51 protein-coding genes and 2 pseudogenes (1 of these 53 only partly in view) are annotated in these 57,671 nt (G+C 59.5%); 25 read left to right on the forward strand and 28 right to left on the reverse strand.

The features are described from left to right. The 7 genes from VZP09_RS07330 to VZP09_RS07360 form a co-directional block, all read left to right on the forward strand. The coding region (locus VZP09_RS07330; protein ID WP_328795000.1) for a 3-hydroxyacyl-CoA dehydrogenase family protein at positions 1-1,273 on the forward strand (1,273 nt) is incomplete at its 5' end. Next, complete coding sequence (paaI, locus tag VZP09_RS07335) at positions 1,263-1,685, forward strand: hydroxyphenylacetyl-CoA thioesterase PaaI (protein WP_002902876.1); 423 nt, start codon at positions 1,263-1,265, stop codon at positions 1,683-1,685. The genes VZP09_RS07330 and paaI, both read left to right, overlap by 11 nt. Continuing rightward, positions 1,685-2,890 carry a 3-oxoadipyl-CoA thiolase gene (pcaF, locus tag VZP09_RS07340; RefSeq protein ID WP_004151578.1) on the forward strand — a complete coding sequence of 402 codons (1,206 nt, stop codon included), beginning with the start codon at positions 1,685-1,687 and terminating at the stop codon, positions 2,888-2,890. The genes paaI and pcaF overlap by 1 nt, the downstream gene beginning before the upstream one ends. Positions 2,891-2,916: 26 nt before the next feature. Continuing rightward, positions 2,917-4,233 (forward strand): phenylacetate--CoA ligase PaaK, encoded by a 1,317-nt coding sequence (paaK, locus tag VZP09_RS07345; RefSeq protein ID WP_004148224.1) that lies wholly within the window; start codon positions 2,917-2,919, stop codon positions 4,231-4,233. A 119-nt stretch (positions 4,234-4,352) separates the two neighbouring features. After that, the gene (paaX, locus tag VZP09_RS07350; RefSeq protein WP_328795001.1) at positions 4,353-5,279 is read left to right on the forward strand and encodes a phenylacetic acid degradation operon negative regulatory protein PaaX; all 927 of its coding nucleotides are present in this window, start codon (positions 4,353-4,355) and stop codon (positions 5,277-5,279) included. A gap of 9 nt (positions 5,280-5,288) precedes the next feature. After that, the gene (gene paaY, locus VZP09_RS07355) at positions 5,289-5,885 is read left to right on the forward strand and encodes a phenylacetic acid degradation protein PaaY (RefSeq protein WP_002902883.1); all 597 of its coding nucleotides are present in this window, start codon (positions 5,289-5,291) and stop codon (positions 5,883-5,885) included. A gap of 8 nt (positions 5,886-5,893) precedes the next feature. Beyond that, positions 5,894-6,304 carry a GFA family protein gene (locus VZP09_RS07360; protein WP_024940864.1) on the forward strand — a complete coding sequence of 137 codons (411 nt, stop codon included), beginning with the start codon at positions 5,894-5,896 and terminating at the stop codon, positions 6,302-6,304. 36 nt (positions 6,305-6,340) lie between these two features. Here VZP09_RS07360 and azoR read toward each other — a convergent pair whose 3' ends face one another. After that, positions 6,341-6,946, reverse strand: coding sequence for an FMN-dependent NADH-azoreductase (gene azoR / locus VZP09_RS07365; RefSeq protein WP_002902889.1), 606 nt, complete (start codon positions 6,944-6,946; stop codon positions 6,341-6,343). Positions 6,947-7,150: 204 nt separating this feature from the next. Here azoR and hrpA point away from each other — a divergent pair, with 204 nt between their 5' ends. Further along, positions 7,151-11,053, forward strand: a complete 3,903-nt coding sequence (gene hrpA / locus VZP09_RS07370) for an ATP-dependent RNA helicase HrpA (protein ID WP_328795002.1) — start codon at positions 7,151-7,153, stop codon at positions 11,051-11,053. Positions 11,054-11,113: 60 nt separating this feature from the next. Here hrpA and VZP09_RS07375 read toward each other — a convergent pair whose 3' ends face one another. The 6 genes and pseudogenes from VZP09_RS07375 to VZP09_RS07400 form a co-directional block, all read right to left on the reverse strand. After that, complete coding sequence (locus tag VZP09_RS07375; protein WP_004151576.1) at positions 11,114-11,788, reverse strand: O-methyltransferase; 675 nt, start codon at positions 11,786-11,788, stop codon at positions 11,114-11,116. Beyond that, entirely contained in the window at positions 11,789-13,168 is a 1,380-nt protein-coding gene (locus VZP09_RS07380) for an efflux transporter outer membrane subunit (RefSeq protein ID WP_032414860.1), read from the reverse strand. It lies immediately after the preceding gene. Then, positions 13,165-14,250, reverse strand: coding sequence for an HlyD family secretion protein (locus VZP09_RS07385; RefSeq protein WP_002902965.1), 1,086 nt, complete (start codon positions 14,248-14,250; stop codon positions 13,165-13,167). Before VZP09_RS07385 ends, VZP09_RS07380 begins: the two co-directional genes overlap by 4 nt. 28 nt (positions 14,251-14,278) lie before the next feature. Then, a pseudogene (locus VZP09_RS07390) lies at positions 14,279-15,931 on the reverse strand (MFS transporter). Further along, the gene (locus VZP09_RS07395; protein WP_002902969.1) at positions 15,931-16,362 is read right to left on the reverse strand and encodes a MarR family winged helix-turn-helix transcriptional regulator; all 432 of its coding nucleotides are present in this window, start codon (positions 16,360-16,362) and stop codon (positions 15,931-15,933) included. The pseudogene VZP09_RS07390 and the gene VZP09_RS07395 overlap by 1 nt, the downstream one beginning before the upstream one ends. Before the next feature lie 107 nt (positions 16,363-16,469). Continuing rightward, a complete protein-coding gene (locus VZP09_RS07400; protein WP_040189455.1) occupies positions 16,470-17,417 on the reverse strand; it encodes a LysR family transcriptional regulator in 948 nt (315 codons plus the stop codon). Between the two features lie 100 nt (positions 17,418-17,517). Between VZP09_RS07400 and VZP09_RS07405 the strand changes: the two genes are divergently transcribed. Next, positions 17,518-18,516: an aldo/keto reductase gene (locus tag VZP09_RS07405; protein ID WP_328795004.1), complete on the forward strand. Its 999-nt coding sequence runs from the start codon at positions 17,518-17,520 to the stop codon at positions 18,514-18,516. 155 nt (positions 18,517-18,671) lie between these two features. On the opposite strand, the gene VZP09_RS07410 is transcribed toward VZP09_RS07405, so the two are convergent. Continuing rightward, positions 18,672-19,946 carry a Glu/Leu/Phe/Val family dehydrogenase gene (locus VZP09_RS07410; RefSeq protein WP_328795005.1) on the reverse strand — a complete coding sequence of 425 codons (1,275 nt, stop codon included), beginning with the start codon at positions 19,944-19,946 and terminating at the stop codon, positions 18,672-18,674. 212 nt (positions 19,947-20,158) lie between these two features. Beyond that, positions 20,159-20,305: a hypothetical protein gene (locus VZP09_RS07415; protein ID WP_032414864.1), complete on the reverse strand. Its 147-nt coding sequence runs from the start codon at positions 20,303-20,305 to the stop codon at positions 20,159-20,161. 169 nt (positions 20,306-20,474) lie between these two features. Here VZP09_RS07415 and VZP09_RS07420 point away from each other — a divergent pair, with 169 nt between their 5' ends. The 6 genes and pseudogenes from VZP09_RS07420 (at position 20,475) to VZP09_RS07445 (ending at position 27,985) form a co-directional block, all read left to right on the forward strand. Beyond that, on the forward strand, positions 20,475-21,680 hold the full coding sequence (locus VZP09_RS07420) for an aspartate aminotransferase family protein (RefSeq protein ID WP_021466165.1): 1,206 nt from the start codon (positions 20,475-20,477) through the stop codon (positions 21,678-21,680). Between the two features lie 18 nt (positions 21,681-21,698). After that, positions 21,699-22,721, forward strand: a complete 1,023-nt coding sequence (gene astA, locus VZP09_RS07425) for an arginine N-succinyltransferase (RefSeq protein ID WP_004140076.1) — start codon at positions 21,699-21,701, stop codon at positions 22,719-22,721. Then, positions 22,712-24,177: pseudogene (astD, locus tag VZP09_RS07430) on the forward strand (succinylglutamate-semialdehyde dehydrogenase). The gene astA and the pseudogene astD overlap by 10 nt, the downstream one beginning before the upstream one ends. 21 nt (positions 24,178-24,198) lie before the next feature. Beyond that, positions 24,199-25,539 carry an N-succinylarginine dihydrolase gene (gene astB / locus VZP09_RS07435; RefSeq protein ID WP_032414867.1) on the forward strand — a complete coding sequence of 447 codons (1,341 nt, stop codon included), beginning with the start codon at positions 24,199-24,201 and terminating at the stop codon, positions 25,537-25,539. A gap of 10 nt (positions 25,540-25,549) precedes the next feature. After that, a complete protein-coding gene (astE, locus tag VZP09_RS07440; RefSeq protein WP_328795006.1) occupies positions 25,550-26,545 on the forward strand; it encodes a succinylglutamate desuccinylase in 996 nt (331 codons plus the stop codon). Positions 26,546-26,554: 9 nt separating this feature from the next. Next, positions 26,555-27,985 (forward strand): amino acid permease, encoded by a 1,431-nt coding sequence (locus VZP09_RS07445; protein ID WP_032414869.1) that lies wholly within the window; start codon positions 26,555-26,557, stop codon positions 27,983-27,985. A 206-nt stretch (positions 27,986-28,191) separates the two neighbouring features. Here the strand turns inward: VZP09_RS07445 and VZP09_RS07450 are convergent, their stop codons facing one another. Next, entirely contained in the window at positions 28,192-29,517 is a 1,326-nt protein-coding gene (locus VZP09_RS07450) for an MFS transporter (RefSeq protein ID WP_004183871.1), read from the reverse strand. A 380-nt stretch (positions 29,518-29,897) separates the two neighbouring features. On the opposite strand from VZP09_RS07450, the gene VZP09_RS07455 reads away from it, so the two are divergent. After that, positions 29,898-30,698 carry a YdcF family protein gene (locus VZP09_RS07455; protein WP_328795007.1) on the forward strand — a complete coding sequence of 267 codons (801 nt, stop codon included), beginning with the start codon at positions 29,898-29,900 and terminating at the stop codon, positions 30,696-30,698. 61 nt (positions 30,699-30,759) lie between these two features. On the opposite strand, the gene VZP09_RS07460 is transcribed toward VZP09_RS07455, so the two are convergent. Then, the gene (locus VZP09_RS07460) at positions 30,760-30,897 is read right to left on the reverse strand and encodes a hypothetical protein (protein ID WP_004140057.1); all 138 of its coding nucleotides are present in this window, start codon (positions 30,895-30,897) and stop codon (positions 30,760-30,762) included. On the opposite strand from VZP09_RS07460, the gene aldA reads away from it, so the two are divergent. Further along, complete coding sequence (aldA, locus tag VZP09_RS07465) at positions 30,896-32,335, forward strand: aldehyde dehydrogenase (protein WP_328795008.1); 1,440 nt, start codon at positions 30,896-30,898, stop codon at positions 32,333-32,335. The two genes, VZP09_RS07460 and aldA, sit on opposite strands and share 2 nt — an antisense overlap. 48 nt (positions 32,336-32,383) lie before the next feature. Here aldA and gap read toward each other — a convergent pair whose 3' ends face one another. Then, positions 32,384-33,382, reverse strand: a complete 999-nt coding sequence (gene gap, locus VZP09_RS07470; RefSeq protein ID WP_328795009.1) for a type I glyceraldehyde-3-phosphate dehydrogenase — start codon at positions 33,380-33,382, stop codon at positions 32,384-32,386. Between the two features lie 282 nt (positions 33,383-33,664). Between gap and VZP09_RS07475 the strand changes: the two genes are divergently transcribed. Beyond that, positions 33,665-33,823: a YqaE/Pmp3 family membrane protein gene (locus tag VZP09_RS07475; protein WP_002903230.1), complete on the forward strand. Its 159-nt coding sequence runs from the start codon at positions 33,665-33,667 to the stop codon at positions 33,821-33,823. A gap of 34 nt (positions 33,824-33,857) precedes the next feature. Here the strand turns inward: VZP09_RS07475 and VZP09_RS07480 are convergent, their stop codons facing one another. The 4 genes from VZP09_RS07480 to VZP09_RS07495 all read right to left on the reverse strand — a co-directional run bounded on the left by VZP09_RS07480 (position 33,858) and on the right by VZP09_RS07495 (position 36,396). Next, positions 33,858-34,250, reverse strand: coding sequence for a DUF1398 domain-containing protein (locus VZP09_RS07480; RefSeq protein WP_004224558.1), 393 nt, complete (start codon positions 34,248-34,250; stop codon positions 33,858-33,860). 250 nt (positions 34,251-34,500) lie between these two features. Then, positions 34,501-34,734 carry a sulfurtransferase-like selenium metabolism protein YedF gene (gene yedF / locus VZP09_RS07485; protein WP_002903233.1) on the reverse strand — a complete coding sequence of 78 codons (234 nt, stop codon included), beginning with the start codon at positions 34,732-34,734 and terminating at the stop codon, positions 34,501-34,503. Beyond that, on the reverse strand, positions 34,731-35,939 hold the full coding sequence (gene yedE / locus VZP09_RS07490) for a selenium metabolism membrane protein YedE/FdhT (RefSeq protein WP_002903234.1): 1,209 nt from the start codon (positions 35,937-35,939) through the stop codon (positions 34,731-34,733). Before yedE ends, yedF begins: the two co-directional genes overlap by 4 nt. A gap of 103 nt (positions 35,940-36,042) precedes the next feature. Continuing rightward, the gene (locus tag VZP09_RS07495) at positions 36,043-36,396 is read right to left on the reverse strand and encodes a DUF1304 domain-containing protein (protein ID WP_002903236.1); all 354 of its coding nucleotides are present in this window, start codon (positions 36,394-36,396) and stop codon (positions 36,043-36,045) included. Positions 36,397-36,632: 236 nt separating this feature from the next. On the opposite strand from VZP09_RS07495, the gene VZP09_RS07500 reads away from it, so the two are divergent. Continuing rightward, complete coding sequence (locus VZP09_RS07500) at positions 36,633-37,112, forward strand: hypothetical protein (RefSeq protein WP_004179667.1); 480 nt, start codon at positions 36,633-36,635, stop codon at positions 37,110-37,112. A 69-nt stretch (positions 37,113-37,181) separates the two neighbouring features. On the opposite strand, the gene ydfZ is transcribed toward VZP09_RS07500, so the two are convergent. Beyond that, positions 37,182-37,385, reverse strand: a complete 204-nt coding sequence (gene ydfZ / locus VZP09_RS07505; RefSeq protein WP_004151566.1) for a putative selenium delivery protein YdfZ — start codon at positions 37,383-37,385, stop codon at positions 37,182-37,184. A 311-nt stretch (positions 37,386-37,696) separates the two neighbouring features. Between ydfZ and VZP09_RS07510 the strand changes: the two genes are divergently transcribed. Beyond that, on the forward strand, positions 37,697-38,725 hold the full coding sequence (locus VZP09_RS07510) for a CorA family divalent cation transporter (protein WP_004179669.1): 1,029 nt from the start codon (positions 37,697-37,699) through the stop codon (positions 38,723-38,725). Positions 38,726-38,738: 13 nt separating this feature from the next. On the opposite strand, the gene VZP09_RS07515 is transcribed toward VZP09_RS07510, so the two are convergent. Both VZP09_RS07515 and malX read right to left on the reverse strand, forming a co-directional pair. After that, positions 38,739-39,911: a MalY/PatB family protein gene (locus VZP09_RS07515; protein ID WP_032438488.1), complete on the reverse strand. Its 1,173-nt coding sequence runs from the start codon at positions 39,909-39,911 to the stop codon at positions 38,739-38,741. A gap of 51 nt (positions 39,912-39,962) precedes the next feature. Continuing rightward, positions 39,963-41,555, reverse strand: a complete 1,593-nt coding sequence (gene malX, locus VZP09_RS07520) for a maltose/glucose-specific PTS transporter subunit IIBC (RefSeq protein WP_032438486.1) — start codon at positions 41,553-41,555, stop codon at positions 39,963-39,965. Positions 41,556-41,649: 94 nt separating this feature from the next. Here malX and VZP09_RS07525 point away from each other — a divergent pair, with 94 nt between their 5' ends. Next, a complete protein-coding gene (locus VZP09_RS07525; RefSeq protein ID WP_004148253.1) occupies positions 41,650-42,678 on the forward strand; it encodes a Mal regulon transcriptional regulator MalI in 1,029 nt (342 codons plus the stop codon). Positions 42,679-42,717: 39 nt separating this feature from the next. Here the strand turns inward: VZP09_RS07525 and VZP09_RS07530 are convergent, their stop codons facing one another. Further along, the gene (locus VZP09_RS07530) at positions 42,718-44,295 is read right to left on the reverse strand and encodes a YdgA family protein (RefSeq protein WP_032414877.1); all 1,578 of its coding nucleotides are present in this window, start codon (positions 44,293-44,295) and stop codon (positions 42,718-42,720) included. Positions 44,296-44,384: 89 nt separating this feature from the next. Next, positions 44,385-45,560, reverse strand: coding sequence for a mannose-6-phosphate isomerase (gene manA, locus VZP09_RS07535; protein WP_328795011.1), 1,176 nt, complete (start codon positions 45,558-45,560; stop codon positions 44,385-44,387). Positions 45,561-45,761: 201 nt separating this feature from the next. On the opposite strand from manA, the gene fumA reads away from it, so the two are divergent. Both fumA and fumC read left to right on the forward strand, forming a co-directional pair. Further along, positions 45,762-47,408: a class I fumarate hydratase FumA gene (gene fumA / locus VZP09_RS07540; protein ID WP_002903313.1), complete on the forward strand. Its 1,647-nt coding sequence runs from the start codon at positions 45,762-45,764 to the stop codon at positions 47,406-47,408. 339 nt (positions 47,409-47,747) lie between these two features. Continuing rightward, positions 47,748-49,148 (forward strand): class II fumarate hydratase, encoded by a 1,401-nt coding sequence (gene fumC / locus VZP09_RS07545; RefSeq protein ID WP_002903315.1) that lies wholly within the window; start codon positions 47,748-47,750, stop codon positions 49,146-49,148. On the opposite strand, the gene tus is transcribed toward fumC, so the two are convergent. From tus to rstA, 4 genes are all read right to left on the reverse strand, one after another. Then, positions 49,138-50,070, reverse strand: a complete 933-nt coding sequence (gene tus, locus VZP09_RS07550) for a DNA replication terminus site-binding protein (protein ID WP_004148259.1) — start codon at positions 50,068-50,070, stop codon at positions 49,138-49,140. The genes fumC and tus overlap by 11 nt on opposite strands. A 75-nt stretch (positions 50,071-50,145) precedes the next feature. Continuing rightward, on the reverse strand, positions 50,146-51,447 hold the full coding sequence (rstB, locus tag VZP09_RS07555; RefSeq protein WP_328795012.1) for a two-component system sensor histidine kinase RstB: 1,302 nt from the start codon (positions 51,445-51,447) through the stop codon (positions 50,146-50,148). 255 nt (positions 51,448-51,702) lie between these two features. Further along, entirely contained in the window at positions 51,703-52,065 is a 363-nt protein-coding gene (locus VZP09_RS07560) for a hypothetical protein (RefSeq protein ID WP_002903374.1), read from the reverse strand. Positions 52,066-52,307: 242 nt separating this feature from the next. Beyond that, on the reverse strand, positions 52,308-53,027 hold the full coding sequence (gene rstA / locus VZP09_RS07565; protein ID WP_002903377.1) for a two-component system response regulator RstA: 720 nt from the start codon (positions 53,025-53,027) through the stop codon (positions 52,308-52,310). Between the two features lie 128 nt (positions 53,028-53,155). On the opposite strand from rstA, the gene VZP09_RS07570 reads away from it, so the two are divergent. After that, the gene (locus VZP09_RS07570) at positions 53,156-53,491 is read left to right on the forward strand and encodes a GlpM family protein (protein WP_002903379.1); all 336 of its coding nucleotides are present in this window, start codon (positions 53,156-53,158) and stop codon (positions 53,489-53,491) included. Here the strand turns inward: VZP09_RS07570 and folM are convergent. The 3 genes from folM to ydgH all read right to left on the reverse strand — a co-directional run bounded on the left by folM (position 53,488) and on the right by ydgH (position 56,757). Beyond that, a complete protein-coding gene (folM, locus tag VZP09_RS07575; protein ID WP_114503156.1) occupies positions 53,488-54,210 on the reverse strand; it encodes a dihydromonapterin reductase in 723 nt (240 codons plus the stop codon). The genes VZP09_RS07570 and folM overlap by 4 nt on opposite strands. 36 nt (positions 54,211-54,246) lie before the next feature. Next, positions 54,247-55,629, reverse strand: a complete 1,383-nt coding sequence (locus VZP09_RS07580) for an amino acid permease (protein WP_328795013.1) — start codon at positions 55,627-55,629, stop codon at positions 54,247-54,249. Positions 55,630-55,806: 177 nt separating this feature from the next. Beyond that, entirely contained in the window at positions 55,807-56,757 is a 951-nt protein-coding gene (gene ydgH, locus VZP09_RS07585) for a DUF1471 family protein YdgH (RefSeq protein WP_002903384.1), read from the reverse strand. A 521-nt stretch (positions 56,758-57,278) separates the two neighbouring features. Between ydgH and pntA the strand changes: the two genes are divergently transcribed. After that, positions 57,279-57,671: the 5' end (the start) of a Re/Si-specific NAD(P)(+) transhydrogenase subunit alpha gene (pntA, locus tag VZP09_RS07590; RefSeq protein WP_328795015.1), read on the forward strand. Its footprint extends 1,137 nt past the window's final position; the window shows 393 of its 1,530 coding nt (coding positions 1-393); the start codon lies at positions 57,279-57,281; its stop codon lies beyond the right edge, outside the window.

Below are 57,671 nucleotides of genomic sequence, written 5' to 3' on the forward strand. Positions count from 1 at the left end.
GCGTCTGGCGTCACGCGTTGCGCGGGACAAACTGGCGTCAGAGCAGGCCGATGCGCTGCTGGCGCGCCTGCATCCGGCCCACGATTTAGCCGCGCTTGCCGATGCGGATTTAGTGATCGAAGCGGCCTCTGAACGGTTGGAGGTCAAAACGGCGCTGTTCACGCAGCTGGCGGAGATCTGCGCGCCGTCAACGCTGTTGACCAGTAATACCTCGTCTATTTCGATTACCGCTATCGCCGCCGGGGTCAAAAACCCGGAGCGGGTGGCCGGACTGCACTTTTTTAATCCGGCGCCGGTGATGAAGCTGGTCGAGGTGGTGAGTGGTCTTGCGACCTCCACAGAAGTGGTGGAGCAGCTGTGCCAGTGCGTAAGCGGCTGGGGGAAACAGCCGGTGCGCTGCCGCTCAACGCCCGGTTTTATCGTTAACCGCGTAGCGCGTCCGTTCTACGCTGAGGCCTGGCGCGCGCTGGAAGAGCAGGTCGCCGCCCCGGAGGTTATCGATGCCGCTTTGCGTGACGGCGGCGGTTTTCCTATGGGACCGCTGGCGCTGACGGACCTGATTGGCCAGGACGTCAACTTCGCCGTGACCTGTTCGGTGTTTAACGCCTTCTGGCAGGACCGCCGCTACCTGCCATCGCTCCTCCAGCAAGAGCTGGCGCTGGCCGGGCGGCTAGGTAAAAAGAGCGGCCACGGCGTCTATCGCTGGCCCGCTGAGATACTGCCGGACGCGGCGCTGCCGCCGGTAATGATGGGTGCTGAATCCGTTACCGTCAGAAGTGACAACGTCACTGAATTAGACGATGTCTTGCTGCTGGAGACTGAAGGCGAGACCGCCCTGGCGCTGAGTATTAAGCATCACCGCCCGGTGGTGGTGTATGACCTGTGCGCCAGCGATACGGTGGTGCTGGCCGCAGCGGCGACCAACGCGCCTGCGGCCACTGATAAGGCCGTGCATTACTTCCAGCAGCAGGGCAAGAAAGTGCTGCGTATTGCCGATTATCCCGGCCTGCTGGTGTGGCGCACGGTGGCGATGCTGATTAACGAAGCGCTGGATGCGGTACAAAAAGGCGTCGCCAGCCCGCAGGATGTCGATACCGCGATGCGCCTTGGCGTGAACTATCCGCATGGCCCGCTGGCATGGGGAGAACGCCTTGGCTGGCGGCGGGTGCTGCAACTGCTGGAGAACCTGCAACACCATTATGGCGAGGAGCGCTATCGCCCCAGTTCCCTGCTGCGCCAGAAGGCGCTGATGGAGAAGCACCATGAGCAATGATCCGTGGCGCAACGCGCGCGTGATGTACGAAAAAGATACCTGCGCCAGAAAGATGGGGATCGAACTTATCGAAATGGACGACGGTTTTGCGCAGATGAGTATGACCGTCTCGGCGGACATGCTTAACGGCCATCAAACCTGTCACGGCGGTCAGCTATTTACGCTCGCCGATACCGCTTTCGCCTACGCCTGTAACAGCCAGGGGCTGGCGGCGGTGGCCTCGGCGGCAAGCATTGATTTTCTTCGTCCGGCGTTTGCCGGCGACCGGCTGGTCGCCACCGCCAGAGTCAAACAGCAGGGCAAGCTGACCGGCGTCTACGACATCGAAATTGTTAATCAACAGCAAAAGATTGTGGCCCTGTTCCGCGGCAAATCGCACCGCATCGGCGGCACAATCACGGGAGACGTGTAATGCGCGACGCCTTTATTTGTGACGGGATCCGTACGCCGATTGGCCGCTACGGCGGCGCGCTGGCCAGTGTGCGCGCCGACGACCTGGCGGCGATCCCGCTGCGTGAGCTCCTGAGTCGTAATCCTGGGCTCGACCCGGCAGCAATTGATGATGTGATTTTCGGCTGTGCGAATCAGGCCGGGGAAGATAACCGCAACGTGGCGCACATGGCGACGTTGTTGGCCGGTTACCCGCATACCGTGCCGGGCACCACGATTAACCGCCTGTGCGGATCGGGTCTGGATGCCATCGGCTTTGCCGCCAGGGCGATCAAAGCCGGCGATGCCGATCTGCTGATTGCCGGCGGCGTGGAATCGATGTCGCGTGCGCCTTTCGTGATGGGAAAAGCCAGCGCGCCGTACCAGCGTCAGGCGGAACTCTTTGATACCACGATTGGCTGGCGTTTTGTGAACCCGCTCATGGCGCAACACTTCGGAACTGACAGCATGCCGGAAACGGCCGAGAATGTAGCTGAATTGTTAAATATCAGCCGGGCCGATCAGGACGCTTTCGCCTGGCGCAGCCAGCAGCGCACGGCGCAGGCCCAGCGCGACGGCATTCTGGCGCAGGAGATTGTGCCGGTGCAGATTGTCGGCCGGAAAGGGGCGGTTAGCGACGTGCGCGAGGACGAGCATCCGCGCCCGGAAACCACGCTTGAGCAGCTGGCGAAACTGAAAGCGCCGTTCCGCCAGGGCGGCGTCATTACTGCGGGCAATGCTTCCGGCGTCAACGATGGCGCCGCGGCGCTGATCATCGCCAGCGAACAGCAGGCCGCTATCCAGGGGCTCACGCCGCGGGCGCGTATCGTGGCGATGGCGACGGCGGGTGTCGAACCGCGCCTGATGGGACTGGGGCCGGTACCGGCGGTGCGTAAAGTGCTGGAGCGGGCGGGACTCAATATTAACGATATGGATCTGATTGAGCTGAATGAGGCCTTCGCCGCCCAGGCCCTGGGGGTGCTCAGACAGCTCGGCGTGCCGGACGATGCGGCGCACGTGAATCCCAACGGCGGCGCCATCGCGTTAGGCCATCCGCTGGGCATGAGCGGCGCGCGGTTAGCGCTGAGCGCCAGCCTTGAGCTGCAACGCCGGGGCGGGCGCTATGCGCTGTGTACGATGTGTATTGGCGTGGGTCAGGGCATTGCCATGATCCTCGAGCGAGTGTGAGCTAATTTACCTGCGAGTACCCTACAATGATAACTACTACAAAATTAGATCCGATTGAAACCGCATCGCGTGACGAACTGCAGGCCCTGCAAACCCAGCGCCTGAAATGGACGCTGAAGCATGCGTACGAAAATGTGCCGATGTATCGCCGCAAGTTCGACGCCGCCGGCGTGCACCCTGACGACTTTCGGGAATTAAACGATCTGCAAAAATTCCCCTGTACCACCAAACAGGATCTGCGCGACAACTATCCCTTCGATACCTTCGCGGTGCCGATGGAGCAGGTGGTGCGCATTCACGCCTCTTCCGGCACCACCGGCAAACCGACGGTGGTGGGATATACGCAAAACGATATTGATAACTGGGCCAATATTGTCGCCCGTTCGCTGCGCGCGGCCGGTGGTTCAGCAAAAGATAAAATTCACGTCGCCTACGGCTACGGCCTGTTTACCGGCGGCCTTGGCGCGCACTACGGCGCGGAACGTTTGGGCGCGACGGTGATCCCGATGTCCGGCGGACAGACCGAAAAACAGGCGCAGCTGATCCGCGATTTCCAGCCGGATATGATCATGGTGACGCCGTCCTACTGTCTGAATCTGATTGAAGAGCTGGAGCGCCAGATGGGCGGCGATGCCCGCGGCTGTTCATTGCGGGTCGGCGTCTTTGGCGCTGAGCCGTGGACGCTGGCGATGCGCGCGGAAATCGAGCGCCGGCTGGGGATCACCGCCCTGGATATTTACGGTTTGTCGGAAGTCATGGGACCGGGCGTAGCGATGGAGTGTCTGGAAACCGTTGACGGCCCGACTATCTGGGAAGACCACTTCTTCCCGGAAATCGTCAACCCGGACGACGGTACGCCGCTGGAAGATGGCGAGCATGGTGAGCTGCTGTTTACCACCCTGACCAAAGAAGCGCTGCCGGTGATCCGCTATCGTACCCGCGATCTGACGCGCCTGCTGCCGGGAACCGCGCGGACCATGCGCCGCATGGATCGCATCAGCGGACGCAGCGACGATATGCTGATTATCCGCGGGGTTAACGTCTTCCCCTCGCAGCTGGAAGAGGAGATCCTCAAGTTTGAACACCTGGCGCCGCACTATCAGTTAGAGGTCAATCGCCGCGGTCATCTGGATTCGCTGGCGGTGCGCGTTGAGCTGAAAGAGAGCGGGCTGGCGCTGAGTCATGAACAACGCTGCCAGATTTGCCATCAGTTGCGTCACCGCATTAAGTCGATGGTCGGGATCTCCACCGATATTACTATCGTCAACTGCGGCAGCATTCCGCGCTCGGAAGGGAAAGCCTGTCGGGTATTCGACCTGCGAAAAGCGGTGGTTAGCGGTTAATCCTCTCTCCGGCTGCGTGGCTGCGCGGCAGGCACCCGGCTGAAGCGTTTGCGCCGTCAGCCGGGGAGTTTCCTGTGCTATGATTCATAAAGGAAAAATATAACAACAGAATGAATCAGATGAGTAAACTCGACGCCTTTATTCAACAAGCGGTGACGGCGATGCCGATCAGCGGCACGTCATTAATTGCCTCGCTGTATGGCGACGCTTTATTACAACGCGGTGGGGAAGTGTGGCTGGGCAGCGTCGCGGCGCTGCTGGAAGGATTAGGCTTCGGCGAGCGCTTCGTACGCACCGCGCTGTTTCGCCTCAATAAAGAAGAGTGGCTTGATGTTGTCCGCATCGGCCGGCGCAGCTTCTATCGCCTGAGTGATAAAGGGCTGCGCCTGACCCGGCGCGCGGAGCATAAAATTTATCGCGCCAGTGCCCCGGAATGGGACGGTACCTGGCTGCTGCTGCTTTCGGAAGGGCTGGAGAAAAATGTGCTCGCCGACGTTAAAAAGCAGCTGCTGTGGCAGGGGTTTGGCGCGCTGGCGCCGAGCCTGCTGGCCTCGCCGTCGCAAAAGCTGGCCGATGTCCAGTCTCTGCTCCACGAAGCGGGCGTCGCCGAAAACGTCATCTGTTTTGAAGCCCATTCGCCGCTGGCGCTCTCCAGAGCGGCCCTGCGCAGCCGGGTGGAGGAGTGCTGGCATCNCACCGAACAAAATGAGATGTACGAGGCGTTTATCGCCTTGTTCCGACCTCTACTGCCGCTGCTGCGCGATTGCGACCCGTCAGAGTTGACGCCGGATCGCTGTTNCCAGATCCAACTGCTCCTTATCCATTTCTATCGCCGGGTGGTGCTCAAAGACCCGCTGCTACCGGAAGAGCTCCTGCCGGCGCATTGGGCAGGGCAAACCGCCCGCCAGCTGTGTATCAATATTTATCAACGCGTGAGTCCCGGCGCGCTGGCGTTCGTCAGCGAGAAAGGTGAGAGCTCGGTGGGCGAGCTCCCGGCGCCGGGTCCGCTCTATTATCAGCGCTTTGGCGGTTTGCCGGGCGCATAAGGAGGTTGCATGCCGATATATCAGATTGATGGACTGACGCCGGTGGTGCCGGAGGAGAGTTACGTTCACCCGACCGCGGTGTTGATTGGCGACGTGATCCTCGGCAAAGGGGTCTATGTTGGGCCCAACGCCAGCCTGCGCGGCGACTTCGGGCGCATCGTGGTCAAAGACGGCGCCAATATTCAGGATAACTGCGTGATGCATGGCTTCCCCGGCCAGGATACGGTGGTGGAAGAGGAGGGCCATATCGGCCACGGCGCTATTCTGCACGGCTGCGTGATTGGCCGCAACGCGCTGGTGGGCATGAGTGCGGTGATTATCGACGGGGCGGTCATTGGCGAAAACAGCATTGTCGGCGCTTCGGCCTTTGTCAAAGCCAACGCCGAGATGCCCGCCAACCATCTGATTATCGGCAGCCCGGCAAAAGCGATTCGCACCCTGAGCGAACAGGAGCTGGCGTGGAAAAAACAAGGTACCCGTGAATACCAGGCGTTGGTGGAACGCTGTAAGCAGACGCTGCACCAGGTGGAGCCATTACGGGAAGTCGAAGCAGGGCGTAAGCGGCTGGCGTTTGATGAAAACCTGCGGCCAAAAGCCGCCACCTGAGGGGTAAAATTATGGCAGAGAAATTATCCGCTCATTGTCACTGCGGTGCGGTGGCGTTTACCGTGGAACTCAGCGACGGCTTCAACACCGTTCGGCGCTGTAACTGCTCATATTGTCGCATGCGTGGGGCGGTCGCGGTCTCTTCGCCGCGTTCAGGAATAGAGGTGGTACGCGGAGGGGATAAGCTCACAGAGTATCGCTTTAATACAGGGGAAGCCGTGCACTTTTTCTGCTCGGTATGCGGGATCTACACCTTTCATCAACGGCGATCAAACCCACAGCAGTATGGGGTGAATGTGGCCTGCATTGACGGCGTTTCGCCTTTCGATTTCCCTTGCGTGGAGGTCAACGACGGCGTGAATCATCCAAAAGATGGCGGCGGAGGCGTGGTGGGGTATTTACGCTACGAGAAAAAGTAAAACTCTCCTCCCGCAGGAAGCGAGAGGAGTGAAATATTAGGCTGCAACCACGCTGTCGATGGCCGCTTTCGCGTCAGACTGCGCTTTGGCCGCGACTTCCGGGCCGTAAGCGATACCTTCGGCGAACACAAAGTTCACGTCGGTGATGCCGATGAAGCCGAGGAAGGTGGACAGGTACGGGGTGACCAGGTCGGTCGGAGTATCTTTATGGATACCGCCGCGGCTGGTAACGACGACCGCGCGTTTACCGGTTACCAGACCTTCCGGCCCTTTCTCGGTGTAGCGGAAGGTGACGCCGGCGCGAGCCACCAGGTCGAAATAGTTTTTCAACTGCGTCGGGATGTTGAAGTTGTACATCGGCGCAGCGATAACAATCACATCGTTGCCTTTCAGTTCGGCGATCAGCTCGTCGGAAAGGGCCAGCGCTTCCTGCTGACGCGGAGTCAGCGGCGCGTCGCTCGGACGCAGGGCGCCAACCAGTTCGCCATCCAGAACCGGGATCGGATTGGCGGCCAGGTCACGCACGGTGATCTCATCGCCAGGGTGTTTTTCCTGCCATTGTTCAACAAAATAGTCGGAAAGCTGACCAGATTGTGAGTACCCTGCCAGAATACTGGATTTCAGAACTAATACTTTGCTCATGGGTGTTTCCTTTTTTTAATGTGATTGACGGGTCAATGCCCTGGTGCTTGTTGACACTGTATTCACAATCGCGCCACAGAGATAGCGCAATATATCGAATCCTATGTTCAGATTTTTTGAACAAGGCACGAATGACACAGATGTGGTACTCTAAGGCAATACTTCAAAAGAGATTTTCCCGGCAGAGCTCTGCCCGATAACGCTATGACAGAACAACAAAAAATCACCTTCCCCCAGCTTTATCAACAGCTCGACGGCCTGATGCTGCGCGACAAAACGCGCTTTGCCCGCCGTCTACACGGCGTGAAGAAGGTTAAAAATCCTGAATCGCAACAGGCCATTCTGCAGGAGATGGCGCTGGAGATAAGCCAGGCAGCCGGTAAAGTCCTGCTGCGCGAAGCGGCGCGTCCGGCCATCACCTATCCGGAAAACCTGCCGGTTAGCCAGAAAAAACAAGAGATTCTCGAGGCGGTGCGCGACCACCAGGTGGTGATCGTCGCCGGGGAGACCGGTTCGGGTAAAACCACCCAGTTGCCCAAAATCTGCATGGAGCTGGGGCGCGGGCTGAAAGGACTCATCGGCCATACCCAGCCGCGTCGCCTGGCGGCGCGGACCGTCGCCAATCGTATTGCCGAAGAGCTGCAGAGCGAGCCGGGCGGCTGCATCGGCTATAAAGTCCGCTTCAGCGACCACGTCAGCGAAAACACCATGGTTAAGCTAATGACCGACGGTATCCTGCTGGCGGAGATCCAGCAGGATCGTCTGTTGATGCAGTACGACACCATCATTATCGATGAGGCGCACGAGCGCAGTCTGAATATTGACTTTCTGCTCGGCTATCTGAAAGAGCTCCTGCCGCGCCGCCCGGACCTGAAAATCATCATTACCTCGGCGACCATCGACCCGGAACGTTTCTCAAAGCATTTCAATAATGCGCCGATTATCGAAGTCTCCGGGCGGACTTACCCGGTGGAAGTGCGCTATCGGCCGATAGTGGAAGAGGCGGACGATACCGAGCGCGATCAGTTACAGGCGATCTTTGATGCGGTTGACGAACTGGGGCGCGAAGGGCCCGGCGATATTCTGATCTTTATGAGCGGTGAGCGGGAAATTCGCGATACCGCCGATGCGCTGAATAAGCTGGATCTGCGCCATACCGAAGTGCTGCCGCTGTACGCCCGCCTGTCCAACAGCGAGCAGAACCGCGTCTTCCAGCCGCACAGCGGGCGGCGCATCGTGCTGGCGACCAACGTGGCGGAAACCTCGCTGACCGTGCCGGGCATTAAGTACGTTATCGATCCCGGTACTGCGCGTATTAGTCGCTACAGCTATCGCACCAAGGTGCAGCGCCTGCCGATCGAGCCGGTTTCCCAGGCGTCCGCCAACCAGCGTAAGGGCCGCTGCGGCCGCGTTTCGGAAGGGATCTGTATTCGTCTTTATTCAGAAGACGATTTCCTGTCGCGCCCGGAATTTACCGACCCGGAGATTCTGCGCACCAACCTGGCGTCGGTCATCCTGCAGATGACCGCCCTGGGCTTAGGCGATATCGCCGCCTTCCCGTTTGTCGAAGCGCCGGATAAGCGCAATATCCAGGACGGCGTACGCCTGCTGGAAGAGCTGGGCGCCATCACCACCGATGCGCAGGCAACGGCTTATAAGCTAACCCCGCTGGGCCGCCAGCTCAGCCAGCTACCGGTGGATCCGCGTCTGGCGCGCATGGTGCTGGAGGCGCAGAAGCACGGCTGCGTGCGGGAAGCGATGATCATCACCTCCGCGCTGTCGATCCAGGACCCGCGCGAGCGGCCGATGGACAAACAGCAGGCCTCTGACGAAAAACATCGCCGCTTCCACGATAAAGAGTCCGATTTCCTCGCCTTCGTCAATCTGTGGAACTACCTCGGCGAGCAGCAGAAGGCGCTGTCGTCGAATCAGTTCCGCCGCCAGTGCCGGGTCGATTTTCTTAACTATCTGCGCGTGCGCGAATGGCAGGACATCTACACCCAGCTGCGCCAGGTGGTGAAAGAGCTTGGCCTGCCGATCAACAGTGAGCCGGCGGAATATCGCGAGATCCATACTGCGTTGCTGACCGGTCTGCTGTCGCACATCGGCATGAAAGATGCCGATAAGCAGGAGTTTACCGGCGCCCGTAATGCGCGGTTCTCTATCTTCCCCGGCTCCGGTCTATTCAAGAAGCCGCCGAAGTGGACGATGGTTGCGGAGCTGGTCGAGACCAGCCGGCTGTGGGGGCGTATTGCCGCGCGCATTGAGCCGGAGTGGGTGGAGCCGGTAGCGCAGCACCTGATCAAGCGCTCATACAGTGAGCCGCACTGGGAGCGGTCGCAGGGCGCGGTGATGGCGACGGAAAAGGTTACCGTTTACGGCCTGCCGATCGTCGCCGCGCGTAAGGTCAACTACAGCCAGATTGATCCGGCGCTGTGTCGTGAGCTATTTATCCGCCACGCGCTGGTAGAGGGCGACTGGCAGACGCGGCACGCCTTCTTCCGCGAAAACCTGAAGCTGCGGGCGGAAATCGAAGAGCTGGAGCATAAGTCGCGCCGTCGCGACATCCTGGTGGATGACGAGACGATGTTCGAGTTTTACGACCAGCGCATTAGCCACGACGTCATCTCCGCTCGCCACTTTGATAAGTGGTGGAAGCAGGCCAGCCGCGAAACGCCAGACTTGCTCAATTTTGAAAAGAGCATGCTGATTAAAGAGGGGGCGNAGCAGGTCAGTAAACTGGACTACCCGAACTTCTGGCATCAGGGCAACCTCAAGCTGCGGCTTAGCTACCAGTTTGAACCTGGCGCCGACGCCGATGGCGTGACGGTGCATATTCCGCTGCCGCTGCTGAACCAGGTAGAGGAAGCCGGGTTTGAATGGCAGATCCCTGGTCTGCGTCGCGAGCTGATTATCGCGCTGATAAAATCGCTGCCGAAGCCGGTACGGCGCAATTTCGTCCCGGCTCCCAACTATGCGGAAGCGTTTCTTGGCCGGGCGACGCCGCTTGAGCTGCCGCTGCTCGATTCGCTGGAGCGCGAGCTGCGTAAGATGACCGGCGTGACCATCGACCGCGAAGCCTGGCAGTGGGATCAGGTGCCCGATCACCTGAAAATCACTTTCCGGGTGGTGGATGATAAAAACAAGAAGCTGCAGGAAGGGCGCTCGCTGCAGGCGTTGAAAGACGCCCTGAAGGGCAAAGTGCAGGAGACGCTGTCGGCGGTCGCTGATGACGGTATTGAGCAGAGCGGGCTGCATATCTGGAGCTTTGGCACCCTGGCGGAAAGTTACGAACAGAAGCGCGGTAACTATAAGGTGAAAGCCTGGCCGGCGCTGGTGGACGAGCGCGACAGCGTGGCCATCAAGCTGTTTGATAATCCACAGGAACAGCAGCAGGCCATGTGGCGCGGTCTGCGTCGCCTGCTGCTGCTCAACATCCCGTCGCCGATTAAGTATCTGCACGAGAAACTACCGAATAAAGCCAAGCTTGGGCTCTACTTTAACCCGTACGGCAAAGTGCTGGATCTGATTGACGATTGCATCTCCTGCGGCGTTGATAAGCTTATTGACGAAGCGGGCGGTCCGGTGTGGACGGAAGAGGGCTTTAGTCAGCTGCACGATAAAGTGCGAGCCGAGCTCAACGACACGGTGGTGGAGATCGCTAAACAGGTCGAGCAGATCCTCACCGCGGTGTTCAATATCAACAAACGGCTGAAAGGCCGGGTGGATATGACCATGGCGCTGGGGCTGTCGGATATCAAAGCGCAGATGGCGGGTCTGGTGTATCGCGGCTTTGTCACCGGCAACGGTTTCCGCCGTCTTGGCGATACGCTGCGCTATCTGCAGGCGATTGAAAAGCGTCTGGAGAAGATGGCTATCGATCCGCACCGCGATCGGGCGCAGATGCTTAAGGTGGAGAGCGTGCAGCAGGCGTGGCAGCAGTGGCTGAATAAGCTACCGCCGAACCGCCGTGAGGACGACGATGTCCGGGAGATCCGCTGGATGATCGAGGAGCTGCGGGTCAGCTTCTTCGCCCAGCAGCTGGGCACCCCGTATCCTATCTCGGACAAGCGAGTGTTGCAGGCGATGGAGCAAATTACCCCATAGCCTGGCTGGTTGTCCCCGGTGGCGCTGCGCTTACCGGGGCTACTGGTCAGGCGTCCACGCTTAAGCGTTTACCCACGCCAGAGTAAAGCCGTCCCAGCCTTTAGTGCCCACGGTTTGCAGCGCCGTTGCCGTCAACCTTGGCTCGGCGCCCATCATCTCAATGAACTGACGCACGCCCTGAACGCGCTCGTCGGCGCTCTGTGGGTTGACCACTTCGCCGTCGCGTACCACGTTATCGCCAATAATTAAGGTTCCTGGGCGGGAATAACGTAGCGCCCAGCGCAGATAATGGGGGTTATTCGGCTTATCGGCATCGATGAAGATCAGATCGAAAGCGGGACATTCGCCAAGCGACTCCAGGGACTGTAGCGCGGGTCCCTCCCGTAGCGTGACCCGCTGGTCAACGCCCGCCAGCTGCAGATTCTCCCGCGCCACCTGGGCATGATGCGCGTCGGCCTCCAGGGTGAGGAGTTGGCCGTCGGCAGGAAGCTCGCGCGCCATCCAGATGGTGCTATAGCCGCCGAGGGTGCCGATCTCCAGTATCCGCTTAGCCTGGGTTAGCCGTACCAGCAGGGCGAGAAACTGACCCTGATTGGCGGCGACATCGTGTGCCGGGAGCCCGGCACGATGGTTGTTTTCCAGTACCCGATCGAGCACAGGATCGCCGGGAATTAAGGCCTTAATCAAATAATTGTCTACTGCCGACCACTGTTGTTGCATATGACGCTTCCCCATTTAGCTCCCTGATGAGTCAGACCAGCCGCCTCCCAGCGCCCGGTACAGATCGATCTGCGCCAGCAGCAGGTTGTTCTTCACCTGCACCACGCTAAGCTGGGTGGAGAACAGCGTTCGCTGGGCATCAAGCACATCCAGATAAGAAGAGTAGCCGTTACGGTAGCGGTTTTGTGCAATACGTAAGGTTTCCTGGGCAACGGTCTCTTGTTCCTGAAGCTCGGTTAACTGTTCGCCATAGCGACTGATGGCGTCCAGGCTGTCATTGACCTCTTTGAACGCGCTGCGCACCGTTTTCTCATAGCTATAGAGCGCCTGGTTGCGCTGGGCCATGGAGACGTCCACCTGGGCATTTAACGCCTGGCGGTTTAGCAGCGGCGCCAGAATACTGCCGCCAAGACTCCACAGCCGCAGCGGGTTGTCCAGCAGATCCGGCAGCGTCCGGTCCTGCAGGCTGCCGGTAGTGGTCAGGTTAATAGAGGGCAGCAGCTGCGCCTGCGACGAGGCCAGCGTGGCGTCGGCAGCCACCAGCTGGCGCTCGGCCTGAGCGATGTCCGGACGGCGGTTGAGCAAGGTGGACGGCAGCTGCGACGGCAGACGCAGCGGGGTAAGCTGGGCGAATTCGCCGCGTTTTACCGCGCCAGGGTTATCGCCGAGCAGCACGCTGAGCGCATTTTCCTGCTGCGCAATCTGGTGCTGTAGCGGCGGGATCTGCGCCCGCGTTGACCGCAGCTCCGAATCCGCCTGCATCAGCTCAAGGCGTGAAGTATACCCGGTTTCAAACTGACGTTTGGCCAGGCGCCACGCGTCTTCCCTTGATGTTAGCGTCTGCTGGGTCACCCGCAGCTGCTCATCCAGCGACAGCAGCGTGACGTAGCCAACGGCCACCGAGCTGGCGACGCTCAAATTGGCGGCGGCGGCGGCGGCTTTCTGCGCCTCAAGGCTGGCCCCGGCGGCGTTGGCCGCGCTGCGGTTCGCTCCCCAGATATCGACATCATAGCTGGCGGTCAGGCCGCCCTTATACAGTGTGCTGTGGATCGGCAGGCCGGTGGCGGCGGACTGCGTCCGGGCGCGGGTGCCGGTGAGGCTGGCGTCCAGTGACGGAAACAGGCTGCTGTCGGCGGCGTAAGCGCGCGCCTGATACTCATTCACCCGCTCGCGGGCGATCAGCACATCGCTGTTATAGCGCAGCGCCTGGTCGACATACTGATTGAGGGTACTGTCATGAAAATTGCGCCACCATACGCCCTCCACCGGGCTGGCCGGGCCAACGTCGGCCCGCCAGGCGGCAGGAATGGTCAGGGTCGGCTGCGCGCGTTGCACATCGGCGGATTGACAGCCGACCAGCGCCAGAACGATAGCAAGGGCGACCGGGCGGATCATGGTTGTTTCTCCGCACGGGTATCAATAGTCACCTGCACCGACATCCCCGGCCGCAGGCGTTCGCTGTTGTTTTGCCCGTCGTTGACCGTAATACGCACCGGGATGCGCTGGGCGATCTTGACGAAATTGCCGGTGGCGTTGTCCGGAGAGATGGCGCTGAACTCCACCCCGGTCGCCGGGGAGATACTCTGCACCTTGCCGTGGAAGGTCTCGCCGTTGAGCGCGTCTACGGTGAAGGTGACCGGCTGGCCAACGCGTACTTCGGCCAACTGGGTCTCTTTGAGGTTGGCAATCACCCAGTGCTGCGGCGGAACCAGCGAGGTCAGATGGGTTCCGGCGCTGACATAGGCGCCAAGACGCACCGAGATCTGCCCCAGCTGGCCGCCGGTGGGGGCGATAATCTGGGTATTCTGCAGGTCGATCTGCGCCAGCTCAAGCGCCGCTTTGGCGCTGGCCACGTCGGCCTCCAGCGAATCGCGATTGACGATGGTCGATTCACGGTCCTGGCGCGACATCTCCAGCGCCGCTTTCGCCTGCTCAATATCCGCCGCCCCTTGCGCCGCGCTGGCCCGCGCCGAATCACGTTCGCGGATCGACAGCGAACCGTCGGCGGTTAACTGCTGGATGCGTTTTAAATCGGCCTGGATTTTCAGATTCTGCGCGCGGGCGTTTTGCAGCGCGGCTTCATTCTTGGCGATCGTCGCCTCGGCGCTTTTGCGCTGTTGCAGGTTATTGCGCAGCGCGGCCTCTTTCATCGCCAGGGTAGCCTGGGCCTGATGCACCCGCTGTTTATAGATGCGATCGTCTATCTGGAACAGCACCTCGCCCGGCTGGACAATCGCGAAATCTTTGACGTTGACGGCGGTGATATAGCCGTTGACCTGCGGGCTAATAAAGGTGGTCTGCCCGCGCACATAGGCGTTGTCGGTAAACTGGCTATGGCGAGTGAACGGCGGCAGTTGCCAGGCGTAGAGGATCACCAGCACGCCGACGAGGCCTATCGCCGCGGCGGTAAAAATGGAAACCACGCGAATATTATTCCGGGTGTTGGCCTGTTGTTTGGCCGCATCCTGCTGACTCATAACGACTCCAGAGATGAAATGATGATAATTATTTGCTGCCGGTAGCGCGTTGCAACGCGATACGGGCAGTCAGTCGTAAGCGAATTAAGCGCCAGAAAACCCACACTAGTGTCCCGGCGGAGATCGCCGCCGTCAGCAGATAGGTATCATTCCAGGCGAGAATATTGGCCTGCAGCGCCGCGGCGTTTTGCAGCAGGGTGGTGGCCTGAACGTTGAGTAGCGTACTGTCGCCAATCTGGCTCTGATACATCTGGCTGTACTGCTGCAGCCGCTCGACGATCAGCGGGTTCAGGGTGGTTATCTGGTCCGCCAGCTGGCTGGAGTGGAATTTCTCACGCCAGGTCTGGAAGGTGCCGAGGATCGCCGAGCCGAGCAGCCCGCCAATGTTCTGGCTCATGCCGAACAGCACCGAGAAGCTGACCAGGTTGCGCGGGTCGGCAAACACGCCGCCAATCCCGGCGAGCATCGCCGGGGCCAGAAAGAAGGCGCTGCCGAAGCCGAGTAAAAACTGGCTGAACATTAATTGTTCCGGACGGGTGAGGGCGTTGGACTGGCTGTCGAGCAGCGAGGCTATCATGATCAGCGCCAGCGCGGTGGCGGTCGGCCAGTAGAGCTTCTGCGGGTTGAGCGTCAGACAGCTGGCAATGATCCCGCACAGAATACCGGCGAAAATCGACCACGCGAGGTTAGTCATCTGTTCGTTTTGCAGGCCAACGTACTGCAGCCAGCCGATGACCCCGGTGTTCTGCTCCGCCAACACGATGCGGATCAACAGCATAATCAGGCCCAGACGCACGATGCTGCCGCTGGAGAGCCATTTGGTATTGAGCAGGGGGTTGCTGCGGTTATGCTCGAAGGTAATCGCAGCGACGATCAGTATTACCGCCGCCGCCAGCGCCCAGCCGATCCACGGCGCTTCAAACCACCACTCGAGCCGCCCCAGCGACAGCACGGCGCACACCAGCGCCATGCCTGGCGCCAGCAGAAAGAAGGTAATGAAATCCTTTTTTTCGAACACTTTTTTACGATCGCTTGGCGGCAGTTTTAGCGCGATGACGCAGGCCAGCGACACCAGCGCCAGGCCCAGCTCAAAGAAGTAGAGACCGCGCCATTCATCGGTCTGCAGCAGTTCGGTGGAAAAGAGGCGCGCCAGGGGAATGGCCAGCGACGAGCCGGTGATGCCGATAGTCAGCCCTTTCAGGCGATGGCGCGCAGGCCAGGCCTGTACCTGGTAGTAGATCCCCAGCGAGCTGAGCGCCGCGGCCACCATGCCGTGGGCGGCGCGAACCATCATCGCTGAGCTGAGATCGTTGACGAAGAGGTGGAAAAAGGTGACCAGCACATAGAGCACCAAAAAGCCTTCGGTGAAAGCGCGCAGGCCAAACTGCTGGCGGAATTTCACCAGCAGCAGGTTGATGGAGACGTTGGTCATCACGTATACCGCCGGCAGCCAGGCGATTTCTGNCGACCAGGCGGCGAAGGTACCCTGCAGCAGCTGCAGGTTCGCGGTGACCACTGCGTTGCCCAGCGCGCCGGTGAGACATACCAGCAGACCGACCACGCCGTAGGCAAGGCGTTTCGCCGGACTGTGCAGCGGCGTCGACGGCGAACCGAGCAGAGCCGGTTTTTCATGCGGCGCCCAGTCATGCGGGGCGTAGGGGTTATCCTGGCGACGGGGCATTATTTCTTCTCCACTTCGCGCAACAGCTTTTCCAGCACCCGCTGGGTTTGCTCCTGCTCCTGTGGGGTAATCGCCGTCAGGATCTCTTCGCGCAGATCGTCAGCCACCGTTTTGACCTGTTCATAGAGGGCCTTCCCTTTGTCGGTGACCACCAGCAGTCGCTTACGTTTGTCGCTGGCGGTGGTGATGCGCTCAACCAGTCCGAGGGCGACCAGACGATGGATCAACGGCACAATGGTCGGGCTCTCCACCCCCAGCTCCTGCGCCAGTTCGCTTTGCGACAGCGGCTGCTGGTGGCGGGCGATGGACGCTACCGCCACCCAGCTGGCCTGGCTGAGACCGAGATTTTTCAGCCGACGATTGACCGCCAGCCGCCAGTGGTGCGCGGTGAGGTATAAAAGATGAGAGAAGGTAAGCTGTCGATTGTCCATAGGTCGTCTGTCAATATCGTTAGAGCTCTAACGATTTTATGCCGGATAACCGCCGGAGTTCAAGATGAAAGATAGAAATTGGTTAACGGTATGTACGTTAATTGTAGTTAATCTTCCGGCCGCGATCTGTGTCGTGCGGTCTGCTGACCGAGGATATTTTTATTCTGCGCCATCACCCAGGCGATAAAGGCCCGCAGGGGGGCGGGAATATGTTTCCGGCTTGGGTAGTAGACGCAGAAATGGTCGGCAGGATAGCGGTAGCCGGGTAACAAATGGACCAGGCTGCCCGCGCTCAGCTGCTGCGTCACCAGCGACTGATAGACAAAGGCGATGCCTAATCCGCTCTCCGCGGCCTGGATCATTGCGCTATCGGCATCGACGACCAGATCGCCTTTAACCGCGACCTCGCTAAGCTCGCCGCTGGGGCCAATAAACTCCCAGCGGTACTTCTCACCACCAGGAAAACAGCGGTTAATGCAGCGGAAATTAACTAATGACTGCGGGGTATCGGGCTCTCCGGCTTCGCGTATATAATCCGGGCTGGCCACCGGGATCAGCGATAGTTTCTCGCCAAAGGGGATGGCAATCATCTCTTTGGGCACATCCTGCGAATAGCGAATGCCGGCGTCAAAACCGGACTCGATAATATTGACTTTCCGATCGGTGGCATACAGTTCGAGCGTCACATTGGGACAGGCGTTTTTAAAGGCGATAAAATAGTCTTGAAAAAACAGGTCAATAACAATGCGCGGTAAATTAACTTTCACCACGCCTTCCGGAGTCAGACGGTGATAATTCAGACTGTCCACCACCCGGCGATAATCATTGACCACCGGCGTTATATTATTAAGAAATTCCTCACCCACTGCGGTTAATGACAAACTGCGCGTTGAGCGATTTAGCAGGCGCACGCCTAACTTTTCTTCCAGATGATTAATAGCGACGGTAAGGGCCGGTGGGGAAAGGTTTAACGCTTTAGCGGCCTGACGAAAACTGCCATGTTTCACTATGAGTATTAATATTTCTATTTGTTGCAGATCGGGCAAGGTTTTCATTGTTAATTTCCAGCTAACACCGCGTTCGGAATAGATTAATTGTTATCAATATGAAAGGGAAGTATATATTTAATGCCATTCAGCAATTAAGGAAAATAAGATGAAAACACGTTATCTTGGAAAAGAGAAGTTTCAGGTTTCCGCATTAGGTCTCGGATGTATGGGGATGAGTTTTGCCTATGGCGGCGCTGAAACGTCGCAGGCGATAAATACGATCCATGCCGCCATGGACATGGGCGTGACCTTCCTGGATACCGCCGAAGTATATGGTCCTTTCGATAATGAAGTTCTGGTCGGAAAAGCGATTAAAGGTTTTCGCGATAAGGTGCAGATTGCCACCAAATTTGGATTTCGTATTTTGCCGACCGGCCAGGGTCTGGAGCGGATGGCCGGCGTTGACAGCCGTCCGGCACATATTCGCGAATCAGTGGAAGGGTCGCTGAAGCGACTGAATGTCGAGACCATCGATCTGCTCTATCAGCACCGCGTCGATCCCGCGGTACCGGTGGAAGAGGTGGTGGGCACTATGGCCGATCTGGTTAAAGAGGGTAAAATTCGCCATATCGGTCTGTCGGAAGTATCTGCTCAGACGCTGCGCCGGGCCTGCAAGGTACATCCGATCGCTGCCGTGCAGACGGAATATTCGCTATGGAGCCGCGAGCCGGAGGCCGGTATTCTCCACACCTGCCGCGAGCTGGGGGTCGGCTTTGTGCCATACAGCCCGCTTGGCCGCGGCTTCCTGACGGGGACAATTACCGATCCCGGCGTTTTGGCAGCGGATGATTTCCGCCGCCATCTGCCGCGCTTCCAGGCCGAAACCATGCGCAAAAACCAGCTGCTGCTTGAGCGCCTTCAGCAGGTGGCCACCCGCTATGACGCGACCCTTGCGCAGATTGCCCTTGCCTGGGTGATGAGCAAAGGCGAGGATATCGTGCCTATCCCGGGGGCAAGGAAAATTGCTCACCTGCGCGACAATGCCGGCGCCGCGAATATTACCCTCGCGCCGGAGGACATCCTCACCATCGAACATATTTTCACTGCCGACAACGTCACTGGCTTACGCTATACCCATGGCGATTTTGATTTAATCGAAAAATAATCCCCTACGGGCAGCGGATGGTTATTACTTGCGTGACGTTGTCACCTTTGCCGAACAACTCCTCGTCAGATAGCGCACATCCTCGGCGGTTAACGGCGCGGCAAAGAAAAAAAGGGGCGGCGCAAGGCCACCCCTGATGCGGTTGCTGATGGGGATCAGCCCGGGTAGATGCCGCGGTCTTTACGCGCCATCAGGATGCGCTCGCAGGCCACGATATAGGCGGCGGTGCGCAGCGTACACTCTTTCTCGGCGGCTTTATCCCAGACGTGCACGATAGCGTCGGTCATAATGCGGTCCATCTTGGCGTTGATCTCCTCTTCGCTCCAGAANANGCTGGNNANNTCCTGNACCCACTCNAANTAGCTGACNGTNACCCCGCCGGCGTTGCAGATAACGTCCGGCACCACGATCACGCCGCGCTCGGCCAGCACGTCGTCCGCTTCCGGATAGGTTGGGCCGTTGGCCCCTTCCAGCACCAGTTTGCAGGTCAGCTTCTCAGCGCGCTCGCGGGTGATTTGCCCTTCCAGCGCCGCCGGGATCAGGATGTCCATCGGAGTGGTCCAGAAGGCGTCTTTATCGATCTCCTGGGCGCCCGGGAAACCGGCAATCTGCTTTTTCTCCGCCTGCCAGGCGGTGAGGGCGGCCATATCGATTCCGCCTTCGTTATACAGGGTCGCGGTATGATCCTGAATAACCACGATACGAGCGCCGACGCCGGCGAACAGGCGGGCCGCTTCGCTACCGACGTTACCAAAGCCCTGCAGCGCCACTTTGGCGCCTTCAATTTCGATACCGGCGCGACGGGCAACTTCCCGGCCGGTGACAAACACGCCGCGTCCGGTGGCTTTTTCACGACCGAGGGAGCCGCCGAGGTGGATCGGTTTGCCGGTGACCACGCCGGTGATGGTGGTGCCATGGTTCATGGAGTAGGTGTCCATCATCCATGCCATCACTTTGCCATTGGTGCCGACGTCCGGCGCCGGAATATCTTTCTGCGGCCCGATAATAATGCCGATTTCGCTGGTGTAGCGGCGGGTCAGACGCTCCAGTTCACCTTCCGACAAGGAGAAGGGGTCGACGCGGATGCCGCCTTTGGCCCCGCCGTAAGGAATATTGACCGCGGCGCACTTAATGGTCATCCAGGCAGAAAGTGCCATGACTTCGTTAAGATCGACATCCGGATGGTAGCGAACACCACCTTTACCCGGTCCGCGCGACAGATTGTGCTGAACGCGATAGCCCTCGAAGTGGCGGATGGTGCCGTCGTCCATTTGCACAGGAATGTCGACGATCAGCGCGCGCTTCGGATGGCGCAGGGTTTCCACCCAGTAGGCAAGATCGCCGAGATAAGGCGCGACGCGGTCGATCTGGCGCAGGTAGGTGGTCCATGGAGATGTACTACTTTCAGATGCGTAAGATAACTTTTCCATAAGAGTCCTGTTTCTCAGTGTTATTTATGTCGTGTAAAACCGTGGAATAGCTACAGCAGTAAACTCTGTGCAATGAATGGTATCACCAATTTTATAAAGCGGTATTTGACGGCAATTCCGATTTTTAAATTTTTGTTAGATTTTTTATTTTTTAAGTGAATAACTACGCACGTCAACCACCCGCAAGCTGTGCATTTTAATTCACTTTTTATTCACTTATGCGCATAAGAAAATATTTTTTCTATGTTTTTCATTATCTTGATGATCTTCAAAAAGTGAATAAATTGCTTTTGTCCGTATTGACAATCATGTTGTTCACAGGCCAGCATTAGCCCACACAACAACATGGCATTAACCATGAATTAACAATTACCCGTAAAAAGAATAGGGCTTTATTTTTCTGTGATGAATATTTTTACCATCGCAGCGGGCGCGCTCGTGCCCAAAATAAGCCGAGGGGCAGGGTTGATGTCGATTGTCCAACGCGACGGGAGCGTTTTCCGTCGTCTTACGTTCCGGAGATAAATTATGTCAGGCAGTATGACTCGCGAAGATTTTGACGCTTACCTGGTTCCCTGTTTTGCCCCCGCGCCGTTTATTCCGGTCAGAGCGGCGGGCTCCCGCGTCTGGGACCAGCAGGGGAAAGAGTATATCGATATGGCGGGCGGCATCGCAGTGAACGCCCTGGGCCATGCTCACCCGGCGCTGGCTCAGGCCCTGCAGGATCAACTGGCGAAACTGTGGCATATCGGCAATGGCTATACCAACGAGCCGGTGCTGCAGCTGGCAAAAACCCTCGTGCAGTCGACCTTTGCCGACAAGGTGTTTTTCTGCAACTCCGGCGCCGAAGCCAACGAGGCGGCCCTTAAGCTGGCGCGGAAATATGCCCACGATAAGTTTGGCGGTGAAAAAAGCGAAATCATCGCCTTCAACCACGCCTTCCATGGCCGCACGCTGTTCACCGTCTCCGTTGGCGGCCAGCCGAAATATTCCAGCGATTATGCTCCGCTGCCGCAGGGCATTACCCATCTGCCCTATAACGATATCGAGGCGGTCACCGCGGCGATCACCTCGCGCACCTGCGCGGTGATCGTCGAGCCGATTATCGGCGAAGGCGGGGTGATCCCGGCGGACCCGGCGTTCCTGCAGGCGCTGCGTACCCTCTGCGATCGCCATCATGCCACTCTGATATTCGATGAGGTGCAGACCGGCGCCGGGCGTACCGGCCATCTCTACGCCTACCAGCATTACAACGTCGTCCCGGACATTCTCACCAGCGCCAAAGGGCTGGGGGGCGGCTTCCCGATCGGCGCGATGCTGGCGAAAGAGGCCTGGGCGCAGGTCTTCCAGCCAGGCACCCATGGCACCACCTTCGGCGGCAACCCGCTGGCGGCAACCGTCGCTAACGCCGTGCTGGCCCATCTCGATGCGCCGCTGCTGGCGGGCGTTGGCGAGCGCCATGCGCTGATCGTTGACCAGTTGAATGCGATCTCTGCCCGATACGATGCGTTCAGCGCCGTGCGCGGCACCGGTCTGCTGATCGGCGCTGAGCTGGCGGGGCCGCTGCGCGGCAAGGCGAAAACGTTGACTAACCTGGCGGCGGAAGAGGGGCTGATCGCCCTGATTGCCGGCCCGGACGTGCTGCGCTTCGCGCCGGCGCTCAATATCCCGCTGGCGGATATTGCGGAAGCCTTCGTGCGCCTTGATCGCGCCGTTGCCCGCTTAACCCGCTAACCGGGAGGACGGCCTGTGATGCTATTTCGTCCCGTACGGGAAAACGATCTCGACGACATCGTCCGCCTCGCCGCGCGGGCGGGGGTCGGCATGACCTCTTTACCGCATGACGTCGGGCGCCTGGCGGCCCGGATCCGGCGCAGTATCGAGACCTTCGCCGGCGAACTGCCACGCAGCCAGCAGGGTTTCCTGTTTGTGCTGGAGGACACCGCGCTGGCGCGGGTGGTGGGGGTGAGCGCCATTGAGGTCGCAGTGGGCCTGGACGAGCCGTTTTACAATTTTCGCATTCAGAAAACGGTACGCGCCTCGAAAGCGCTGGGAGTCTATAAGCCCCAGGAGCTGCTTAATCTCAGCTATGACCACACCGGGCACAGCGAACTGTGTACGCTGTTTCTCGACCCGGCGTATCAGCGCAACCGCAATGGTCTGCTGCTCTCCAAGGCGCGCTTTTTATTTATCGCCGCCTTTCGCGAGTGGTTCTCCCCGCACCTGTTTGCCGAACTGCGCGGCTGCAGCGATGAGCAGGGACAGTCGCCGTTCTGGGATGCGCTGGGCCATCATTTCTTCGACATCCCGTTCGCCGATGCCGACCGGCTGACCGGCACCGGCATGAAAACCTTTATTGCCGAACTGATGCCGGCGTACCCGATCTATATCTCACTGCTGCCGGAAGCGGCCCGCGGGGTCATCGGTCAGGTGCATCCCAATACCGCCCCGGCGCGGGCGATCCTCGAGAAAGAGGGTTTCAGCTGGCGCGGCTCGGTGGATATTTTCGATGCCGGTCCGGTGCTGGAGGCGGACACCGATCAGATCCGCGCCGTGCGCGACAGCCAGCGTCTGCCTGTCCGGCAGCTGATGGGCGACCTGCCGGCGCCGACCCTCGTCGCCAACGGTCAATTCGACAACTTTCGGGCGCTGCTGGTGGCCCACGAAGAGCAGGTCTCGCTTGACAGCGCCGCGCTGGACGCGCTGCAGGTCAGTGAAACCGACCGCGTTTATACGGTAACCCTGAATCCAGAGGACAACAGATCATGGCGGTAAAAGCACAGTTTATAGCCGGGCAGTGGCTGCCAGGCAGCGGCGCAACGATGAGCAAACTGGCCCCGGAGGATCAGTCGCTGCTGTGGCAGGCGGCCAGCGCGGGGGCTGACGACGTCCAGGCGGCCTGCGCCGCGGCGCGCGCGGCGTTTTATCCCTGGTCGCACCGGCCGCTGGCCGAGCGTATTGACGTCGTACAGCGTTTTGCCGCGCTGCTGGAGACGCATAAAGAGGCGCTGGCGACCCTGATTTCCCGCGAGACCAGCAAGCCGCTGTGGGAGACCCGCACCGAAGTGCAGGCGATGATCGGCAAGGCCGCGATCTCCATCGAAGCCTATCACCAGCGGACGGGCTTTCATGAGTCGACGCTGCCGGACGGTAAAGCGCTGCTGCGCCACAAACCGCACGGCGTGATGGCGGTCTTTGGCCCCTACAACTTCCCGGGCCACCTGCCCAACGGACATATCATTCCGGCGCTGATCGCCGGGAACACCATTGTGTTTAAACCCAGCGAGCTGACGCCGGCTACCGCTGAAATGACGGTCCAGCTGTGGCAGCAGGCGGGCATCCCCGACGGGGCGATCAACCTGCTGCAGGGCGGAAAAGCCACCGGCCAGGCGCTGCTGGAAAATCGTGATATCGACGGCGTGCTGTTCACCGGCAGCGCGGCGGCCGGTTTCCATTTCCATCGCTCCTTCGGCNCCAGCCGGAGAAGATGCTGGCCCTCGAGATGGGCGGCAACAACGCACTGATCGTCGCCGACGTGGCCGATATCGATGCGGCGCTGCATGTGATTATCCAGTCGGCGTTTATCTCTGCCGGGCAGCGCTGCACCTGCGCGCGCCGGCTGATCGTGCCGCGCGGCGAGCAGGGGGATGCGCTGCTGCAGCGGCTGGTAGAGGCCAGCGCGCAGATCCGCGCCGGCAAGTGGGATGATCAGCCGGCGCCGTTTATGGGCGGGGTGATCTCTCTCGACGCTGCGCAGAACATGCTGGCGGCGCAGCAAAAACTGGAGGGGCTCGGCGGCAAGGTGCTGCTGCGCATGCGCCAGCCTGACCCGCGCTCCACGGTGCTGACCCCGGGGATCGTCGACGTCACCGGTATTGAGGTGCCGGATGAAGAGTACTTTGGCCCGCTGCTGACGATTATCCGTTACGACGGCTTCCCGAAGGCGATTCGCCTCGCCAATCAGACCCGCTATGGCCTGGCCGTCGGGCTGATCTCCAGCGATGCGGCGCAGTTTGATCAGCTGGCGGACGAGGCGCGAGCCGGGATCGTCAACTGGAACAAGCCGCTGACCGGCGCATCGAGTAAAGCGCCGTTTGGCGGGGTGGGCGCCTCCGGCAACCATCGCGCGGCAGCGTGGTACGCCGCCGATTACTGTGCCTGGCCGATGGCCTCTCTGGTCAGCGATACGCTGACGCTTCCGGCGACGGTATCGCCGGGCCTGCCATTCTGATAACGGATCCTGTGAGGACATATGTCTGGTTTTGAAGCAAACTTTGATGGCCTGGTCGGCCCGACGCACCACTACGCCGGACTCTCCGTCGGCAATGAAGCCTCGCAAAATAACCGCGATGGTCTCTCTAACCCTAAAAAGGCGGCGCTGCAGGGGCTGTATAAAATGAAAGCCCTGGCCGATCGCGGCTTCGTGCAGGGCATTCTGCCGCCGCAGCCGCGNCCGAATCTGCGTCTGCTGCGTGAAGTGGGTTTCCAGGGCAGCGATGAGCAGGTTATCCGGCAGGCGGCCCACGCGGCGCCGCAGCTGCTCTCCGCCTTCAGCTCCGCCTCGTCGATGTGGACCGCCAACGCGGCGACCGTCTCACCGTCGGCGGACAGCGCCGATGGCAAAGTCCATTTCACCGTCGCCAACCTGAACAATAAGCTGCACCGTATGCAGGAGGCACCCACCACCTCGGCGATCCTGGGCGCCACGTTCGCCGATCCGCGCTACTTTGCCCACCATGCGGCGCTGCCGCAGCATGGCGACCTCGGCGATGAAGGGGCGGCCAACCATAACCGCTTCTGCCGGGAATATGACCGGCAGGGGGTGCAGTTTTTCGTCTATGGTCGACGCGCCAGCGGCGGTATCGCCCCGGTGAAGTATCCGGCGCGGCAGACCCTCGAGGCCAGTGAGGCGGTGGCCCGCCTGCATCAGCTGGATCCGCGCTACACGGTGTTTGCCCAGCAGGCGCCACAGGCTATCGATCGCGGCGTGTTTCATAACGACGTCATCGCGGTCAGCAATCGCCATGTGCTGTTCCACCATCAGCTGGCGTTTGTCGATCAGGCGACAGTGCTGGCCACGCTGCGGGCTAAAAGCGACAGTCTGGATATCCCGTTCACCAGCGTGGAAGTGCCGGACGAGCGGGTTTCGCTCGATGACGCCGTGGCCTCATACCTGTTCAACAGCCAGCTGCTGAGCAAACCAGACGGCAAGATGCTGATCGTGGTGCCGGAGGAGTGCCGCCAGCGGGAAAACGTCTGGCGCTATCTCAGCGATCTCGCCGCCGATAGCGCATCGCCGATCGATGAAGTGGCGGTCTTTGACCTGCGGGAAAGCATGCGCAACGGCGGCGGCCCGGCCTGTCTGCGGCTGCGAGTGGTGCTCAACGAGGCGGAGCGCCAGGCGGTCAACGCCCATAGCCTGATGAACGACGAACGTTATCAGCAGCTGACGGCATGGGTGGAAAAACACTATCGCGACCGGCTGCATGCCCGCGATCTGGCGGACCCGCAGCTGCTGCGCGAGGTTTATCAGGCGCTGGATGAGCTGACGCAGATCCTGCGCCTCGGCGCGGTCTATGATTTTCAGCGTTAAGGAGCGGCAGATGGAGCACCTGGTTAACGATTTACTGCACTGCCGCCTGCAGGCGTGGACCTTTCCGGCGGGCATCGAGGCCCGCTGGCTGGGCGAGGGCATTTTACAGTTGCTGCCGACGGCGCCGTGGCGCCGGGCGACGATCCTCTCCGCCGGCGTGCATGGCAATGAGACCGCGCCGATTGAACTGCTGCTGCAGCTAACCCACGATCTGAGCCAGGGGCGGCAGCCGCTCACGCAGGCGCTGCTGATCGTCTTTGGTAATCTGCCGGCGATCCGCGCCGCGCGCCGCTATCTGCATAACGACCTGAATCGCCTGTTCGGCGGCCGCCATCTGGCGGTCACCCCGGGAAATGAGTCGCGGCGGGCTTTTGCGCTGGAGCAGGCGGTGCAGGCTTTTTATCGCGCCGCCGATGCGGCGGGGCCGGTCAACCGTGGTCATCTCGATATGCACACCGCCATTCGCGGATCGCTGTATCGCCAGTTTGCGCTGCTCCCGGCCCACGCCGGGGATTTTTCGCCCGATTTCTATCAGCTGCTGCAGGCCAGCGGGATGGACGCCGTCGTGCGCCATACCGAAGCGGGCGGCACCTTCACCCATTTCACCTGCGAAAAGTTCGCCGCGCAAAGCGCCACCCTGGAGCTGGGGAAAGTGATGCCGTTCGGCGCCAACGATCTCAGCCTGTTCGCCGCCGCCGACGCGGCGATCCGGGCCTGGATCGCTGATGNGCCGCTGCCGCCGCGCGACAAAGCGCCGGTGGACTACTTCCTGGTCGAGGAGAGCATTATCAAGCGCGAGGGGGAATTTACGCTTAATCTCGCGGCAGACGTTGAAAACTTCACCGCGCTCCCGGCAGGGTATGAGATCGCCCGCCAGGCAGAGAAACGTTGGGTGGTGCAGGCCCGGGCCCCCTATATCCTCTTTCCCAACGCCGGGGTCGCCACCGGCCAGCGCGCCGGGCTGTTGCTCCGCGCCGCTGCCCTTCGTCTCCCGCAACCAGCCTGAGGAAACACCATGACTGAACATCAACATCGGGCGTCACCTGCCGCCGGAGGTGAAGGCGCGTCACAGCTTAAGCGCGGGCTCAGCGCCCGCCATATCCAGATGATTGCCCTCGGGGGCGCCATCGGCACCGGGCTGTTTATGGGGGCGGGGCGCAACATCGCCGTCGCCGGCACCTCGATCCTGGTTATCTATGTGCTGGTCGGGTTCTTTACCTATATGGTGATGCGGGCGATGGGCGAGCTGCTGCTCACCCGCCATGACTACCGCTCGTTTGCCGACTTTGTCGGCGAGTATCTCGGGCCGCAGGCCAGTTTTTACCTCGGCTGGACCTACTGGCTAAGCTGGGTGGTGACCTGTATCGCCGACGTAGTGGTCTGCGGGAGCTATATGCAGTACTGGTTCCCGGAACTGTCGGCGTGGATGCCGGCCCTCAGCATGCTGGCGATCCTGTTCCTGCTTAACCTGCTGTCGGTGAAAATGTTTGGCGAGGCGGAGTTCTGGTTCGCCCTGATCAAGGTGATCACCATTATCGCCCTGATCGGCACCGGCGGCTGGATGATTGCCACCGGCTGGACCTCCCCGGACGGCGTGACGGCCTCCCTCAGCCATCTCACCGACCCGACGGCCTTTATGCCCCACGGCATCACCGGCTTTTTCGCCGGCTTCCAGATAGCGATCTTCTCCTTTACCGGCATTGAGCTGCTGGGCACCATGACGGCGGAGACCCGCGATCCGCAGCGCATTTTGCCCAAGGCGATCAATGCTCTGCCGCTGCGGATTATCATCTTCTATCTGCTGTCGATGGTGGTGATCATCGCTGTCGCCTCGTGGCCGGGGGTGTCGGCGGAGACCAGCCCCTTCGTGACGCTGTTCGCCAAGGCCGGGCTGCCTGCCGCCGCGGCGGTGATTAACTTTGTGGCGCTGACCTCGGCGATGTCCTCGGCCAACAGCGGGGTCTTCTCCAGCACCCGCATGCTGTACGGCCTGTCGGTGGAGAAGCATGCGCACTGGCAGTTTCGTATCCTGTCGCGCAGTACCCGCATTCCGGTGCGCAGCCTGCTGTTCTCCTGCTTCTGCATGCTGATCGGCACGCTGTTGCTGTTTCTGGTGCCGAACGTGATGACCCTGTTCACCATCGTCTCGACCCTGGCGGCGATTATGGTGGTGTTCAGCTGGGGGATGATCCTCGTGGCCTATCTGGTTTACCGCCGTCAGCGTCCGGACCTGCACGCCGGGTCGATCTTTAAGATGCCCGCCGGGGTGGTGATGAGCTGGGTGAGCCTGCTGTTCTTCGCGTTCGCTATCTTCATCATGATCTTTGACCCGGACACGCTGCTGGCGCTGTTGGCTTCTCCGCTGTGGTTTATCGCGCTGTGGGGCTTCTGGAAGCTGAAGCAGCGGCGCGAGGGGCAGCTTCAGCTGGACAACCAGAGCGCCTGACACCCGCCGGCCCTGGCGGCCGGCTAAGCAGGGGGGAAGACTTGACGCCTGTTTCGGCCCGGTGGCGGCTGACGCCTTACCAGGCCTACATGCTTANNGGACCAGGGATAAGCGGTTTCCCCCGCGGCGCGATCCCCCCAGGCCCGCGCAAGCGCAGCGCCGCCGGGCGGGATAGTCGGCGCCGTAGTAGTCCTGGCGGGCGGCGGTCAGGCGCTTTCCGCCCGGGAGGGGGCCGTGCCCAGCGCGGACTTCATCCGGCTGGCGCAGAATATCGCCAGCAGCGAAATCGCCACCGTAATGCCCAGATAAACGGCCACCGGCCGCCAGTCACCGTCATATTTCGCCAGCAGACCGGTGGCGATAAGCGGCGCGGTGCCCCCGGCCAGCGCGGCGCCCAGCTGGTAGCCGAGGGTGATCCCGGTATAGCGCACATTGGCGCTGAAAATCTCAGAGCACAGGGTGCCGAGCACCGCGGTTACCGGCGCCCACAGGATGCCGAAGGCAACGATCGTCGCCAGCATGATGCCCCAGCCGGTGCCGGTGTCGAGCAGCAGGAACCACGGGACGATAAACAGCCCCAGCAGCACCACGCTCAGGGTGTACATCTTTTGCCGACCCACCTTGTCTGACAGCAGCCCCATCAGCGGGATCATCACGGTGGCCACCAGCGCGCCCAGGGTCACGGATTCCAGCGCCTGCGACTTCTGATAGCTCAGGGTGGTGGTGGCGTAGCTGACCACAAAGGTGGAGAAGATATAGAAGGGGGCGGTCTCCACCACTTTCAGGCCGGCGGCGATCAGCACTTCCCGCCAGTGGTGCTTGAGCGTATCGCGCAGCGGGGCCTTCGCCACCTGGCCGGATTTTTTCACCTGCTTAAAGGCGGGCGTTTCGTCGATATCTTTGCGGATCCACAGGCCGAGAAAAACGAGGACGGAGCTGAGCAGGAACGGTATGCGCCAGCCCCAGGCGAGAAACTGCGCCTCATCGAACAGCGTCATCAGCGAGACGATAAATGTCGCCATCAACATGCCGATGGTCACCCCGGCCTGGGGAATGCTGCCGAAAAAGCCTTTCCGCTTTTCCGGCGCGTATTCATAGGCCAGCAGCAGCGCGCCGCCCCATTCGCCGCCGATACCCATGCCCTGAATAATGCGCAGAGTAATCAGCAGGGCCGGCGCCCAGAGGCCCACCATCTCGTAGGTGGGCAGCAGGCCGATCGCCACCGTGGCGCTCCCCATCAGCGACAGGGTCAGCACCAGCGTCTTCTTGCGGCCGATGCGATCGCCGATATGGGCGAAAATCACGCCGCCGATGGGGCGGATAAAAAACGTCAGCGAGAAGGAGAGCCAGGAGAGGATCAGGCCGATAACCGGGTCGACCATCGGAAAGAAGATTTTGTTGAACACCAGCGCGGCGGCGGTGCCATAGAGAAAATAATCGAACCATTCGATGGCGCTGCCTGTCAGGCTCGCGATCAGTACCTTCTTGTTTTTCTGCAGAATGGATGCAGTGTTGTCTTGTGGATTGCTCATTACGAAACGTTCTCCCGCCACGGTAGATAGGTCAGGTGTCACTCTGTACGAGCAGGGTGCAACCTGATGTGAAAAGGTTGTGTAATTGTTAAGCAACTTAGGGTTGAAGGTTNCAATTGGCAAGTTTATCGCTGGCAAACTGGGCGTTATGGCGCGCTTTGAACTGGTATAACCGCGACGCTATTTTTTATTTTCCACCTGATTTTGCTGTTTTTTGTTATTTTCATAGTGAGTTGNTCAGGTGCAACCCGCCTGTTTTTAGATGTTTCTTGTTATTTCAAAATGGTTACAAATCGACGCCGCTATGCCTCCCGGCAGGCGGCGTTTATGATAGCGAAAGCATCCTCTCCGCTCGGCTGAGAGAGGATTAAGGAGACAGAATGGCAGAACAATTTCCTCCGCTGTCGGCAGCGACGCTGGCGGCGGCTAACCAGGTCGGCGCCTGGCTGGCGCAGGACGATCTGGCGACGCTGCCCGCGCTGCCGCAGGTGGACGTGGTAGTGCTGGCCGGCAACGCCGTGATCCCAACCATCGACGCCGCCTGCCGTCTGGCGGCGGCGCAGGCGGTCCCGCTGCTGATCAGCGGCGGCGTGGGACATTCTACGGGCTATCTCTACGAGGCGGTGCGCCAGGATCCCCGTTACCGTACGTTGCCGGTGGATGGCCGCCCGGAAGCGCATGTTCTGGCCGACATTGCTCATGACTACTGGCACATCCCCCATTCGCGGCTGGTGGTGGAGGACCAGTCAACCAACTGCGGTGAGAACGCCCGTTTTACCCGGACCACGCTGGAGAGCCGGGGGCTCGCCCATCATCGCGGGATCGTCATTCAGGACCCGACTATGCAGCGGCGAACCATGGCTACCTTCGCCCGCGTCTGGCAGGGGGCGACGACGACGCCGCAGTGGTTGAGCTTTCCCGGCTGCTCGCCGGTGCTGGAGCAGACCGATGGCCAACTGGGGTTCGCGGGCGGCGGAGCGGGGCTCTGGCCGGTCACCCGCTACCTGGGGCTGCTGCTGGGCGAGCTGCCGCGCCTGCAGGATACCCCTGAAGGGTACGGTCCGCGGGGAAAAGACTTCATCAGCCATGTCACCTTCCCGCCGGAGATCCTCGACGCCTGGCGACAGCTGCGGGAGGACGCCCAGCTTGCCGGGGCGCTGCAGGCCCGCACCCTCGGCTGAAAAATGCCCGTTTACGGCAGATTCGTCGCAAACGGGCAATTTGTGTTATTAAAATGTAACCTCAAGCGGGCATTTTTGGCCCGTTTTTATGAATCAGCTCACAGAACTGCGTCAATGTGCTGCCGAACAGCGGCTTATCCGCTCGATATTTAACAAAAAAATCACCTGTTAAATACAAATGCACCACAGGAGCAGCCATGACAGCACCCGTTCAACACCCGATGTATATTGATGGCCAGTTCGTTTCCGGTCGCGGCGACGGCTGGATCGACGTGCTTAACCCGGCGACCGAAGCGCTGCTGTCGCGGATCCCGGACGGGACTGCCGAAGAGGCGCGGCTGGCGATTGACGCCGCCGAGCGCGCCCAGCCCGGCTGGGAAGCGCTGCCGGCCATTGAGCGTGCGGGCTGGCTGCGCAAAATTGCCGCCGGTATCCGCCAGCGTGCCGACGAGATCGCCGGGCTGATTGTCGCTGAAGGCGGCAAGATCCAGCAGCTGGCGGCGGTGGAGGTTGCGTTCACCGCGGACTATCTCGACTATATGGCAGAATGGGCGCGCCGTTACGAAGGTGAGATCGTGCAGAGCGATCGCCCGGGGGAGAATATCCTTGTCTTTAAACGCGCGCTGGGGGTGACCACCGGGATCCTGCCGTGGAACTTCCCGTTCTTTCTTATCGCCCGCAAGCTGGCGCCGGCCCTGATCACTGGAAATACCATCGTCATTAAGCCCAGCGAATTTACGCCCAATAATGCCATCGCCTTTGCCGAGATTGTCCATCAGGTTGGGTTGCCGAAAGGGGTCTTTAACCTTGTGCTTGGCCGCGGAGAAACCGTTGGCCAGGAGCTGGCCGGCAATCCGAAGGTGGCGATGGTCAGCATGACCGGCAGCGTGGCGGCGGGAGAAAAAATTATGGCCGCTGCGGCGAAAAATATCACCAAAGTGTGCCTCGAGCTCGGCGGCAAAGCGCCTGCCATTGTAATGGACGATGCGGATCTGGAGCTGGCGGTGAAAGCGGTAGTGGACTCGCGGGTGATTAACACCGGGCAGGTGTGTAACTGCGTCGAGCGGGTCTATGTTCAGCAGGGAATATACGACCGCTTCGTCAACCGCCTCGGTGAGGCGATGAAGGCCGTCCAGTTTGGCGACCCGGCGACGCGAGATGACATCGCGATGGGGCCGCTGATCAACGCGGCGGCGCGGGACCAGGTGGCGGGCAAAGTGGCGAAGGCGGTGGCGCAGGGGGCGCGGGTGGCGCTGGGCGGTCAGCCGCTGGAGGGCAAAGGCTATTTTTATCCGCCGACCCTGCTGCTGGATGTACGTCAGGAGATGGACATTATCCATGAGGAAACCTTCGGTCCGGTGCTGCCGGTGGTGGCCTTTTCGACCCTCGATGAGGCGCTGGCGATGGCCAATGACAGCGATTATNGCCTGACCTCCTCAATCTATACCCGCGATCTGAACGTGGCGATGAAAGCGATTAAGGGACTGAAGTTTGGCGAAACCTATATCAACCGTGAGAACTTTGAGGCGATGCAGGGGTTCCACGCCGGCTGGCGTAAGTCGGGGATCGGCGGGGCAGATGGCCGCCACGGCCTGAATGAGTACCTGCAGACCCAGGTGGTCTATCTGCAGGCCTGAGGCACTCCACACAGAACCGGCGGACAGCGCAGGCTGTCCGCCGTTTACTTAGCGGGCAAATTTCTCCAGCACGCGGATCAGTTGGGTGACAAAGCCGTATTCGTTATCGTACCAGGCGACGGTTTTCACCAGCTGTACGCCGCCGGCCTCCACAATCTCCAGCTGGGTAGCATCGTAGATCGAACCGAAATGGCTGCCGATGATATCGGAAGAGACGTTCTCCTCTTCGGTGTAACCAAAGGATTCATTGCCCTCAGCCGCCTGCCTCATCGCCTGATTGACCTCATCCGCAGTCACCTTTTTCTCCAGCACCGATACCAGCTCCGTCACTGAGCCGGTTTTGGTCGGTACGCGCTGGGCATGGCCTTTCAGCTTACCGCTCAGGGCAGGGATCACCAGGCCAATGGCTTTTGCCGCGCCGGTAGTGTGCGGGATAACGTTTTCCGCCGCCGCCCTGGAGGCGCGCAGATCTTTTCCGCGCGGCCCGTCCACCAGCGACTGGGTGCCGGTATAGGCGTGGATGGTGGTCATGGTGCCTACGGTGATGCCGAAGGCATCCTGCAGAACTTTGGCCATCGGCGCCAGGCAGTTGGTGGTGCAGGAGGCCACGGAGATGATGGTGTCATCCGGGGTCAGGGTGTCATCGTTGACGTTGTAGACGATGGTTTTCATCTCGCCGGCGGGGGCGGAAATCAGCACTTTGCGCGCGCCGGCCTGGAGATGGGCTTGCGATTTCTCGGCCGAGGTGTAGAACCCGGTACACTCCACAATCACCTCGGCGCCTGCCGCCTGCCATGGAATATGCTGCGCCTCTTTTTCGGCATACACCGTAATGGTTTTGCCGTTGACGATCAGCGCATCTTCGGTAAAGTCGACGCTCCACGGGAAGGGGCCGTAGTTTGAATCATGCTTCAACAGGTAGGCCAGCACCTTTGGCGAAGTGAGGTCGTTGATAGCCACCACTTCCAGGCTGCTGTTGACTTCTAATAAACGACGTAACACCAGACGTCCGATACGACCAAATCCATTAATCCCAAGTTTACTCATGGATATTCTCCGGTTGGTAAAACGACTCGATGTGATGAAACTCCTCCAGGCTTAGCCCTGTCCCCCTGATTGGTCAACTGACAATCTGTGCGCTTTGCCAGGGCCTGCGGGCCGGAGAGGGGAAAAGTGAATGTTTTCCCGGTCTTTTTTGCCCGTGACGGCAGGGAATGATTTTTGTTACCAGAGATGAGGGGGCTGCCTGCTGGCGAAACGACGAAAAGCGTCTATGCTTAACTATTGAATAGCTTAGTAAAAAATTGACGTTAGACGAAGGGAGAGGTTATGGGATTCTGGAGAATCGTTTTCACTATCATTCTGCCGCCGCTGGGTGTGCTGCTGGGAAAAGGCTTCGGCTGGGCGTTTATTCTCAATATCATTTTGACCCTGCTGGGCTATATTCCTGGCCTGATCCACGCCTTTTGGGTGCAGACCCGCGATTAAAGGCTGACCCTCGCCGCCTCCCCCTGAGACCGGCTCAGGGGGGCATCAGGCACTCTTTATACAACAGCGTATTATCCTTCGACCAGTAGTGCCGGGTCTCCTCTTCCAGATCGACGATCCACTTAAATACCCCGGCGCTGGCGAGATCCCGGCAGTACTGTTCAAAGTTAATGGCCCGGGCAAAGTGGCGGATAACGGCGGCCCTGGTCAGACAATGGCTGGCCTCAGCGCGAACGCGCAGCAGCCCGCGGGCGCTTTTTACCGAGACCACCTCGTCGTTTGCCATTACGAAATTCATATTGCCGGTGGAAACAAAATAGATGTAGTAGGAGACCTGATGCCGACGCAGTTCATTGGCGAAGGTGGCATAGTCGGCGTCAGAACGCGCTTGCTCAAAAAAATGACCCAGCCTGACCAGCAGTTCCATTTCGATCCTTATCGTGTCGCTGTGTGCGGCTTTGGCCGATAGCGGCAGAAACCATTCACTAAATAACTTATTCGTATTTTAATAATATAGGCGCGTTATATTAATGGTTATTGCGTAACTGGAACACGGTTTCAAGTGTTACAATCTATTGCAATCGTTTGGCTACCTGGTCAGCGATGCGTAAGCGAACGGCGAGGCGGGAACGAGGAGACAAGCGCCGGCGGGGAAGGCCGCCGACGGGAAAACGGCGCTACTTCTGGATCAAATAGCGAATGGTTGGGCCATCCTGTTGAATATCCAGCACCGTGTAGCCGTGGTTCCTTGCATCAAGCGGAATGTTATTGATCGACTGCGGACAGTCGCTGACCACTTCGAGGATCTCGCCTTTTTGCAGGGAAGGCATTGCCTCCAGGGTAGCGACCGCCGGATACGGGCAGGGTTCGCCGACCATATCCAGGCGATAATCAGGGATGATGTTTTTCATGCGCTCTCCTTCACGGTCCGGACCGCCGCCTGGCGGCGGAAAAAATGTCTCTCCCAGGCGATCACCAGCAGCAGGGCGATCAGCAGCAGTAGATAGGTGGCCAGTAGTCCGCCAAAGGGACCGAAGGCGTTCAGCAGGTTGACTTTCTGCCAGTGGGTGGCGAGCGGGGCGGCGATATCGTCCCAGCACCAGGCGAGCAGCGTTGAGCCGATGACGTTGCCCAGCCCAACCCACCAGTAGTGAACCTGGCCCTCCACCGCCCGGTACATCCAGCCGGTCTCACAGCCGCCGGCCAGCACGATGCCAAAGCCAAATAGTAGCCCGCCAATCGCCGCATTAGGACCGGCCCACATAATTTTCGGCGCCATCCCCAGCTGCACATAGCTGAAGATACCGATGGCGCTCGCCGCCATGCCGAAGATAATCGCCTTCGCCATCACCGTCCGGCCGGTGATCCACATATCGCGAAAGGCGGAGGTAAAGCAGATCTGCGCGCGCTCGATAAGCAGACCAAAGCCAATACCGAACAGCATCGCCAGGCCCAGCGCCGGGTGGTCTGCGGCGGTGAGCAGGCCCCAGCCGATCATGGCGAAAAAGACCACCATCCCCAGGCGGAAGCGGCGGCGCGCCTGCTGCGGTTTTTGGGTTAAGGGCGAGGCGGCGGACACTTTTTGCATTTTTACCGGGATGCGAAAAAGGGGCAGCAGCGTGAAGCGGGCGCCAAACCAGGAGCCGATGGCGGTGGCGATGGCAAACAGCCAGGCGTGCAGGGAGAACTGCGGAATGCCGGTGAAGAAGGCCGCCAGGTTGCAGCCCATCGCCAGCCGTGCGCCGAACCCGGCGATGATGCCGCCCGCCACGGCCTGCGCAATGCGGATCCGGCTGCGTGGCAAGCGCAGTTTGACGTTATTCGCCCACAGCGCGGCGGCCAGGCAGCCGCCGAACATGCCGATGATCATCCTGCCATCGATGCGGGTCAGCGGCGACCCTTCGAGATGTATCAGCTGGTAATAGCCCCACTGTTCGCTGTGGACGCCCAGCAGCTGCAGCAGCTGACCACCCCAGCGGGTGAATTCGCCGGTCACCGCCCAGAAGGTGCCGGTGATGCCAAAATAGTAGGTAGAGAGAATGCCCGCGGCAATGACCGCCGGGACAGGAGACCAGAACCGGATAAGCCAGGCCTGTTTGAAGGATTGCCATGTCATAAAAATGCCTCTGAACTCAGAAGGTATTAACGGTCGATGACCGACCAAAGGGGGCAAATAGTACCCGCCTTAGCGCCTGCTTTCTCTGTTTTGGATCAAGGCCCTACGCTTGCGTCAGCACGGCAACCAGCGCCAGCAGCGCGGGCAGCGCCTGAATATAGAGAATTTTGCGGCTGGCGGTCAGCGCGCCGAAAATCCCGGCGGCCAGCACGCAGGCCAGGAAAAAGATAACCACCTGTACCCCCGGCGCCCCCAGCCACAGCCCCCATGCCAGGCCGGCGGCCAGAAAGCCGTTATACAAGCCCTGGTTGGCCGCCAGCACCCGGGTCTGCCGGGCGAAATCGGCGCTGAGGTTAAAGGCCCGGCGCCCGGCGGGGGCTTCCCAGAGAAACATCTCCAGCACCAGGATGGCGAGATGAATAATAGCGACCAGCGCAACGAGGAGAGTGGCTAACACAGCGGTCCTTAACGATTAGAGAAATGTTTCTCCAGTATAACCGCAGGCGCTCACCAGGCGAGAGGGCGACTGCTATAGTGCAGATAGCGTCATATTTTCCCGCCGCGAAGAGCGTCGGTTTATCTGATTGCCCTTTGGTTTAGCTAAGCGGTGCTAGCATGCCGGGTTCTTTTTACGGGTATGGCATAGGTTACTGAATGGTAAATAAATTATGGATTTTGTTATCAGGGCTACTAATGGTTGCCATGCCGTCGGCGCAGGCCGGGGAATTAAACCTCTATTCGATGAATACCGGTTCCTATGTCTATCATATGACGGGTAACCACGGACAATATAACGAACATTTCAATAACAACTTTTTCTCGGTGGAGCGCAAGTTTTCTCAGGATTCAAAATACAGCGTGCTGGTCGGAACGATGAAAAACAGCTTTGACGATCGCTGCCTGACTCTCGGCGTGCGCCGCGACTGGCTGAAAAACGATACCGGCTGGGTACTGAAAGGGGTGTATGCCTATACCGGGGAATTTTTCTTTGATGCCTTCAGCCACTGTGGGGATTCCGGCACCTACCGCACCGCCAAAAAAATCACCGGCATCGGTTTTTCGCCCTACCTCTATCATGGCCTGCAATATAATTTCACCGATTATTTCGGTGTGGAAGGCGGCATTATTGTGCCGGCGATCTTTGTGATGAGTGTTCAGTGGAGCTTTCGCTAGACGCTTTATTTCCCGGGAAAAGAGCAGGCCACCACAGGTGGCCTGATACTAACGACCTGGCGGCAGGAATTAATGGAAGCCGAGACGGATCAGATCCAACGGGCAGAAGCGGCCCTCGCAGCCGTCGATTTCAACGCAGTCCGCCCGGCGCAGCTGCTCAGCGGTTTTCCCCTCGCCATGGATAGCTTTAATCACGCCCGTCGTCCCGTTACCGGCGATCATTACCATGCTGCCGGTAGCAATAGCGTTACGATTACGGTCATAGGTTTTCATGGTCTCCTCCTCAATAAACCTGGGTGAAAGCAATGATTAAGCGCGCAAATTAATACCGCTTTCTGCCTAAAAAAGTTTTGAGGATAATCAAATTTATTTTAATAACCACCTGAGCATAAAGGCAAGAAGACCTTCTGTTCGCCTCCATCGCATCGCCTGCGCGGCGAGGGGATGAAGCGTGATACTGGCCGTCATATGTCAGCCAGGTTACTGTTTTATGACCAGATTATTAACCTTGCCAGCCCGCGGAAAATAGCGAAAGATGGCACTATTCGGGCATCAACGGTGCCAGTGCCTGTCCTGAGGGAGCCATGAGTCAAGACGTCACCGCGAAGATGTTAAAGCCCGATTTTGATAGTGAAGTTTCCGGCCTGGTGCATGGCTATTTGTTTCATGAACAGCGCCCCCCGCAGCCCATCGCCTCTGGCGAGGTCTGCGCCCGCTATCAGGCGCTCGCCGATGACAAGGCGTTTATCTGGTTACACCTGAATCTTAATCATGCCACCGCCGAGAAATGGTTAACCAGCCACTTTCCGGTGGCCGATTTTTTCTTCGAGGAGATCCGCAGCGGCTCGCACACCACCCGCATTGAGCGACAGGGGGAAAATCTGTTCGCTGTGCTTAACGATGTGCTGTTTCGTCCCCAGGATACCAGCGCGGAAACCGCCACGCTGTGGCTCTACTGTAGCCCCAGGCTGGTGGTGACGGCGCGCTTCAAACCGTTGCGGTTTATCGAATGGATGCTGCCGCGCTTGCAGACGCTCAGGGTGAACACGTCTACTGAGCTGCTGGCCTTTCTGCTGGAGGAGCAGGAGGAGGTGCTGGAGCAGGTCGTCCGCCAGGCCAGCCGCCATGTTGACCTTATTGAAGAGCGTCTTCTGAGCAATCACGTGCAGCGCAACCGGGCCGATCTGGCGCGGCTACGGCGGATGCTTTTACGCTTCCAGCGGCTGCTGGCGCCGGAGCCGGCGGCGATGTTCCGGCTGCTTAACCGGCCGCCGGCGTGGATGGATCGCGCGGTGGTGCAGGCGTTTCGTCAGTTCACCGAAGAGTTTAGCGTGGTGCTTAACGATCTGTCGGGCCTGATCGAGCGCATCAGTCTGCTGCAGGAGGAGATTGGCGCCCGCCAGCTGGAGCAGAGCAATCGCACCCTCTATACCCTGACGGTGATCACCGTCCTCGCGCTGCCGATTAACATCGTCGCCGGTTTCTTCGGCATGAACGTCGGTGGGATCCCGCTGGCAAGCAACCACCACGGGTTTATCCTGCTGGTGGTGATTGTCGCTGTCTTTACCCTCGGCGCCGGTTACCTGGCGTTTCGCCGGCGCGATGACCTGTAGATTGCGCGTCGAATCAGCTGAGGCTGCGCAGGGCGGCAATCAGTCCTTCGACACCGCGTTCCAGCTTCTCGCGCGGGCAGCCGACGTTGAGTCGCAGAAAGCCGTTGCCCTCAGCACCATAGGTATAACCCGGCATAATCGCCACCTTCTGTTCGGCGATCAGCGCCTGCTGTAGCGCGCGATCGTCAACGTTGAGCGGGCGCAGGTCGATCCATGCCAGGTAGGTGGCCTCCGGCGGCTGCCAGCAGAGCGCGGGGAAGGCGTTGTTGAGCGTGTCGGCGACATAGCGCATATTCGCCTGCAGGTAGTCGCGCAGGGCATCGAGCCAGGGAGCCCCGTCGCGGTAGGCGGCGATATGGGCGACCAGCGCCGGCACGGAAGGGGAAGAGAGCCCGTCGCGACCCTTTAGCGCCTGCAGGTAGCTGTCGCGCTCGTTCTCTTCCGGGATAAAGCCGTAGGCCCCGGTAAAGGCCGGAATATTGAAGCTCTTCGAACCGGAGGTGAACAGCGCCCATGGTCCCTGAGCGACCTCGCTCCACGGGATATGGCGGTGTTCGCCCCAGGTCATGTCCATATGAATTTCATCGCTAATCACCCTGACGCCATGTTTTTTACACAGGGCCGCCATAGTCTCCAGCTCCTCGCGACGCCAGACTTTCCCCGTTGGGTTGTGCGGGCTGCACAGCAGCAGCAGGGTATTCTTTGGCTCCGCCAGCGCCGCCTCCAGGCGGTCCATATCGCAGCGCCACCGATTATCCTTCAGGATCAATGGCACCGGGGCAATCCGCCGCCGGTTAGCGGTGATGGTGTTATAGAACGCATCGTAGGCAGGGGTGTGGACCACGACGCCGTCGCCTTCTTTCGACCACTGGCGGATGGTTTCCGCCACCATATAGATAACCGACGGTCCGTAGACCACAGATTGCAGATCGATGTCGCTGTTAAAGCGGCTGGCGTACCAGTGGGCAATCGCCCCGAGAAACGCCTCGTTGCGCCAGCGGCTGTAGCCGAACACCCCGTGGGCCAGCCGCTGGCTAACGGCGTCGAGAATACAGGGCGCGGTGGCGAAATCCATATCGGAAATAGTGAACGGCAGCAGATCGGCGGCGCCAAACCGGTCGGCGACATAGTCCCATTGCGTGCACCAGGTGCCGTGGCGATCGATAGGGGTGGCAAAATCAAACATTGGAGCTTCCTTAGCGAGCGCCCCCTCCGTAGCGGAGGGGGACTAGTGGGATCAGGCCTGCACGGTATTCATCAGCATGGCCATCTCATCTTTTACCGACTGTACCTGCGGGCCAATAACCACCTGCAGATTATGCTGGTTGAGCTGTACCACCCCGATGGCGCGATGGGCTTTCAGCGCGGCGGCGTCCACTTTGCTCATATCGTGCACCGACAGGCGCAGACGGGTAATGCAGTTATCCAGCGAAACAATGTTCTCTGCGCCGCCGAGCGCCGCTAGAATCGCCGGTACGTTATACCCGGATTTGCCGATGGTACCGGCGACGGCTTTCTCCACGCTGGCGGCAGTGTCGATGTCGCGGCCCGGCGTTTTCAGATTGAAGCGGGTGATGGCGAAGCGGAAGATGGCATAGTAGACCGCGAACCAGATAGCCGCCACCACCGGCACCAGATACCACTTGGTGGCCAGGCCATGCAGAATGCCAAACACCACGAAGTCGATGATATTGCCGTCGGTGTTGCCGATGGTTACCCCGAGCACCGCCATGATGGTAAAGCCGAGACCGGTCAGCAGCGCGTGGATGACATACAGGACCGGCGCGACAAACAAGAACAAGAACTCCAGCGGCTCGGTGGTGCCGCCGACCACGCAGGCGATGACCCCGGAGATCAGCAGGCCTTTAATTTTATGTCGGTTTTCCGGACGGGCGCAGTGGTACATCGCCAGCGCGGCTCCCGGCAGGCCGCCGAGGAATGCCGGCATTTTACCCTGCGACAGGAAACGGGTGGCGCTTTCGGCGAAGCCGTGGGTCGTCGGACAGCTCAGCTGCGCCTGGAAGATGGTCAGCGCGCCGCTGACGCTGTGGCCGCAGACGTCGAGGGTGCCGCCGGCTTCGGTAAAGCGGATCAGCGCCACCAGAATATGGTGCAGGCCAAACGGCAGCAGCAGTCGCTCGCCGGTGCCAAAGATCATCGGCCCAAAATCCCCGGCGCTGTTGATCATCTTCCCGAGGGCGTTGATCCCCATAGCGAAGACTGGCCACACCAGCGGGATCGCCAGCCCAACCAGCCCCAGCACCACGGTGGTGACGATCGGCACGAAGCGGGTGCCGCCGAAGAAGGCCAGGGCGTCCGGCAGGCGAATGTTATGGAAGCGTTCATGCAGCAGCCAGACGATAATTCCGGCGATCACCGCCCCGAGGATCCCGGTATCGATTGACGGAATGCCGATAATGTTCTGGATATTGTTGGCCTTCAGGATCGCGGCGTCGGTGGTGGGCAGAATACCCTTCGCGGTCAGCCAGAAGTTGACCGCCAGGTTCATGACCGCGTAGCCAACGAAGCCGGCGAAGGCGGCGACGCCTTTGTTCTCTCGCGCCAGACCCAGCGGGATGGCGATACAGAACATGACCGGCAGGAAGCTGAAGGCAAAGGAGCCGACCTTGCTCATCCAGATAAAGATGGCCTGCAGCAGCGGCATATCCAGCCACGGCAGCAGAGTCAAAACATCGTGACTGCTTAGCGAGCTGCCGATCCCCAGCATGATCCCGCAAAACGAGAGCAACGCTACGGGCAGCATGAAGGTTTTTCCCAGCTGCTGGAAAAATTCCCATAAGGTGATTTTTGGTGCTGTTTTCGCCGTCATAGCACGGTTCCTGATTCATAAGTGGTCGGGNNGAACTAACGCCACGGCAAGATAAAACGNTTTATCGACAGGCAAGGGAGTCAGCCAGCAGGTTATGGCAATCGCAAAAAAGATCACCATCAATGATGTGGCGCTGGCTGCCGGCGTCTCCGTGAGTACCGTTTCACTGGTACTGAGCGGCAAAGGGCGCATCTCCAGCGCCACCGGCGAGCGGGTTAATCAGGCTATCGAACAGCTGGGATTTGTGCGCAACCGTCAGGCGGCCTCGCTGCGCGGTGGGCAGAGCGGGGTGATTGGCCTTATCGTCAGCGACCTGTCAAAACCGTTTTATGCTGAATTAACCGCCGGCCTCACCGATGCCCTGGAGAGGCAGGGGAAAATGGTATTTCTCACCCAGGGAGGCCGCAGCGGCGAGAAGATGGCCCAGCGGTTTGATACGCTGGCGGCGCAGGGGGTGGACGGGGTGATTATCGCCGGGGCGATCGACCGCGGGAGCGAGCTGCGCGAGCGTGCGGCGGAGGCGGGGGTGCCGCTGGTGTTTGCTTCCCGCGCCAGCTATCTTGACGATGTCGACCTGATCCGCCCGGACAACATGCAGGCGGCGCAGCTGGTGACGGAGCATCTTATCCGCCGCGGCCATCAGCGGATCGCCTGGCTCGGCGGGCAGAGTGCTTCGCTGACGCGCGCCGAGCGGGTCGGCGGGTATTGCGCCACCTTGCTGAAATACGGCCTGCCGTTTCACAGCGAATGGGTGCTGGAGTGCGAGTCCAGTCAGAAGCAGGCGGCGGAGGCGATGACCGGCCTGCTGCGCCAGAATCCGACCATTACCGCGGTGCTGTGCTACAACAACGTGGTAGCCACCGGCGCGTGGTTCGGTCTGTTACGGGCTGGAAGACAGAGCGGGGAAGATGGCGTTGAGAGCTACTTTGAGCAGCGGGTGGCGCTGGCGGCGTTTGCCGACGTGCCGGAGGCCGCCCTCGACGACCTGCCCCTCACCTGGGTGACCACCCCGGCGCGGGAGATGGGGAAAAGCCTGGCGGATTCGATGCTGCGGCGGCTGGAAGAGGGGACTGGCGAGACGCGAAACCAGATTATGCCCCCGCGGCTGGTGACGCGAAAATAAGGGAGACGGCGCGCGCTGGCCGTCTCCTGTACCGATAAGTTACGGCTGCGGGGCGGCGTCGTCCTGCTGAGGAGCGGCGTCATCCTGCTGCGGCTGGCCTTCCTGCTGCGGCTGGCCTTCCTGCGGCGCGCTGTCCGGCAGCGAAGGCGCTTCCAGACCAAACATCGCGGCAAAGTCTTGCAGCGGCATTTTCTGTCCGTTCAGCGTCACCTGGCCGTTCGCGTACTGCAGACTGCTGCTGATGGCGTTATCTTCCATGGTGGTAATGCGGAACATCTGGCCCATCGCCGCCAGGCCTTTGACCTGCTGATCGGCAAGCTTGGCGGCATCGGCCGGCTGATAGCCTTCCAGACCGGCGATCTTAGTCATAAACTCCGTCGCCATATCCACCGGGATCACCACTTTGCCGTCCAGGGACTGCACCACGCGATCCAGGCTGTCCGCCAGGGTCTGCGGCGGAGCGGTCACCTGGGCCGGATCTTTCAGCAGAACCGAGAGGTTGAGGGTGCTTTCGCCTTTGGCATTGCGCCAGCTCAGCGGAGAGATGGTCACCGACGGGTTGCCTTTGAGCAGGATCGGCAGCGCATTGAACAGCGTTTCGGTGAGGGCCTGCTGATACAGCTCCGGATTCTGCGCCAGCTCCGGTTTCGCCAGCAGCGCCTGAGACTGCGCGCTGTACTGCTGACTGAACTGGTGCCACGCCTGACCGTCGACGTTATCCACTTTCAGCGTGAGTTTGCCGCTGCCCATATCCTGCCCCTGCAGCTTGAGGCTGTTGACGGTGTAGTTCACCTGGCTGTTCACGCCTTTGCCGTCCTGGGTCAGCGTCGAGCCGCCGTCCAGCGCCATGCCGTCGATCAGCGCCAGCTCTTTGCCTTCGACGCTGATGGCCAGTTTATCGAGGGTCATTTTTTGCTGGCCGATACGTTCGTTGAAGCTGGCCAGCTCGGTGGCGCCGTCGGTGGTCAGGTTGACGAAGCGCAGCTGTACCTTCTGATTATATTCGTTGAGCGCATCGATCTGCCCGCTGCCGGCCTGGCCCTTCAGGCTGATGTTTTTGCCGTCGCGGTCGGCGTCGAGCTGGAACTGACCGCCGCTGAAGGTGACTTTCTCATCGCCTTTAGCGTAGTCGAGGGCGTTAAGGACGATAGCCGACTGGCTGTCGCCGCTGTAGGCAATGCGCGTATCGACGATAAAGGGGGTGTCGCCTTTGGCTATCTCGAACAGCGCCTGGCTGGCGTCGTTTCTCACCAGCGTGGTGTGGACGGAAGCCATTGCCGGCGCCAGATTAAAGGCTTTTAACGAGGCCAGCGGGAAGGGGCCATGATCGACCACTTCGTCAAGCACCACGCTCTGCCCGGCGGCCAGCCAGCCGTTAGCCTGACCGGCGATCGGCTTCACCACCAGCTGCAGATGGCTGCTGAACAGCCCGCGCTGGTAGTCCTGATAGCTCAGCTCCAGACCTGACTCCGGCGCGCTGCTGCGCAGCTGGGCGTTTGCCTGCTGCACCATATCGGCGATCCGGCCTTCCAGCTGTTTACCAGTGAACCAGGCGCCGCCTGTCCATACCACGCCCAGCGCCACGATGACTCCTGCTGCGACCAGCGATTTTTTCATAGCATTTATCCATAAATGAAGCCAGGCGGAGAGACCGCCTGGCTGAGTTATCACCAACAGTAAGCGCGACCTGAAGGGTCAGTCGCTTACTAGAGCTTATTGAAAACGCGCGCCACGCGGCCGCGGCCGCTGACCTGCACCGGCGATTCACTGGCGGCCACGAAGGCCGACTCGCCCGGCTTGAGGGTCAGGCTCTGGTCGCCTTTGCGCAGTACGGCTTCGCCGTCGACGCAGAACACGATCGCCGCGCTTGCCTGGGCCAGATCGCTGGCCTCGGCGGAGAGGTCATGCAGGGAGAAGGCAAAATCTTCCACCGGGATCGGGAAGTCGAGTTCCGCGCCGTGACGCTGCGGCTGGGTCAACAGCTCACCCGCCGGTTTAGCCTCGAACTTGACGTTAGCAACCAGCTCAGGAATATCAATGTATTTCGGCGTCAGGCCGGCGCGCAGTACGTTATCCGAGTTGGCCATCACCTCCAGCGCCACCCCCTGCAGATAGGCGTGCGGCGTTTCAGCAAACAGGAACATCGCTTCGCCTGGGTTCAGCTTCACCACGTTCAGCAGCAGCGGGGAGAAGAGGCCGCTGTCGTCCGGATAGAATTCCGCGATCAGGCGGATAGTCTGCCACGGTTCGCCTTGTTCACGGGCCAGTACGTCGCGCAGCACCTGCAGCGCCTTGGCCTTTTCCTCACCCTGCATATTTAGCAGGCTGGCAAACAGCTGGCTCAGGTGAGTCGCGTCCGGCTGCTGCAGGAAGGCGCCGATTGCCGGATGCGCGCTAGCCACCGGCTGCAGCAGGGTGACAATCTCGCTGAACTCGCGAAATGCATTCATCGCCAGGAACGGCGTCAGGGCAAAAACCAGCTCCGGTTTGTGGTTCGGATCTTTGTAGTTACGCTCGGCGGCGGAGAGCGGGATACCGGCGGCGTTCTCGCGGGCGAAACCTTCTTCCGAGGCCTGCTTGTTGGGATGCACCTGAATTGAGAGCGGCTGAGCGGCGCACAGTACCTTAAACAGGAACGACAGTTCACCAAAGCGGGCGGCAACCTTGTCGCCGAGCAGAGCGGCTTTATCCGCGTCAATCACCTCGCGCAGTGAACGCGGCTGGCCGTCGGCCGCCAGGATCTGCGAGCTGCTCTTCGGATGCGCCCCCATCCACAGCTCTGCCATCGGCAGATTGTCCGGGTTGGCGATGCCATAGAGTTCGGTTAAGGCGGTGTGGCTTCCCCATGCATAGTTCTGCACGGCGTTAATCAGCTTTTGCATTCTCAATCCCTGTTTCAAACAAAGTAAATTTTATCGCCCTATTAAACCAGCAAACGGTGGAGAAGCAACTGCTGAAAGAAAAAGTCGTCCTTGTCTCAGTTTTTGTTAAAAAATTGTGTAAGATTGTTCGACTCGCTTTTCTACAGGCACATGGAGTCCCTGCCTGAAACATAATCAGCCAAAGCAGTAAGTGAGAGTACAATGTCGAATAAACCGTTTGTTTACCAGGATCCTTTTCCGCTCAAAAAGGATGACACCGAGTATTATCTCCTCAGCAGTGATTACGTCTCCGTCGCCGAATTCGCCGGCCAGGAAGTGCTAAAAGTTGACCCTCAGGCGCTGACCCTTCTGGCGCAGCATGCTTTCCACGACGCCTCCTTTATGCTTCGCCCTGCGCATCAGCAGCAGGTGGCGGATATCCTTAACGATCCGGAAGCCAGCGAAAACGATAAATACGTCGCGCTGCAGTTCCTGCGCAACTCGGATATCGCCGCCAAAGGTATTCTGCCCACCTGCCAGGACACCGGCACCGCGATCATCATGGGTAAAAAAGGCCAGCGCGTGTGGACCGGCGGCGGCGATGAAGCCGCCCTGGCGCAGGGGGTGTATAACACCTATATCCAGGACAACCTGCGCTACTCGCAGAACGCGCCGCTGGATATGTATAAAGAGGTTAACACTGGCACCAACCTGCCGGCGCAGATCGATCTCTATGCTACCGATGGCGATGAGTACAAATTCCTCTGCATCGCCAAGGGCGGCGGCTCGGCGAACAAAACCTATCTGTACCAGGAAACCAAAGCGCTGATCACCCCGGCGAAGCTGAAAAATTACCTCGTCGAGAAGATGCGCACCCTCGGTACTGCCGCCTGTCCACCGTACCATATCGCCTTCGTGATCGGCGGTACCTCGGCGGAAGCGACGCTGAAGACCGTGAAGCTGGCGTCCACCAAATACTACGATGGCCTGCCGACCGAAGGTAACGAGCACGGCCAGGCGTTCCGCGACGTGCAACTGGAGCAGGAGCTGCTGCTGGAGGCGCAGAACCTTGGTCTCGGCGCGCAGTTCGGCGGCAAATACTTTGCCCACGATATCCGCGTGATCCGTCTGCCGCGTCACGGCGCTTCCTGCCCGGTAGGGATGGGGGTTTCCTGTTCCGCCGACCGCAACATCAAAGCCAAGATTAACCGCGACGGCATCTGGATCGAGAAGCTGGAGAGCAACCCGGGGAAATATATCCCTGAGCATCTGCGCCAGGCCGGGGAAGGCGAAGCGGTGAAGGTAAATCTTAACCAGCCGATGAGCGAGATCCTGGCGCAGCTGTCACAGTATCCGGTGTCCACCCGCCTGTCGCTGAGCGGGACTATCATCGTCGCCCGCGATATCGCCCACGCTAAGCTGAAGGAGCTTATCGACAACGGCGAGGCGCTGCCGCAGTACGTCAAAGATCACCCGATCTACTACGCAGGTCCGGCCAAGACGCCGGACGGTTACGCCTCCGGCTCTCTGGGGCCGACCACCGCAGGCCGCATGGACTCTTACGTTGATCTGCTGCAGTCCCATGGGGCGAGCAAGATCATGCTGGCGAAAGGCAACCGCAGCCAGCAGGTCACCGACGCCTGCCACAAACACGGCGGCTTCTACCTCGGCAGCATCGGCGGCCCGGCGGCAGTGCTGGCCCAGCAGAGCATCAAGAGCCTCGAGTGCGTGGCCTATCCGGAGCTGGGTATGGAGGCTATCTGGAAAATTGAAGTGGAGGATTTCCCGGCCTTTATCCTCGTTGATGATAAAGGCAATGACTTCTTCCAGCAGATCCAGACCTCGCAGTGCGCCCGCTGCGTGAAGTAACCCAGGCCGCCCTTCGGGGCGGCGCTGGTCGATGACAAACCTGATTTCGTTAGGGTGAGCGCCTTTCTGCCGGGCGGCGGCTTTCGCCTTACCCGGCCTACGAAAAACAGCAATATCAATAAGTTATGCAGTTCTCTATAGGCCCGCGCAAGCGCAGCGCCGCCGGGAAATCCCGACGATTGCATTTTGTCAGCGGTCTGGGCTGCCCCTCGGGGCGGCTTTTTTTATGTCGCTTCGCGGCACGAACCACCAAAACAACTTATCAATCTGGCCAATACTTAGTCTTTTAAGCAGGTGAGCTTTGTCGCTATGACGCACTTTTCATCCAAGGAGAAAGTAATGACAACGCATCGCAGTGAAAAAGACTCGATGGGCGCCATCGAGGTCCCGGCCGATAAACTCTGGGGCGCCCAGACCCAGCGCTCGCTGGAGCATTTCCGCATCTCGACCGAAAAAATGCCCGGGGAGCTGATATACGCCCTGGCGCTGACCAAGCGGGCGGCGGCGAAGGTTAACCAGGATCTCGGACTGTTGACGGCGGAGAAAGCCGGGGCGATCGTCGCCGCCGCTGACGAAGTGCTGGCCGGAAAGCACGCGCAGGAGTTCCCCCTGGCTATCTGGCAGACCGGCTCCGGCACCCAAAGCAATATGAATATGAACGAGGTGCTGGCCAACCGCGCCAGTGAACTGCTCGGCGGAGAACGGGGGATGGCGCGAAAAATTCATCCCAATGACGATGTGAATAAGAGCCAAAGCTCAAATGATGTATTCCCCACCGCCATGCACGTCGCGGCGCTGATTGCCCTGCGGGAAAAAGTGATCCCGTCGCTGCAGGCGCTGCGGGCGACGCTCAATGAAAAAGCGGTGGCCTTCAGGGATATCGTCAAGATCGGCCGCACCCATCTGCAGGACGCCACGCCGCTCACCTTAGGCCAGGAGATCTCCGGCTGGGTGGCGATGCTGGACCATAGCCTGAAGCACATTGAAGCCAGTCAGCCGCATCTTGCCGAGCTGGCGCTGGGCGGGACGGCGGTAGGAACCGGGCTGAATACCCATCCGGAATATGCCGTACGGGTGGCGGCCGAGCTGGCGTCACTCAGCGGACAGCCATTTGTCACCGCGCCGAACAAATTCGAAGCGCTGGCCACTGTGGATGCCCTGGTCCATGCCCACGGCGCGCTGAAAGGCCTGGCGGCCTCGCTGATGAAAATCGCTAACGATGTCCGCTGGCTGGCCTCCGGCCCCCGCTGCGGCATTGGTGAAATCGCCATCCCGGAAAACGAGCCAGGGTCATCGATTATGCCGGGCAAGGTTAACCCAACCCAGTGCGAAGCTCTGACCATGGTCTGCTGCCAGGTGATGGGCAACGACGTGGCAGTGAATATCGGCGGTGCTTCCGGCAACTTTGAGCTTAACGTCTATCGCCCGATGGTCATCCACAACTTCCTGCAGTCGGTACGTCTGCTGGCGGACGGTATGGCGAGCTTTAACGAGCACTGTGCGGTGGGTATTGAACCGAATCGCGAGCGGATCAGTCAGTTGCTCAATGAGTCGCTGATGCTGGTTACTGCGCTGAATACCCATATCGGCTACGACAAGGCGGCGGAAATCGCTAAAAAAGCGCACCATGAGGGGCTGACTCTCAAAGCCTCGGCGCTGGCGCTGGGCTACCTGACGGAAGCCGAATTCGACAGCTGGGTGCGCCCGGAAGAGATGGTCGGCAGCCTGGCTATTCGCTAGCCAGCCAGAGGTGCAGGCGCGGGATAAGCAATCTCAGCGACTGCGCCTCCGGTTTGTAGCGATACTGCACATTGTCGGCATCATAGTTCAGCAGCTCGCCAATATCCGGTACGCTGACCCCCCGGCTGCCGGACATCAGGGCGATCAGCGGGCTGGGGCAGGCGTACTGTACCTGTTTCTGCTCGCCGGCGTACCAGACGCGGGCGATCGGCTGGACTTTCACCGGTCGTTTTATTTTCAGCCGCGCCCGCTGCGGCAGGGCGGCGATATCCTGATACTCCCTTTCCAGTTTGCTCTGCCACTGCTCCCGGGTCCACGGCGGCACCGCCCGCGGCGCTTGCAGGCTTTTCTCCAGCATCATCAACACCTGGTCGCGGGTCAGATTCTTGATGACGTGCTTATTGGCCCAGCCGAAGCGGATGGTGCTCGGGTCGACGAGGGGCGTCAGCGTGCGGTAGGCGCTAAGGGTGATCAACCCCGGCAAATGACGGTGTACCCACTCAAAACGGGCGGTGGGGGGCAGGCCGGAGTCGACGGTGACGATCTTCTCGAAGGTGGCCTTCAGGGCATTGATATGCTGAATACGCGCCAGCAGATCCTGCTGCTCCGCGGCGGTAACCTGCAGGCAGATAGCCCCCGGCAGGCGTACGGCGGCCTTGCTGCTGCGGTTTTCCGATTGCTGCTGGATAAACAGATGGCTGTAGTGGCGCAGGGCGCGCGCCAGGGCCGTCTTGCCGATGTGCTGCACCACTGGAATGGTGGCCAGCGGATCGTGCTCGGCATCCTTACCGATCGCCGGCAGTTCAAATACCCGGCCCGCCAGCAGACGGCAGTCACTTAACGCCTGCTGGAGCGCCTGCAGCTCCAGCTCGATCTGGCGAAAGGTATTATTCAGACGTTCAACGAGGTCGTAGCTGGCCATTATTACCACCTTAGTTACAACATACTATTAGATTTTTGCAGCATACCCAGCCCGCGGCTTCTGCGCAAGTTTTATTCAGGCAGAGGTGAAATCAGGCAGCTGATGATAGACCGGCCAGCTAAAGCAGAAGCGGGCGCCGCCGAGAGGGCTGGCCTCGCAGCGCACCTCGCCGCCCATCGCCTGGGCGATACTGTGGACAATCGCCAGGCCGAGGCCGCAGCCTCCTGTCGCCCGGTCCCGGCTGGGGTCAAGGCGGACAAAGGGCTCAAACACCCGCTCGCGCTCCTCGGGGGCGATTCCCGGGCCGTCATCCTCAACCAGCAACGATGCGCGCGAACCCTGCAGCGTCAGGCTGACCGCCACCCGCTGGCTGCTGTAGCGCAGGGCGTTATTGACCAAATTATCCAGCACCCGCTCCATCAGTCGCATATCCAGCGCGCCGTAGTTACCGTGGGTCAGCGTCGCCAGGGCGACCTCGCGCTGTGGGTTGACCATCTGGATATCCTCGACGTGATCGCTGATCCAGGCGGGAAAATCGGGAGTCGTCAGGCTGAGCTCCGTCTGCGGGCGGTCGAGGCGGGTGTAGGTCAGGAGCTCTTCAATCAGCGCCTCCAGCTGACCGATATCGCGGTTCAGCGCCTGCGATTCCGCCTCGGTGAGATTCTCGCTCATCTCCAGACGGTAGCGCAGGCGTACCAGCGGTGTCCTGAGTTCATGGGCGATGCCGTCAATCAGCTGCTTTTTGCTGGCAATAAGCGCATTAATGTTATCGGCCATTTGGTTAAAGGCCACCCCGAGCCGCTCGAAGCTGGACATACTGTCGAAGTGAATGCGCTCGCTGAGGTGACCTTCGCCAAAGCGCTGGGCGGCCGTCTCAATGCGCAGCATGTCCTGCCAGTGCGGGCGCATCCAGATAAACACCGGAAAGGCCAGAGAGATAGCAATAAACGCCATTAGCGCCACGTCCAGCAGGCGCATCTCATGCAGAAAATAGAGATAGGGCACCGGGCCCACCGACAGCACATAGTGGCTGCGGGGAATGCGCTGAATAAAGGTGTACTGATCGTCGAGGGCGACGATATCGCCGGCGCGCAGGTGCTGCATCGAGCTTTCCGACAGCTTAAATTTGCTGATCGGCTCGATGTGCAGATCAAACGATAAATTCAGGTCCAGCTCTTTAAGGGTCTTGCTCCAGTCGCGCGGCGGTATCTCCCGCAGCTCGCTGCGCATCAGATACAGCGAGCTTTTCATCAAATCGTCAAGCGACTGCCGTCCGGCGCGCTCCGCGGTAAATTTATAGACCAGACCGACCAGCATGGTCATCACCAGAAAGCAGACGAAGAGCAGAAGATAGAACTGCACGAACAGCTTTTTCATTACATTACCGCGTATTCAAGAGAAACCTGTCTGGCGCCCCAGGGGCATCTTCTGCGCGTCGGGGAGTCAATGTTATCGATATCCCCGGGCGAGGCGCGGGGAAATCATAGATACGCTATCAAAGCAGGGTTTATGCCCCCTGACAATAGCCAGCCTGGAGACAGAACGGTGAAAAGGTGACAGTGTCACTCGATGCGTTGATTTCTTCACCCTCNNNNGAGCAGGGCAATCGTATTTTGTGCGTCGATGGATACGCTACTCACGATAATAAGGAATGTCTACCGGATAGGTGGTCGTCAGACTCAGCAGCCGACAGCGCACCAGCTTTTCCGTTTCGGCATACCAGTAAGCAAACTCGCCGGTGGTCTGGTGGTAAATCATCTGATCGAGGTTGGCAAACGGGATCACCAGCAGCGGCCCCTGGCGAACGTGGCCGCCGCCGGTTTCAAAGTGATGCTGCCCCCAGGATTGCTGGGTATGTTCATAGCGATGAAGGATCACCTCGATTTGCCCGCGCTGCGGACAGAGGAGTCGAATATCGGCGTTGTCGAGGGAAAAAGCCCAGCCAGAGAGAGAAGTGAACAGTGAGAGTGCCAAAAGTACAACGTATTTCATCATGCAAAAGTCCTGTGTTTTCAGGCTTTATGCCACTCTGACAGCGGTAAGTCCTTGAGCACAATCATATTGAGGAGTTATGTGATGGGGTTCTGTACGGCTAATTCTAATGATTTAGTCAATATGACAAGTTCCGGTGATGAATGTGCGCGCCAGGGACGAACGCAGCAGGCAGCAAACGTGATAACTTTGCCGCCGGCGAGCGCGCGATGAGCGGGCCCCTCGCAGGGCCGCAGAAGGGCTGCTTAGTTATCCCAGGCGTGAGGGGCGAACAGGTAGCCTTTGTTGCGAACGGTCTTAATACGATAGGGCTCCGTGGCGTTGTCGAGCAGTTTTTTGCGCAGGCGGGAGATAGCCACGTCGACGCTGCGATCCATCCCGTCATAGGTAACGCCGCGTAAATTTTTCAGCAGTGCGTCGCGGTCCATAATCTGCCCGGCGTGGGTGGCCAACTCCCACAGCAGATCGAAATCGGCGGTCGACAGGGCGACGTTTTCTCCGCCAAGCAGCACCTGGCGGTTGACCGGGTCAATGGTCAGCGAGCCGAAGGAGATGGTTTTATGTGGCGTGAGCGTTGAGGAGGCGGAACCGGCGCCTGCCGGAGCAATATGCTGGCGCAAATGCAGACGCAGTCGCGCGAGAAGTACCGCTGGCGGCGTGGTTTTCAGAATATAATCGCTGGCGCCCATCTCCAGGGAGAGGATATGGTTCATATCGCTGTCGAGCGAAGTCAGCAGGACAATCGGCCCTTGCCATTGCCCGCGCAGATCGCGACAGAGCGTCATTCCGTCCTTGCCGGGCAGCATAATGTCCAGCAGCACCAGATCCGGTTTCTCCCGCGCGATCACCTCCTCAGCGCGGTCGCCGCGAGGCTCGACCACCACATCCATATCATGCTTGCCGAGATAGGCGGCGATCAGCGTGCCTACCTCAGGGTCATCCTCAACAAAAACGATTTTATTCATGTCTATTGCACATCAGTAAAAGAAGTAACATACACCGCACTTATTTTACCCGCCATTACTCTTTTATAAACAGCGTTAAATCCGCTATGCTGCCCTAACTTATTGATTCACTGTTAAGGCATACGGGCATGGGGCTGTTAATCAAAGGGCTGCTGGGAGCGCTGGTGGTGGTGCTGATTGGCGTGCTGGCGAAAACCAAAAACTACGCTATCGCTGGCCTGGTCCCGCTGTTTCCCACCTTTGCGCTCATCGCTCATTATATTGTCGCCAGCGAGCGGGGGATCGAAGCCCTGCGCGCGACCATCGTATTCGGCATGTGGTCGATTCTTCCCTATTTTATCTATCTGCTGTCACTGTGGTATTTCACCGGGATTATGCGCCTGCCGTTGGCGCTGGCAGGCGCGGTGGGATGCTGGGGGCTGTGCGCCTGGCTGTTAATCCTCGGCTGGAGCCGTTTCCACTAGCGCAGCGGGCGGCCGCCGTCGACAGCGAATGAGCGGCCGGTAACGTAGCGGCTGGTAAACAGGTAATCGATGAGATCGCTAATCTCTTTTTCGCCAGGGGCGATTTTCATCAGCGATTTATCCAGCGCCTGCTGACGATAGGCCTCGTCGTCACCCTCATTAAACATGATTAGCGACGGCGCGATGGCGTTGACCTTAACCTCTGGCGCCAGCTTGCGAGCGAAGGAGCGGGTCATGTTATCCAGGGCGGCTTTGCTGGCGGCGTAGGCGATATGTTTGTCGCTCCCGCGCTCCACCACGTAATCGGTGATATGGATAACGTCGCTGGCGGCATGGCCGTGGCCGCGCAGCAACGCCTCCAGCGCATGGTTGAGCAGATAGGGGGCGTGGACGTGGATCTGCATCATGCGGTTGATGACGGTGCTCAGCGGGACGCCCGGCTTTTCCGCTATCCAGTCGCTGGCGTTATGGATGATGGCGCGCAGACCGTCGGTGTGTGATTTGACCGCTTCAGCGAAGGTCAGAATGCCGTCATCGCTGCTAAAATCGGCCTGCAGGCAGAGCGCGCCCGCTTCGCGCAGGCCGTCAATCGCCGGATAGGGCGTACGATAGCTGACGATGACCGGCTGGCGCTGCTGCAGAAAATGGTGTGCCAGAGCGAGGCCGATGCGGCGGCCTGCTCCTGTGATCAGAATCGGGCGGGGCTGTTGTTCAGCCATGGGTATCTCCTATGCGTTCTGCGGCAGGGCGACCGCTTACCCCACCAGCATCCACGTTGCCGGCACAGCGGCAACCAGCAATAAACCAATTAGCGCCACTTCGCGGCGTTTGAGCGAACGATCGTGCTGGTGCGTACGTCGGGCGTACAAAAAGACCAGAAGACCCGGAGCGTAAAGTACCACCGACAACAGCAAATGCACAGGCCCCGACGCGTATAATAACCATATGCCATAAATACAGGCGCCGATAGCCACCGCTTTATGCAGCGGGCGAGTGGCGATTTTCAGCAGAAAGGCGCCGACCAGCAGATAGGGCACGAGAATCATCTCAGAGGCAATGGTCAGCAGCGTGCCGTAGTCCGATCCGGTCAGCCAGATCAGCACCAGCGATACCTGAACGCTGATATTGGTCAACCACAATGAGGCGGAGGGGGCGTTGTTGCTATTCTGACGGGCAAACAGGCGCGGGAAGGCTTTATGAGTGGCGGCGAGGAAAGGCACCTCCGCGGCCATGATGGTCCAGCTGAGATAAGCGCCGCACACCGACACGATCAGCCCGGCGGCAATGACGATCTCCCCCCATGACCCCATCAGCCTGACCATCAGTCCCGCCATCGACGGGTTGCGCATTTCGGCCAGTTCGCTGCGCGGCACAACGCCCAGCGACAGCAGGGTGACCAGCAGATACACCGCGAGGGCCGACAGCACCGNCAGCAGCGTCGCGCGGCCAACGTCGCGCTTGTGTCGCGCCCGCGCGGACACGACTACCGCCCCCTCCACGCCGATAAACACCCACAGGGTGATCAGCATGGTGTTTTTGACCTGCTCCCATACCGGCACGCCCAGCGCCAGGCCGCTAAAATCGAGGCGGAACGTATCCAGCTGAAAGGCCAGGGCGGCGAGCGCGACGAAGGCGCCCAGCGGCAGAAGCTTGGCGAGGGTGGCCACCAGGTTAATCCCCGCTGCCGTCTGGACACCGCGCAGGACCAGAAAGTGGACGACCCACAGCAGAACCGACGCGCCAACGATAGACTGCCAGGTATTACCATCGCCAAACAGGCGCAGCTCAGGGGTATCGGTGAAAAAACTGAGCGCCGAAAAGACGATAACCAGATAGGAGACATTGGCGATCACCGCGCACAGCCAGTATCCCCAGGCGGAACAGAAGCCGATCAGTTCGCCGAATCCTTCGCGAGCGTAGGTGAAGATCCCGCCGTCGAGGTCGGGACGAATACGGGTCAACAGCAGCATGGCGAAAGCGAGAAACAGGATCCCGACGCCGGTGATGGCCCAGCCAATGAGCAGAGCGGAAGGGCTGGCCACGGCAGCCATATTTTGCGGCAAACTGAATACGCCAGCGCCGAGCATTGAGCTAAGGACCAGGGCGGTCAGGGCGCTCAGGCCCAGTTTCTTTTCCATTGCATTCCCGAGGTGAAAATGGCTGTTCCAGAATATTTATTTTGCGAAATCGCATAAAAATGGAGGATTGCGCTAAGGCGCGGGATTTTACGGAGTGTCCGGGGGCCATGCAATGGCGGGGGATGAAAAAAAATGAAAAGGCGGCAATGCGCCGCCTTTTTAGCCAGCCAGCAGCGATTATTTGTACAAATCGGCGCTGATGGTGATGTTGCCGCCGCGTTCCTGCCACTGGCGGGTGATGTGGTAGTACTTCGCCCCTTTCTTCGCCGCGCGTTTCGCCGTCTGATAGGAGATTTCGGTCATGTTGCCGTAGTTGCCGGTGAACTGGATGTTATCGAACGGCACCATTTGCGCCGCAGTCACTTTGTTCACTTCTTCGACCTTAGTGCCGTTCGGCAGGGTGACAGTGTAACGTCCACCTTTCGAAGACTGAGTCTCAAAGAAACGCCCAACGCCGGTACCCGAACCCACCGCGGCGGTGGTGGCAACGCCCGGAATTTCCACGTTCTTCGCCGCTTCGCCGCCTTTGGCCAGCGCTGCGCGGCCAGCTTCAGAGTCAGCCGGGATAGCGTCCGGGCTCTGCAGCACGCGTTTTTCAGCATCTTTTTTGTAGATATAAGCGGTAATGCGCTGGTTGCCGCCCTGGTTGGCGTCAACCTGGCGGACGATAAAGAACGCATAGGCGCCTTTTGCTTTCGCCGCTTTGGTGATGGCGTCGTTGACTTCCGGCTGGCTGCGATAGAAGCCCTGAACGGTGACGGTGTCGTAAGGCATCAGCTCAACGGCCTGATCTTTCGGCAACTCCATCACGCCGTTGATAATGCGATTCTTCGGCGCATCCGCTTTCGGCGCGTCTTCTTTATAAAGGTCAGCCGTGACGCGCCAGTTGCCGCCATTGCCGTAGTCCGACGTGTCGACAACATAGAATGAGGCCGCGCCGTCTTTGTCGGCTTTGCGCGATACTGCCTGTACCGCATCGCCAATGGCATTAAACCGGCCGGTGACGACAACGCGATCGTAGGGCTTCAGCGCAGCCGCCTGCTCCGGGGTCAACTCGGTCGCTGCATGGGCAGACAACGTGGCGGTTGTCAGGAGAGCAGACGCCAGGAGGGTGTTTTTAAGCTTCATAAAAATAATCCTTTGCCTTGCGCAAACCATATACTGGTGTTGTTGTTGACTGAAAACGTTTGATTATTGCATTTAATCGCCGTGACTGTCTGCGTCAATTTTTGCTTGCCGCCCGAATCGTATACTACGGAAAGATAACATTTTTCGATATGTTGAAAAAACAGGCGCTTGACCAGCAAAAACGATAATCAATACCACTTTTATTAGTTAATGTAATGTTAACACAATGATCTCAATGGCGATAAATGGCGTTTTATACCGCAGGATAAGCGGATTATCAGGCCTGGGCGGCAAATTCAGGTAAATATTGCTGCCCGGACCCATCTGAGCTGACAATAAGCAATAAAATCAAAATTTGTGTTTTATCGCAGTAGATCACAATCGGTATTTTCAGTAGGTTATAAAAAGTTTGTTACTGTTTCATTTTGTAGACAGCGAAAGATGGCGAGGAAGATTTTGCCGTCCTGGCGTTGTTGGGCAGAAAAGTAAACCATCATCAAAAACCGATGGAAGGGAAAACTATGCGTATTGGTGTACCACAAGAAAGGCTAGCCNAGGAGACCCGGGCCGCCGCCACGCCGAAGACCGTTGAGCAATTGCTCAAACTCGGCTTTAGCGTCGCGGTAGAAAGCGGCGCCGGGAAGCTGGCCAGCTTTGACGATGAGGCCTTTGCCGAGGCAGGAGCTGAAATCGTGACCGGCGACGAGGTATGGCAGTCTGATGTCATCCTTAAGGTCAATGCTCCGAATGACGATGAAATTGCCCTGCTGAATCCGGGGACCACGCTGATTAGTTTTATCTGGCCGGCGCAAAACCCGCAGCTGATGGAAAAACTGGCGGCCCGTAATATCAACGTAATGGCGATGGATTCCGTGCCGCGTATTTCCCGCGCCCAGTCGCTGGATGCGCTCAGC

The organism is Klebsiella sp. EMBS2024, from assembly GCF_036233805.1.
Classification (GTDB): Bacteria; Pseudomonadota; Gammaproteobacteria; order Enterobacterales; family Enterobacteriaceae; genus Klebsiella; species Klebsiella pneumoniae.

Coding starts and splice junctions, on each gene's coding strand:
- paaI (WP_002902876.1), top strand. CDS start 1,263: ATGAGCAATGATCCGTGGCGCAACGCGCGCGTGATGTACGAAAAAGAT.
- pcaF (WP_004151578.1), top strand. CDS start 1,685: ATGCGCGACGCCTTTATTTGTGACGGGATCCGTACGCCGATTGGCCGC.
- paaK (WP_004148224.1), top strand. CDS start 2,917: ATGATAACTACTACAAAATTAGATCCGATTGAAACCGCATCGCGTGAC.
- paaY (WP_002902883.1), top strand. CDS start 5,289: ATGCCGATATATCAGATTGATGGACTGACGCCGGTGGTGCCGGAGGAG.
- azoR (WP_002902889.1), bottom strand. CDS start 6,946: ATGAGCAAAGTATTAGTTCTGAAATCCAGTATTCTGGCAGGGTACTCA.
- VZP09_RS07375 (WP_004151576.1), bottom strand. CDS start 11,788: ATGGGGAAGCGTCATATGCAACAACAGTGGTCGGCAGTAGACAATTAT.
- VZP09_RS07380 (WP_032414860.1), bottom strand. CDS start 13,168: ATGATCCGCCCGGTCGCCCTTGCTATCGTTCTGGCGCTGGTCGGCTGT.
- VZP09_RS07385 (WP_002902965.1), bottom strand. CDS start 14,250: ATGAGTCAGCAGGATGCGGCCAAACAACAGGCCAACACCCGGAATAAT.
- VZP09_RS07395 (WP_002902969.1), bottom strand. CDS start 16,362: ATGGACAATCGACAGCTTACCTTCTCTCATCTTTTATACCTCACCGCG.
- VZP09_RS07400 (WP_040189455.1), bottom strand. CDS start 17,417: ATGAAAACCTTGCCCGATCTGCAACAAATAGAAATATTAATACTCATA.
- VZP09_RS07405 (WP_328795004.1), top strand. CDS start 17,518: ATGAAAACACGTTATCTTGGAAAAGAGAAGTTTCAGGTTTCCGCATTA.
- VZP09_RS07415 (WP_032414864.1), bottom strand. CDS start 20,305: ATGGTTAATGCCATGTTGTTGTGTGGGCTAATGCTGGCCTGTGAACAA.
- VZP09_RS07420 (WP_021466165.1), top strand. CDS start 20,475: ATGTCAGGCAGTATGACTCGCGAAGATTTTGACGCTTACCTGGTTCCC.
- astA (WP_004140076.1), top strand. CDS start 21,699: ATGCTATTTCGTCCCGTACGGGAAAACGATCTCGACGACATCGTCCGC.
- VZP09_RS07445 (WP_032414869.1), top strand. CDS start 26,555: ATGACTGAACATCAACATCGGGCGTCACCTGCCGCCGGAGGTGAAGGC.
- VZP09_RS07450 (WP_004183871.1), bottom strand. CDS start 29,517: ATGAGCAATCCACAAGACAACACTGCATCCATTCTGCAGAAAAACAAG.
- VZP09_RS07455 (WP_328795007.1), top strand. CDS start 29,898: ATGGCAGAACAATTTCCTCCGCTGTCGGCAGCGACGCTGGCGGCGGCT.
- VZP09_RS07460 (WP_004140057.1), bottom strand. CDS start 30,897: ATGGCTGCTCCTGTGGTGCATTTGTATTTAACAGGTGATTTTTTTGTT.
- gap (WP_328795009.1), bottom strand. CDS start 33,382: ATGAGTAAACTTGGGATTAATGGATTTGGTCGTATCGGACGTCTGGTG.
- VZP09_RS07475 (WP_002903230.1), top strand. CDS start 33,665: ATGGGATTCTGGAGAATCGTTTTCACTATCATTCTGCCGCCGCTGGGT.
- VZP09_RS07480 (WP_004224558.1), bottom strand. CDS start 34,250: ATGGAACTGCTGGTCAGGCTGGGTCATTTTTTTGAGCAAGCGCGTTCT.
- yedF (WP_002903233.1), bottom strand. CDS start 34,734: ATGAAAAACATCATCCCTGATTATCGCCTGGATATGGTCGGCGAACCC.
- yedE (WP_002903234.1), bottom strand. CDS start 35,939: ATGACATGGCAATCCTTCAAACAGGCCTGGCTTATCCGGTTCTGGTCT.
- VZP09_RS07500 (WP_004179667.1), top strand. CDS start 36,633: ATGGTTGCCATGCCGTCGGCGCAGGCCGGGGAATTAAACCTCTATTCG.
- ydfZ (WP_004151566.1), bottom strand. CDS start 37,385: ATGAAAACCTATGACCGTAATCGTAACGCTATTGCTACCGGCAGCATG.
- VZP09_RS07510 (WP_004179669.1), top strand. CDS start 37,697: ATGAGTCAAGACGTCACCGCGAAGATGTTAAAGCCCGATTTTGATAGT.
- VZP09_RS07515 (WP_032438488.1), bottom strand. CDS start 39,911: ATGTTTGATTTTGCCACCCCTATCGATCGCCACGGCACCTGGTGCACG.
- malX (WP_032438486.1), bottom strand. CDS start 41,555: ATGACGGCGAAAACAGCACCAAAAATCACCTTATGGGAATTTTTCCAG.
- VZP09_RS07525 (WP_004148253.1), top strand. CDS start 41,650: ATGGCAATCGCAAAAAAGATCACCATCAATGATGTGGCGCTGGCTGCC.
- VZP09_RS07530 (WP_032414877.1), bottom strand. CDS start 44,295: ATGAAAAAATCGCTGGTCGCAGCAGGAGTCATCGTGGCGCTGGGCGTG.
- manA (WP_328795011.1), bottom strand. CDS start 45,560: ATGCAAAAGCTGATTAACGCCGTGCAGAACTATGCATGGGGAAGCCAC.
- fumA (WP_002903313.1), top strand. CDS start 45,762: ATGTCGAATAAACCGTTTGTTTACCAGGATCCTTTTCCGCTCAAAAAG.
- fumC (WP_002903315.1), top strand. CDS start 47,748: ATGACAACGCATCGCAGTGAAAAAGACTCGATGGGCGCCATCGAGGTC.
- tus (WP_004148259.1), bottom strand. CDS start 50,070: ATGGCCAGCTACGACCTCGTTGAACGTCTGAATAATACCTTTCGCCAG.
- rstB (WP_328795012.1), bottom strand. CDS start 51,447: ATGAAAAAGCTGTTCGTGCAGTTCTATCTTCTGCTCTTCGTCTGCTTT.
- VZP09_RS07560 (WP_002903374.1), bottom strand. CDS start 52,065: ATGATGAAATACGTTGTACTTTTGGCACTCTCACTGTTCACTTCTCTC.
- rstA (WP_002903377.1), bottom strand. CDS start 53,027: ATGAATAAAATCGTTTTTGTTGAGGATGACCCTGAGGTAGGCACGCTG.
- VZP09_RS07570 (WP_002903379.1), top strand. CDS start 53,156: ATGGGGCTGTTAATCAAAGGGCTGCTGGGAGCGCTGGTGGTGGTGCTG.
- folM (WP_114503156.1), bottom strand. CDS start 54,210: ATGGCTGAACAACAGCCCCGCCCGATTCTGATCACAGGAGCAGGCCGC.
- ydgH (WP_002903384.1), bottom strand. CDS start 56,757: ATGAAGCTTAAAAACACCCTCCTGGCGTCTGCTCTCCTGACAACCGCC.